This is a genomic window from Bradyrhizobium sp. AUGA SZCCT0431, from assembly GCF_018131065.1.
GTDB lineage: Bacteria > Pseudomonadota > Alphaproteobacteria > Rhizobiales > Xanthobacteraceae > Bradyrhizobium.
The window spans coordinates 1-56242 of the sequence record NZ_JAFCLR010000027.1; the positions used below are offsets into that span (position 1 = coordinate 1).

A 56242-nucleotide genomic window follows, 5' to 3' on the forward strand; every position below is an offset into this window, starting at 1 on the left:
CATGAAGCACGGCCTCGAATACTTCCACGCCGCCGCCGCAGGATGGAGCCTCAGAGATGTGTGCATGCACTAGGGCGAACGCCGGGACCCATAGGCCGCGGCCAGCTTTGCTGGAAAGGGAAGATAACGACCAGCGTGCAAAACAACTGCCGCCGGTGGCTATGGGTCCCGGCGTTCGCCGGGACGACGTGAGAGCGTGCCTTACCGGTTCTTGTTCACCGGCTTGCGCTTCTCGATGAATGCCGCCATGCCCTCGGAGCGGTCTTCCAGCGCAAACGTCGAGTGGAACAGATTGCGCTCGACATTCATGCCTTCCGACAGCGGCGTCTCGAACGCCCGGTTGATGGCTTCCTTGGCCATCGCGGCGGCCGGGCGCGACATCGAGGCGATCTTTTCCGCCGCCGCCAGCGCTTCGTCCATCAATTTGTCCGCCGGCACGACGCGGCTGACCAGGCCCGAACGCTCAGCTTCCGCGGCGTCCATCATCCGTCCCGTGAGACAGAGATCCATCGCCTTGGATTTGCCGATCGCGCGCGTCAGCCGCTGGGTCCCGCCGATGCCAGGGATGGTGCCGAGCGTGATTTCCGGCTGGCCGAATTTGGCGGTGTCGGAGGCAATGATGATGTCGCACATCATCGCAAGTTCGCAGCCGCCGCCGAGCGCATAGCCGCTGACGGCCGCGATCGTCGGTTTCCGGCAGGTGGCGATGCGATCGCCGCCGATGGCGGCGAAATCGCTGGAGAACATGTCGATGAAGGTCTTCGGCTGCATTTCCTTGATGTCGGCGCCGGCCGCAAAGGCCTTTTCGCTGCCGGTGACCAGGATGCATCCGATCGCGTCGTCGGCTTCGAGGTCATCGACGGCGGCGGCGATCTCGCGAAACACGCCGAACGACAGCGCGTTGAGCATTTTCGGGCGGTTCAGCGTGATGATGCCAACCGCGCCTTTGCTTTCGACAATGATGTGTTCGAACGTAGCCATGGTTCACCCCGGTGCCTGATTTGGCGGGCAATGTGCCCGCTGGCGGGAGGGGCTTCAAGTGGCCTGAAGAGGCGGCCCGGACGCATTTCGTCGCGTCCGGTGCCCGATACCTCACGCCATGAACATGCGCGCCGCCGAGGCCATGGTCAGCAACGCGCCAAAGGCGATGAAGATTTTTCCGATCAGCGAGGTCTGATCCCAGGTCGAACTGTCATGGCTGGAAGCCAGAACCGGCGCCGCGGGGGCGGGCTTGGCCGCGGCCATCGCGACGGTCTGCGTGGCCGGGTTCTGCTGCAGGGCCCGATCGACATCGTTGAGCTGATCAGATGAGACCACGGCATCGGTGGTGGACCGCGCTTCCCCCGGCTTGTCGGCTGACGCCAGCAGGATATTGGCCTTTGCCGTCATCGCCTGGGCGCTGCCAGCGGCGGCATCGGTGGATGCCAGTTGCGCATTGGCGTTGGCGACTGACGCCGGGATCGTGAGCGCGCCGCCGGTCGAGGCGTCGGCGACCTCCTTCTCAACAGCTTTCCTGGTCTCGGCAGGTTTCGACGCGACTTTGCCCGATCGACGCGTGTAGCGCTTCCAGTGGCGGGTGCTCTGGCCGACGGACTTTCCCGGCGTCGCGCTTTCCGATTTCGACGTGGCGGCCGCGCGGTCCGTGCTGGCTGCCGTCGCCGGCCCCGCGAAACATACGAAGAGCCCTGTTGCTAATATCAATGCCGAGCGCCCGCTGGCTTTGACAATCATGTGGCAATCTCCCCATTTGCCCGCCCCCGAACCGAAATGAGACCCCGCCCCGTGTCCACAGCGGGGCAAAAAAAGGGAATCTTCGGGCAAGACCGGGCAAAAACAGGGCAGCTGCGTTGCAGCAGCCGAATAGGCTCGTCGTTTTCTTCGGTACGCAGTTGATCAGGCCGGCGGCGTGCGGGTGCGAGCCGGAGCGATCGATGGTATGAGCCAGCCGGCAAGGAACCTGCGGCCCCGATTCCCGGACGAGGCCGCGCGAAGCGAAACATCAGGGTGACGATCACGACTTCGTGATCGAGGCTCCCTGACGTAACAAATTGAAAAAGCGACCGAATTGCAAGGTGGGAGCGCGCGTGCGCGAACGTGAGGACGAATGGACCGGCCTGATGCGGTCGGCCATTTCAGGCGACAGTACGGCGTATCATCGCCTGCTCAAGGCCGTCACGCCGGTGCTCCGGGCCGCGGCGCGCCGCGGGCTCACGCGTGCAGGGCAACCGGTCGATCAGTCCGAGGACATCGTGCAGGACATTTTGCTGGCGGTGCATTTGAAGCGGCACACCTGGGACGTCAGCGCCCCGTTTGCCCCATGGCTGTTTGCGATCGCCCGCAACAAGCTGATCGACGCGCTGCGGCGCCGGGGCCGGCGGGTTTTCGTCAACATCGACGATTTCGCCGAGGTGCTCCCGGGCGAGGCCCCGGTTGAGACGGCGTCGGCGGGCGAGGTCGCCGCCCAGTTGCAGTCGCTGCCGGCGCGCCAGCGCGACGTCCTGCAGTCGATCGCCGTCGAGAGTGCTTCGATCAAGGATACCGCGGCCAAACTGGCGATGAGCGAGGGCGCGGTGCGGGTCGCGCTGCATCGGGGCTTGACCAGCCTGACGGCGAAGTTACGGGAACAATGAGAATGGATACCGATCAGCTCATCAAAACCCTGGCTGCCGACAACGCGCACCGCGCGCGGCCGGTCGGCTTTGCGCTGATGCTGGCGCTGATGGCGGCGGCTCCCGTCTCGCTCTTGATGTTCTTCACCGAGCTTGGCATCCGGCCCGACGTAATGACCGCGATGCGCAATCCGTTCTTCGATCTGAAATTCGCCGTGACGCTGGCACTGGCGATCGCGGCCATTGCCGTCAGCCTGCATCTGTCGCGGCCGGAAGCGTCACTGCGCGGCTTCGGCTGGCTGCTGTTGATCCCGGCCGGGCTTTTGACCGCAGGCATCGGCGGCGAGATGATGATGCCGCAGCGGCTGCCAATGATGACGCGGCTGATGGGCAACAATTCGCGGATGTGCATGACGGCGATACCGCTGCTGTCATTGCCGATCCTGGCAGGCGCGCTGATTGGCTTGCGGCACGGCGCGCCGGCGCGGCCTGCTGTGGCCGGAGCCATCGCCGGATTGCTGTCGGCGGGATTGGCGGCGACGCTCTACGCGTCGCATTGCACCGATGATTCACCGCTGTTCGTGGCGACCTGGTACACGCTCTCGACCGCGTTGGTCACGGCGATCGGCGCGCTCGCCGGATCGAAACTGCTCAGGTTCTGATTGTTTTGTCGTCCCGGCGCCTGATGCGCAATTGCGCACTAGGCCGGGACGACGCGAACTTTGTGGCTCACTTCGCGGGCGCGTTTTGCTGCATGCGGTGGAAGCGCAGCACCTGCTGGGCGGTCGATGGCCGCAGCCGTTCATAGGTATCCTTGCACGCCGATATGTCGGTCGGCTCCCCGCCCGTCAACTCGTCGCGCATGTTGATGATCGCCCGGACGGTAGACCATGACAGGCCCGCCACTTTCGCCAGGATCATCACGCCTTCGGCGCGGCTTTCGATCATCATGTTCTCGGCGATTGCCACCGGCACATTGGCCAGCGCTGCGATGGAGGCGTTGGCTTCGTCGAATTTGCCGGCCTCGGCAAATGACGCCACCTGGAATTCGTCGAGCCGGCCGTCCTCGTACAGCGACTTGACCAGCGCGTGGGCAATCGCGGTGTTCCTGGTGATCGCCGACGGTGCGGAGCGCGCGCGCCGCGTCGCCTCCTTGACTGCGTTCGGCACCTGCGCCGCCATCTGCGGGTTGGCCGCCTCCAGCCGCTGCCGGACCGCGTCGGACGCCTTGGCCAGCAGCTTCAAATACAGATGCCGTGGAATCGTCGGACGCAGGCCGGTGCAGGTCGCGAGGTCGTCGTCTCCCTCGGCGCGATTGACCAGCCGCGTGAAGCCGCGCTCGGTGAATTCGGCGCCCGGATTGTTGACGGTGCTCTGGATCACCTCATCGTTGCCGCGCTGGACCAGCACGTCGGTGACCGCGCCGCTCAACACTTTTCGCGTCGAGATCGCCATCAAATGGGCCTGGCTCTTGCTGCGCGCATTCTCGATCAGGGTCGTGTCGTCGAGCCGCGCCGATTGCGACAGCACGGGCCCGGCGACCTCGATCACGTCGTCGAATGCCAGTGCCCGGATCGTCAGCGGCGGTGCGGTGTCGATCGGCGCGAGCCGGTTGGCCAGCAATGTCTTGGCTGACGTTTCGATGTGGACGATCAGGCATTGGAAGACATCATCGAACAGGCCGACCTGTTCATCCGAATAATCCACCGCGCCGTTGATGAAGAGGTCGGTCACCCGGCGCAAGGTCTCGACCCGGCGGGCGACCGTCCCGTGCGCCAGCGTGGTCTGCAGTTCGTCGAGCAGGCTCATGGGGGCGATAGCGGACTTAGAACTCATATGACTCTATCCTGGAGCAAAAGCCGGCGACGGATTCTCCGTCGCCGGAACAACTGAAATGGTCGGTTCAGGCGCTGGCGATGCGGTTGCGTCCCTGTGCCTTGGCTGCGTAAAGCGCGCTGTCGGCGCGGGCGAGGAATATGTCCGGGGTTTCCTCGGGCTTCAGCGTCGCGACGCCCCCGGAAATGGTCACGCTCATGTCGGGCGAGAATGCGCTCCAGTCGAGCTCTGCAATGATCCCGCGCAGCCGGTCGAGCGCACGCACGGCGTGGTCGGTGCTCATGCCGGGCAGCACCAGCAGGAATTCCTCGCCGCCGTAGCGGCCGAAGCGGTCGATGCCGCGGATGTTGGCGAACATGGTGATGGCGAAAGTCCGCAGCACCTCGTCGCCGGTCGGATGACCAAAGGCGTCGTTGATGCGCTTGAACCAGTCGAGATCGATCAATGCAATCGAGCAGGGCGCGTCATTGCGGCCAGCGCGGGCGATCTCTTCATCCAGCATCCGCATGATGCAGCGGCGGTTATACGATCCCGTCAACTCGTCGAGTTCGGCAAGCTCCTCGATCCGCTTGTAGGCTTCCTTGAGTTTCAGCCCGCTCTGATAGAGCGATTGCTTCAGCGAGCTGGAGAAGATGCCTAAGAACATGCAGCGTCCGATGGTCAGGACGAACACCAAAAGGGTGGCAAAGCGCTCGAGGTGGCTGCCATGCGGCAGCGAGATCGGTTTGTCGGTCAAGAGGAACAGCCCGGCCAGGCCGATCGTCATCGCCGTCCAGATCATCATGGTCTGCGCAGGGATCGAGCGGAGCGAACTGAAGCTGAACACGATGAACAGGGTGCAGAGGAACATCCCGCCGACTTCCGGCGCGATATAGGTGAACGCCAGCGCAATCAGCATGCAGATGGTCGCCTGCGGGGCGACCAGATAATGATCCTTGAAGCGCTCGTTGAACCCGAATTCCGAAAGGATGATGCTGAAAATCGCCAGAGTCAGGCCGGAAGCCGCATAGGCCGGGGCGATCATGGGCGGTATCGAGCCGGCCTGCGCATAAAGCAGCAGGACCCCGGCGTCGATGATGTAGCTGGCCCCGATCATGATCAGGATCTGGCGGCGCTGCTTCGCGCGCCGGGCAAGCGCCTTCGCCGCCGGCTGGGGACCGACGCCATCCAGATCGGCCGGATTCACGAATGAGGAGGCCGCGGTGCCCATGGACTCGCCGTTGGTGGAACTCGGCAAAAATCTAAGTGGGAAAGCCTTTAGGTTTGGTATCTTTTGGAACCGAATCTGGTCCGTTAAAACACCTCCATTATCCTGTTTCGCAACGGAAATTTGGCGGATTCGGACGGCTGCGACCCGTTGCGTGGCAGCTCAACTTGTACGCAGATGCTGCCTTGCGGACCAAGCCTTGGTAAGGTCGCAACGGGTGGCGCAACCTCTAGGAAAGCAATTCCGTATTATGGTACCAATTCCGGGCCTTCGTTCGTTCTCGCCGGCATCTCGGCCGTCCGGCGATCCTCTGTGGGGTAGATCACACATGCAGTCCGGTCATTGCCGTAATGTGAAGAATCTTGCCTCGGCAATCGAACCCTCGGCCATCTCCCCCCGACCAACCTTGCGAGACGGCAATTGAGTGCGACACAGGCGGCCTCAGACGAAATTCTGATCGCTCGGATCGCTCAAGGCGACCGGCTCGCCATGCAGGTGCTTTACGGAAGGCACCATGTCAGGGTGTTCCGTTTCGGGCTTCGGCTCGTAAGGGACGAACAGGTTGCGGAAGACCTCATCAGTGAGGTGTTTCTCGATGTGTGGCGCCAGGCTGGCAAGTTCGAAGGTCGATCCGCTGTTACCACCTGGCTGCTGGCGATTACGCGGTTCAAGGCCCTGTCGGCACTTAGGCGCCGGAAGGATGTTGGACTGGACGATGAGACCGCGAACGCGATCGAGGATACGTCCGATGATCCGGAAGTGGTGGTGCAGAAGAAAGATACCAGTGATGCGTTGCGCAAGTGCCTGACATCACTTTCGCCTGAGCACCGGGAGATCGTCGATCTCGTCTACTACCACGAGAAGTCCGTGGAAGAGGTGGCCGAAATCGTCGGAATTCCCGAAAACACCGTCAAGACGCGTCTGTTTTATGCGCGCAAGAAATTGGCCGAACTGCTGAAGGCAGCCGGCATTGAGCGAGGTTGGCCATGATGGCGATGAGCAAGAAAATGCTGGATCAAGAACCCGGCGAAATCGAGATGCTGCTGCCATTCCATGCGGCCGGCACGCTGAACGCGCGCGACGCGCGTCGCGTCGATGAGGCGCTCGCCAGCGATCCCGCGTTGGCCAAGCAATATGCCGTCATCCAGGAAGAATACGCCGAAACCATTCATCTCAACGAGAGCCTGGGTGCGCCGTCGGCGCGCGCCATGCAGAAGCTGTTCGCGGCGATCGACGGCGAGCCCGAGCGCAAGCCGTCGGTGTCGATCAATCTCTCGGCGCGGATCGCGGAATTCTTCACAAAACTTTCGCCGCGGACGCTGGCCTGGTCGGCGAGCCTCGGCGCTGTTGCGCTGCTGCTGCAGGCCGGGGTGATTGGCGCGGTGCTGGTGAAGAATCAGACCGCCTCGTTCCAGACCGCTTCGTTGAGCCTGAATCAGACGGCGGCGCCCCTTACCCGCGAACTCGGTGCTGCGGTGCCGCCGCGCGCGCTGGTGCGGTTTAACCCTGACGCGCGCATGTCCGACATCAATACGCTGCTGGAAAATTATCAGGCCTCGATCGTCGATGGCGCCAAGGGCGGCATGTTCCGGCTGCAGTTTGGCAGCCGCGCGCTGGGCAAGGACGAAGTCACGAACCTGATGAGCAAGTTGCAAGGTGAGAAGATCGTCAATCTTGCGGTGCCGACGCCGTAAGGCGCCGGTCGCCTGACCAAGCCGAGGTTCCATGGTCGATGTTGGCGTGAATTGGCGGATAAGGGCGCAGCGCGCGGCATGGGCATTGTCGGCGTTGGCGCTGCCGCTTGTGCTGTTCGGCGGTTCGGTGGCCGACGCGCAAGCCATCATGCGCACCCCGAGCCTGAATCTCAATTCCCGGGTGCCGACGATCAATCCGACCGTGACGTCGCGGGTCAATCCCACCGTCGGGGCGCGGGTCAATCCGGCCATCACGAACCGCCCCGTCATCACGAACCGGCCGGTCATCACGAACCGCCCTGTCATTGCGAACCGGCCGGTCGTCACGACCCGGCCCGGTCCCGGGGTCATCGCGCGCGTTCCGCCGACCACGCACGGCGGAGGCGGAGGTGGAGACACGACGTTGGTCGGGCGGATACCGAACGGGCGTCCCGAGATCTCCCGTGTCGGTGTGGATCCGACGCTTCCTCTGCGTTTCTCGCCCAACCTCTATCCGGTCTGCCAATACGCCAATCGTGGTCCTGACGGCGAATGCTTCGACCGCCCGATCCTCGCGGTCGATGGCGGCGGCAACGGCGGTTCGGCCAAGAAGGGCAATAACGCTCCGCGCAACAACGCGCCGCCGCAGGCGGCCGCGATCGACACGCGCGCGATCCCGAACGAACTGGTGGCGGAGATCGACAGCGCGTTATCACCCGCGCAGGCCGATGAACTGGCCCGGCGTCACGGCCTCGAGCGGCTCTCCTCGCAGGAATTCCCGCTGATCGGCGGCACCATCGGCCTGTTCCGGATCATCGATCAGCGCCCGGTGGACGTCGTCCGCCGTGAGTTCGCCGCTGACAGCGCCGGCGGCGTGAAGTCGGTACAGCTCAATTTCCGCTATATGTTGCAGGATCAGAAGCGCTCGATGAGCGAGGGCGACGCCGCGCAATACGCGGTCGGCCAGCTTCGGTTGCCTCAGGCGCACAAGTTGGTCCGCGGCATGAACGTCACCATTGCGGTGATCGATTCAGGCGTTGACGTCAAACATCCCGAACTCGTCAATTCTGTTGCCGATAGCTTCGATGCGCTCGGCAGCAAGGAAGGCCCGCATGTCCACGGCACCGGCATTGCCGGCGCGATCGTGGCGCATGGCAAGCTGATGGGAAGCGCACCGGAGGCGCGGCTATTGGCGATCCGTGCCTTCGGCAGCGGCGCAAATGGCGCGGAAAGCACCTCCTATGTGATCCTCAAGGGGCTGGACTATGCGGCCGAGCACGGCGCGCAGATCATCAACATGAGTTTCGCAGGACCGAAGGATCCCTTGATCGAGCGTGGCGTTGCCGCGACCGCTTCCAGGGGGATCCTGATGGTGGCCGCCGCCGGCAATGCCGGCGCCAAATCGCCGGCGCTCTATCCTGCCGCCAATCCGAACGTCATTGCGGTGAGCGGAACCGACTCGCAGGCAAAGCTGTTTGCGGCATCGAACCGCGGTGTCCATATCGCCATCGCAGCGCCCGGCGCGGATATCTTCCTGCCGGCGCCGGACGATAAATACCAGATCACGTCGGGTACCTCGTTTTCCGCCGCCTTTGTCAGCGGCATTGCCGCCTTGATGCTGGAGCGCAATCCTGCATTGAAGCCGAACGATTTACGCGCGATCCTGACGAAGACCGCCCGCGACCTTGGCGCGCCCGGCCGTGACGATATGTTCGGGGCCGGCGAGGTCGATGCTTTCGCAGCCGTCACCGCCTCGACGGCCGCGCCCGCGGTACCGCTCGCTGCGGTTTCGGGAGCTCCGGGATCTCAAAAGACGCCGGCTCCCGCCGATAACGCTTCCGTGAGCAGAGCGATGAACGACTCGGCGCCGTCGATGGCGTCCGAGAAATCGGCCGCAAACACCGTCAATCGCCCCGCTACGCGGTGATTTCCGGCCGGCTCGCCCCGAATAAAAGTCAAAAAAATCGATCGGCGTTTTGAACGTCCCGCGAACCTGCTGCGACTAATGAATGTGGGAGCGGTTATCCCTCCCCATCGGCTGTATTCGGCGCGAGCGCCCATCCACCCCAAGCGCCCATATGGCTTGACCCGTCCGGTTGTCCCCCCGGACGGGTCTTTTCTTTTCAGCACCCCGTTTCTGAGCGAGGGCCTCGCCCCCACGGATGCAGGGTGAGTGCCGTTCTGCCAACAAGCCGGATCAAGCAGGCTTAGGCTTGGATTGGGCTTGGCCTGGGATTGGATCACAACCGGGCGTGCGTGGGCTGATCGAACCGCGTTGCCGTCCGTGAAATCACCGCGAGGTCCACGCAACGCGGCCATGCCGTTGAGCGGCTTGACGGTCGATAGCGCGAGTAACGCTGCATTCATGCGGGTTTCTTGCACTGGGAGGCGTCCCGTAATGTCACGTACTGGACAAGCAGGAAGTTTTCCACAGAATATCCCCACCACGTCCAGTTGATTCGCCTCTGTTGCGTCTGCGTCCGTTCTTCTCCTTACGGGCAGTTTTATGACACATCATGCAGACGTGGCACGTGGCCGCGATATCGTTGCGCGCTGGTGCAATCTTGCGGAGCAGCGGCTGGATTACCTCACCGAACTGTTCGAGACCGGGCGCTGGCGGCGCTTTCATACCGAAGACGCATTTCTCGAAAATATCCGGGAAGCCAAGGAAGCGGTCGAACTCTGGCGCAAGCTGGAAACGCGCGAGGCCTCGCTCGATAACACCGCTGTCGATCTGTCCTGGCTCGGACGTCGTCAATCGACCGAACACGGGTTGCTGCGCGATCGGCTCCCGCCAGCGCCGCGGCCGCTGCGAGACGCAGCCGAATTGCCACCCCGCGATGTCCCGGGCGACGTCCTGATCGCGCTGGAAAGCGTACTTGCCGATTCCGCCGAAGCGCCCTCGGTGCCCGACGCGCCGGCGCTGGACGATGCCACCTTGCCGTCGCCCGATCTCAACGTGATGCAGGAACGTTATCCGCTGCTGCGCAACGCGTTGTAGGGCAGCCTATCCTGGCGTGATCTCCGCGCAAACGCGTTCCGCGTTTGTCGCGAGGGAAAACCGGACGCCACTTTTCCGAATCATGCGCTATCGCCGCACCGCATTGGTCCCGATCACCACCTGGGCGTAACGCTGTGCGCCTTCGGCGGACAGGTCGGTCGTGATGGCGCGGGCGTGGTCGAGGCCGACCACGGCGCCGCGCGGGGTTTCCGAAATCATGTTGTTGTTGACCAGCGCCGTGCCGGCGCCCGGCACCACCGAGACGCCGACCCCGACAAAGGCCTTGCGGATCACGTTGCCTGTGATGGCGATGTCGCGGAGATATTTGCCCCAGCCGGCCACGATCCCGAAGGAGGGCGCGTTCTCGATCACATTGCCGGTCACGGAACTGTCCGCCTCGACATAAATGCCGACGCCCGCGTCATCGTCCGGAATGGTGCCGACCGGCCGCTTGGGCAGCAGATTGCGGATGATGTTGCCCTGCACGACCGCGATGCGGCCGCCCTCGTTGAAATTGCAGACGGAGACGCCGACGGCGGCGCCGTCGACGGTGTTGTTGGCGATCACGGCACCTTCGAACGAGAATTCCGAATACAGCGCGACTTCGCGGACGTCGCTGACGCTGTTGCCTGAAATCTGGATGTTGGACGCCGAATTGCCGCGCACCGCCGAATAATCGCAATTGCGGATGCGGTTGCCGCGCACGATCACGTTGCCGGCGCGGAAGGCGTTGATGGCGTTGCCGTACTGGCCGGAGCCGCCCGGGCCGGCCTTGATGTCCTCGATACGGTTGTCCGCGACCAGCGTGCCGTCATCTCCGATCGCGGTGCGCAGGATCTCGATGCCGTTGTCGTTGGTGTCGATGATGGTGTTGCGCGAGACGATCAGGCCCTTTGCATCGAACGACACCACCGCCGTGGTCGCGATCTTGGTGAAGATGTTGCCGCTGATGTCGCCGGAGACCTGTTCGAGCCAAATGCCGTTGCCCCCGCTGGCGGTGATTTCGCAGTCGGTGATGCGGACGTCGCGCCCACCGCTGCAATGGATAAGGCCGCGCCGCGTCGGCAGCGGAATGGCGCCGCCGTCGAACGTGATGCCTGATAGCCCGACGCCGCCGGCCCCCTCGCTCTGCAGCATCGATGCGCCGCCACTGAAGACGAATTTGGTCGCGCCGCGCACGCCGACCAGTTGCGAGCCGTTTTGCAGGCGGAGCAGGCCGGTGCGGTAGACGCCCGGCGGCAGCGATAGCGGCACCTGCGCCCGCGCGGCTTCATCGATCGCGCGCTGCAGCGCCTTGGTTTGATCGTCGGGACTGCCGGGACGCACGCCATATTGCGTGGCGTCGCGCCCGAACGTCGAGGCCGGCGGCGCCGCGCGCGCAGCGTCCGGCGACATCGCCAGCGCGCCGGCAATGCCGGCGGCGGAAACGCCCATGAACTGGCGGCGTTTTGCGTCCATGATTGATCCTCGCGCAATGCAGGCCATGGCATTCGCAGGGCCAAAGCTAGCGCGAAAACGGACCGGCGCATGGTGAACGCGAGGGCGGAACAGGGCGATTGTTGAGGGTAGGGTTAATCCTGGGTAGATCAGTCGTAGGTGGGCAAAGCGCCAGTGTGCCCACCACATCGCTCAACGAACAAGATTGGTGGGCACGGCGCAAGGGCGCCTTTGCCCACCCTACGAAGTCAGTGCCGGCTGCCTCGCCAGTTTCACCATCTCGAGCAGCATCGCCTCGCCGGCATCGACCAGTTCATCGAGCGTGATGCGTGCGTTGCCCTTGCGCCGCACCGCGCCGCCGCGAGCGAGCGGCGGGATGTGCACGAACGACGCCAGACGGAGATGATCGTTGGTGCTAGCCGCTTCGATCGCGCGCCAGCTCAGATAATTGCAGAGATAGCTTCCCGCATCGCGCGATGGCCGCGCGTCGATGCCTGTCGCCCGCGCGGCGTGCAGCAGCCGCAGCGTATGCGGGCCGAACCGCAGCGCGTCCGGGCCGAGCCCGATCGATCCCTTGCGAACGCGGGTCTGCGCCGCATCGGGCCACAGCAAGGTCACGGCGTTGCGCGCACGGGTCTCGATCCTGACATGCGCGGTGCGGCCCGCCAGCCCGAACATCAGTATTGCCTGCGGCCGGTGTTTTGCCAGCGCCTGCGGCAATTCGAGATCGACGGCCTTGTAGGTCACGGGAAAGATGTGGCTCGAGATATCCACGTCGGCAAAGGCCGGACGGCGCAGCCGCAACAGCCGCTCGACCAGCGCCTGCGTCGGATTATACGGCGCGCCCGGAAACGGCCCGAAACCGGTGACGAGAATGCGAACCCTGTCGTTCACCGCAGCATCTCCGCGATCTGTTCGGCCGCAACCGCCGGCGTGATGCGCCCGTCGGCGACCTCAGCCTCGGTCTTCTTGACCCGGGCGCGAATCGCGGGGTCGGCGCGCAGCCGCGCCATCATCCGCTGCTCCAGCATCGACCACATCCATTTCACCTGCTGCTCGCGCCGCCGGCCTGCGAATTCGCCCGAGGCATTCATGGCGGTGCGGTGATCGAGGATCTTCTGCCACAGCGTGTCCATGCCGGTGCCGGTCAGCGCCGAATAGGTCAGTACCGGCGGATGCCAGTGCTCCGAACGGGGCGTTAGAATATGCAGCGCGCCGCGATATTCGGCCGCCGCGAGATTGGCGCGCTTGATATTGTCGCCATCGGCCTTGTTGACCGCGATCATGTCGGCGAGTTCGACCAGGCCCTTCTTGATGCCCTGCAATTCGTCGCCGGCGCCGGGCAGCATCAGGGCCAGGAAGAAATCGGTCATGTCGCAGACCGCGGTCTCGGACTGGCCGATGCCGACCGTCTCCACCAGCACTACGTCGAAGCCGGCCGCCTCGCACAACAACATCGCCTCGCGGGTTTTCGCGGCGACCCCGCCGAGCGTGCCTGATGCAGGCGAGGGCCGGATAAAGGCGTTGTCGGAGGCTGACAATCGCGCCATCCGCGTCTTGTCGCCGAGGATGGAGCCGCCGGTCCGCGCCGAGGACGGGTCCACCGCCAGCACCGCGACCTTGTGGCCGCCCTCGATCAGGAACATGCCGAGCGCATCGATGGTGGTTGACTTGCCGACCCCGGGCGAGCCGGTGATGCCGACACGCACGGCCTTGCCGGTGTCGGGCAGCAGCGCCTGCACCAGGTCGCGCGCCGCGGCCTGATGGTCGCCGCGGCGGCTCTCGATCAGGGTGATCGCGCGCGCCAATGCGGCGCGGTGACCCAAACGCAGATCCTTGGCGAGCTTGTCGATATCGGGGGGAGCAATCGGCCGGTTCATGCCTTGGTTTACAACGGCTGCGCGGTGCAGGCGAGGGGATCGTGTGGAGTGTTAGCGGGGCGCGGCGGCGGGCGAAGCCGCCTTGAGCCGTCGCCACCCCCAGACCAGCACCGGCCAAATCAACGCGCCGATCGCCAGGGCGGCGAGGATCGCGGAAATCGGTCGCTCGAAGAACGGCAACACGCTGCCGTCGGACTTGATCAGCGAAGTCACGAAACTCTGCTCGATCATGGTGCCCATCACGATACCGAGCACCATGGCGGCGACCGGGTAACCGTTGGCTTCCATGACGTAACCAATGATTCCGAAAGCCGCGACGGTCACGACGCCGAACATGTTGTTGCCGATGGCGAACGAACCGACCGCGCAGCACAGCATGATGAAGGGCATGACCGAGGAACGGGGCGCGCGCAACACATAACTCGCCAGGCGGATCATGACGATGCCCAGCGGAATCATGATGATGTTGGCGATGATGAACATGAGATAAATCGCATACATGCTCGACGCCTTCTCGGTGAACAGCGTCGGGCCGGGGTTCAATCCCTTCATGTAGAGCACGCCGATAGCGATAGCCGCGATGGTGTCGCCGGGAATGCCGAACAGCAGCGACGGCACCCAACCCGACGCGATGCTGGCGTTGTTGCTGGCGCCGGCTTCGACCAGGCCCTCAACGTGGCCGGTTCCGAACTTCTCGGGTTCCTTCGAGAAGCGCTTGGACATCGCGTAGCTGACCCACGCGGCCATGTCGGCACCGGCGCCCGGCAGCACCCCGATGATGATGCCGATGATGTTCCCGCGTGTCATCTGCCAGCGATACTTCTTGGTGAGCCTCCACTGGCCCGCCATGATGCTTCCGAACTTGCGCTTTGGGATTGGTGGCGGTTCCGGCGTAAGCATTGCACGCATGACTTGCGCCACGGCGAATACCCCAACCAGTGCCGGGATCGGCTCGATGCCGCCGAACAGATCGGTCATTCCAAACGTGAAGCGAGGCACGCCGCCGGGATTTTCGATCCCGACGCAGGCGACAAGCAGACCGATGAACATGCCCGCGATGGCCTTCACGGGCGAAGAGCGCGCGACCAGCGTCGCGCACATCAGGCCCAGGAACGCGAGCCAGAAGTATTCGAAGGTCGAGAACGACAGCGCGATCTCGGCAAGCGGCGGCGCGAGAATCATCAGCGAGAGCGTGCCCGCGATACCGCCAACGGCAGAGAACCATACGCCGGCGCCAAGCGCCAGTTCGGCTTCTCCCTTGCGGGTCATGGCATAGGCTTCGTCCGCGTAAGCTGCCGAGGCGGGGGTACCCGGAATGCGAAGCAACGCGCCAGGGATGTCGCCGGAGAAGATCGCCATCGTGGACGCCGCCACGATGGTCGCAATCGCGGCGATCGGTGATAAGTAGAACGTAACCGGGACCAGCAGGGCGGTCGCCATCGTCGCGGACAGGCCGGGTAGCGACCCGATGACGAGGCCATAGACCGATGCCGCCAGCATCGCGATGATGACTTCCCAGGTGGAAATGAGCGCGAACGCTTCGATCAGGGTGTTAAGCATGGGTCACCACGGCATCGGCAACAGCCCGGCCGGGAGCGGCACGCGCAGTAGCTTGCTGAAAATCAGATGGATGACGATCGGCGCCATCACCGCGAGCGACAGCGAAAGCTTCCAGCGCGCGCCGAGCGCGCTCGACGTCACGTACACGATCAGCGCGGCCGTGATGATGAAACCCAATCGGTCTGCAGCCGCCACGTAGAACAACAGCAGTGCCGGCGGTAACAGTGCGCGCAGGCCGTAAAGCTTGCCCGTGGGCGGCCGCGCTTGACCAGCCTCGATCGGAACAATCTCTTCTTTCTCTTCGAAGGTGCGGCCGATGCCGAGAGCGATCGCGAGCCCGCAAAGCGCGAGACCCGAACCGATCACCAGCGGAAAGATATTGGGGCCCACCGGCTGACCGGGTACGGGCGGCAGCAGCCAGCCGCCATAGGCAGCCGCCGCTCCGAGGCCAACGAGAAACAATCCCGTGACTTGATCGGGAAGACGCATAAACGAGCCCCACGTATTTCCGAGCAAGTGAACCGGTGGGACCGATCAGGCCTTGGAGAGGCCGGCAGCCTTCATCGCCTCGCCCATTTGGGCGTCGCCCTTGTCCATGAATGCCGCGAATTCCGTCGCGTCGCCCCACACCGTTCCGAAACCGCGATTGCTCATGAAGTCCTTGAAGTCCTTGGAGTCGTAGACCTTCTTCAGCGAAGCCGTGAGCTTGGTCGCGACGTCCGCGGGCAGGCCCTTCGGACCCGCAATGCCGCGCCACGCCCCCGTCGCATAGTCGATCCCCATCGACTCCTTCAGCGTCGGCACGTCAGGGAAAGACGGGTTGCGCTTGGGCGCCATGATGGCGAGGCTGCGCGCCTTGCCGGCTTCGATGATCGCGCGCGCTTCCGGTACCGAGCAGGTGGTGAGGTCGAGACCGCCCGCCGCGAGATCCTGCATCGCGGGCGCGGCACCGTTCGACGGTACCCAGGCCACCTGATTTGCAGGAAGTCCGAGCGCCTGCATCCAGCCGACCAGCGCCAGATGCCAAATGCCGCCCTGGCCGGTGCCAGAGGCTTTGAACTTGCCGACAGGCGCTGCCTTGATGGCGTCGGCGAGCTCCTTCACGGTCTTGTAAGGCGACGCTGAAGGGACCTGGATGCCGGGCGGGTCCTCGTTCATCAGGGCCAGCGGCGTGTAGCTCTTTGGCGCCAGTTCGGTGAGTCCCTGCCAGTGCATCATCGAGATTTCCACCGTCAGCATGCCGATGGTGTAGCCGTCGGGCGGCGCGGTTGCGATTGCGGAATGGCCGACCACGCCGGAGCCGCCGGTGCGATTGACCACGTTGAACGGCTGGCCGAGGTCCTTCTCCAAAAGCGCCGCCACGATGCGCGCGGTCGCATCGGTGCCGCCGCCGGCGCCCCATGGCACAATCACGGTCACCGGCCGTGCCGGATAAGCCTGCGCCAACGCCGGCTTGAATCCAAAACCCGCGACGGCCGCTGCTGCGGCGGTTGAAGCCGCAAATGCGCGGCGCGTAATTTTGGTCATGGTAATCCTCCCTGCGGCGTCCCTGACAGCGGGCGCTCTTGTGATGCGACATTCTAGGCGGCTTTGCGCTGCGCTCGCAAGGCGTTACGCGATGATGCGGGATGATCGCCGGTGGGACATCACGACACATCCGGAAATCGGGTGGCGGCGATCAGGGGAGCACGGATAGGTATCCATGCGCGGCGTCACTCAAGAGCCACGATCGACTGCGGAGGTAACATGACGACAGCCTATTACAGCACCGTGCTGGATTATCCGCTGGCTACCGTGTGGTCGCTGATCCGCGATTTCAACAATTATCCGGCCTATATCGATGGCGTGAGCGAAAGCGTCATCGAGGACGACAAGGGCGGCGACGAGGTCGGTGCCATCAGGCGCTTCTGTTATCTCGGCACCTGGATCCGGCAGCGCCTGGCTCGTCATTCCGACGCGCAGCACACGCTGACCTATGCCGGCATCGAACCATTTCCGTTTCCACCAGATCTTCTGCCGGAAGCACCAGGCCCGACGCGCTACGAGGGCACCATGCACCTGATGCGAATCGTCGAGGGCGACCGGACCTTCATTGAATGGGATGTCGCGCTCGACACCGCGCCTGACGATGCCGATCGCTGGCGGACGCTGTTCCAGTCCTGGATACCGGACTGGACGCATTCGCTGCAGCGGGCGTTGGAGCGCCGCGCTGGGTAAGGCTACTCCGCCGCCTCGCTATGCCCCAGCCTTGCATTGAGCTTGTGGATCAACTCTTCGGCGGCGTCGGCAATCACGGTGCCCGGCGGGAAGATTGCTTCCGCGCCGGCCTTGTACAGCGCCTCGTAGTCCTGCGGCGGCACCACCCCGCCGATGATGATCATGATATCCTCGCGGCCCTGCTTCTTCAGCGCGGCCTTCAGTTCCGGCACCGCGGTGAGGTGGGCGGCCGCCAGCGACGAGACGCCGAGGATATGCACGTCGTTCTCGACCGCCTGCCGCGCGGCCTCGTCGGCGGTGGCGAACAGCGGTCCGATATCGACGTCGAAGCCGACATCGGCAAAGGCTGACGCGATCACCTTCTGGCCGCGGTCGTGGCCGTCCTGGCCGATCTTGGCGACGAGGATACGGGGGCGGCGGCCCTCGGCATCCTCGAACGCATCGATCAGCGCCTGCACTTTTTCGACCCGGTTGGACATGGTGGACGCCTCCCGCTTGTAGACGCCGGTGATGGATTTGATTTCCGCGCGATGCCGTCCGAACACCTTCTCCATCGCGTCCGAGATTTCGCCGACCGTGGCCTTGGCGCGCGCCGCATCGATCGCGAGCGCCAAAAGGTTGCCGTTGCCTTCGCCGGCGCTGCGCGTCAGCGCCGCCAGCGCCTGGTCGACGTCCTTCTGATTACGCTCGGAGCGCAACCGCGACAGCTTGTCGATCTGCAGCCGCCGCACGGTGGAATTTTCCACCTTCAGCACGTCGATAGCGGCCTCGTTGACCGGCTTGAACTTGTTGACACCGATCACGGCCTGCCGTCCGGCATCGATCCGCGCCTGCGTCTTGGCGGAGGCTTCCTCGATTCTTAGCTTCGGCACGCCGGCCTCGATCGCCTTCGCCATGCCGCCGAGCGCCTCGACTTCCTGGATATGGCCCCAGGCCTTGGCCGCGAGGTCGCGGGTCAGCCGTTCGACATAGTAGGAGCCGCCCCAGGGATCGATGATGCGGTTGGTGCCGCTTTCCTGCTGCAGGAACAATTGCGTGTTGCGGGCAATGCGCGCCGAGAAATCGGTCGGCAGCGCGAGCGCCTCGTCAAGCGCGTTGGTGTGAAGCGATTGCGTGTGGCCTTGCGTCGCCGCCATCGCCTCGATGGTGGTGCGCATCACATTGTTGAAGACGTCCTGCGCGGTTAGCGACCAGCCCGAGGTCTGGCAGTGGGTGCGCAGCGACAGCGAACGCGGGTCCTTCGGATTGAACTGCGTCAGCAGCTTGGCCCACAGCAGCCGCGCCGCGCGCATTTTTGCCACCTCCATGAAAAAATTCATGCCGATGGCCCAGAAGAACGACAGCCTTGGCGCAAAACGGTCGACGTCGAGGCCCGCGGCCAATCCGGCGCGAAGATATTCGACGCCGTCGGCCAGCGTATAGGCGAGCTCGAGGTCCTGCGTCGCGCCGGCTTCCTGCATGTGATAGCCGGAAATGGAGATGGAGTTGTACTTCGGCATCTTCTGCGAGGTGTAGGCAAAGATGTCGGAGATGATCCGCATCGAGGGGGTAGGCGGATAGATGTAGGTGTTGCGCACCATGAACTCTTTCAGAATGTCATTCTGAATGGTGCCCGACAGTTTCTCCGGCGGTACGCCCTGTTCCTCGGCGGCGGCAACGAACAGCGCCAGGATCGGCAACACCGCGCCGTTCATCGTCATCGACACGCTCATCCGGTCGAGCGGGATGCCGGCAAACAGCGTGCGCATGTCATAGATGGAATCGATCGCCACGCCGGCCATGCCGACGTCACCGGAGACACGCGGATGATCGGAGTCATAACCGCGGTGCGTCGCCAGATCGAACGCGACCGAAAGGCCCTTTTGGCCGGCCGCGAGATTGCGGCGGTAGAACGCGTTGGAATCTTCCGCCGTTGAGAACCCGGCATATTGCCTGATCGTCCAGGGCTGGTTGACATACATGGTCGGGTAGGGGCCACGCAGATAGGGCGCGATGCCGGGCCAGGTCTCGAGGAAGTCGATGCCTTCGAGATCAGCCTCGCTGTAGGCGGGTTTTACGAGGATGCCCTCAGGCGTCAGCCACGGTTCGGCACCGCCGGTGGGCTGGGCGGGCGCGGTGGATTCAAAGGCGATATTCGCGAAGTTCGGTATGCGGGTCATGAGTTACCAATATAGCACATGTGACGGTTGGGCGCGCGCACCCTTTCAATCCCGGTCCGGATGCTGGTGGCTGACGATACGGCTGAGCTTCTCGCTGCCAACACCTTCAAGCGTGCTTCTGCCGGGCAGATCGCCGATCCGGCCGACCCAGGCCAAATGGGACTCAGTTCCCGAGGCGTAGGTCGGAACCACGAGGTCCGGCCGGTCGAAACTGCCGGTGGTGAGCTCGATGATGTTGCCATCGATCACGCGGTAGCTGAGCGGCGTCCCGCAGGCCGCGCAGAAGTCGCGCTCGGCGATCGACGACGAACGAAAGGTCGCCGGTTTGCCGCGCGTCCAGGCAAAATCCTCGTGCTTTACTTCGGCGAGCGAAATGAAAGGGCCGCCGACGGCCTTCTGGCACATGCGGCAGTGGCACAAGCCTATTTTCACTGGGCTTGCAAAAACCGAAAAACGCACGGCGCCGCACTGGCAGCCGCCGGTCAGAACAGCTTTTCTCTCCGATGCCATGCTCACTCCATACGCTTCCAGGCGCCCTGCAACATTGCGAGCGCATCGCCGCCGGCAAAAATGAAGTCACCGACGCCGGCGGCCCGTAGTGCTGTTTCCTGCTCGCCGGGCCGGCCTGCCAGATAGATATGCTTTGCATCAGCCGCTTGAAGGGCCTGGGCGGCCGCCGTCGCGTGGGCGGCATAGGCCTTGTCGGAGGAACAAAGGCACGCCACGTCGGCGCCGGAGGCCTTGAATGCGGCGGCAAGCGCCGCGGGATCGGCAAAGCCCTGGGTATCGATGGCCTCGATGCCGCCGGTCTCGAAGAAGCTTTTTGCAAATGTCGCCCGCGCGGTGAAATCGGCCGGGGTGCCGAGATTGGCGAGGAATATTTTTGGCCGTGCGCCGCCGTTCTTGAGCTTATCGTCCGATTTGTCGCGCAACGCTTCGAACGGCGCGGCCAGCCGCATCGGCGGCAGCGCGTCGAACTTGAACTTGGCTTCGCCATAGGGCGCGAGCGCAATCGGTTTTGCGTCCAGCACCGCGATCTCGGCCTCGTGCAGGTTTGGAAATTCGCTGGCGCCGGTCAGTACGTCGCGGCGCTTGGCGATGTTGGTCTCGCGCACGGCTCGCGTTGCAGCGACCTTGCGCTGGATCAGGTTCTGTTCGAGCGCGGCGAACAGGCCGCCGGCCTTTTCGATCTCCTGGAACAGCGACCACGCGGCTTCGCAAAGCTGCCCTGTGAGCGTTTCGATGCCGCCGGAGCCGGCGGCGGGATCGGACACTTTGGCGAGGTTGGATTCTTCCAGCAACACCAGCTGCGTGTTGCGCGCGGCGCGACGCGCGAACGGATCGGGCAAGCCCAGCGCCAGCGTATGCGGCAGCACGGTGATGGCGTTGGCGCCGCCGAGGCCGGCGGAGAAGGTCGCTATCGTCGCCCGCAGCATGTTCACGTAAGGATCGCGCTGCGTCAGCATGCGCCAAGCGGTATCGGCGGCGACGAACAGCGGTTTGGGCACGAGGCCGCAGGCCTGTTCGACCCGCGCCCACAACAGCCGAGCCGCGCGGAATTTCGCCAGCGTCAGGAACTGGTCGGCGTCGGCGGAAAGTCGTGCATAGACCATGCCCTGCGCATCCTCCAGCGACACGCCGGCCGTTTCGATCGCGCGCAGATAGGCGACGCCTGCGGCGAGCACAAACGCCAGCTCCTGGACTTCCGATCCGCCGGCATCGTGGATCACGCGCCCGTCGGCGGCCGCGAGCGGACCTTTGAAGCCGAGCGCGGCAAGGCCTTTGATGGCGCTGGTGACCGCGGGCACGATCTCGGACCAGCTATACGGGCTGGATCCCCACACCGCGCCGGCCCCGAGCGGATCGAGCCCGAAGCGGATATCGCAGGCCGCGGGGTCTAGTCCCTTGCGCTGGATATATTCCGCGACATGGATTGCCGCCATCCGCGATTGCGGGCCGATCTGAAGTTCGATGCCGATGCCGGCATCGAGATAGATGCCATCAAGGATTTGCGCGACGGCCTCCGGCGAGGGATCCAGCCCGAAGCCGTAAGCGCCATTGGCGCCGGCGAACACGAGGGTGAGGCCGGTCGCGCCATTTTCGAGGTCGTGCAGCGCCTGCGCGTTGGCCGCTTTGGCATCGGGATGATCGGCGCGCTGCATGATCTGCCAGGGCGCGGCCGCAGGGCGGCCTGCGACCGGGGCGGCGCCTTGCGCGCGCGGGTAGATCGGATCGATCTTCAATCCATCGGATGTCTTGCCGACCAGTTTCTCGAACGGCGCGCCCTTCAGCACCCCGTCGACCAGCTTGCGCCAGTCTTCGTAATTCGCGGGGGCAAAATCCGCAGCCAATCGCAGCTCGTCAGTGGTCGTGGTCATCGAGAAAGTCGTTTCCTTGATAGTTTCCTTGGGGCGCCTCTTGATTTGGCCGGAAATTGCCACGGGGCGGCCGCCAAGCCAAACGGTTGTTTTGGCCTCCCGGGGGCTAGTCCAGGTCGGGCAACCGCTGGATACCGGCGGTCGAAACCGCCGCCAGCGCTTCCCTGACGCTGCGTCCCGCAATGATACGCTCGGGCACGATCTCGGCGAGCGGCACCAGCACGAAGGCGCGTTCGAACAGCCTGGGATGCGGCAGCGTCAACTCCGGCTTGTCGATCCTGACGTCGTCATAGGCGATCAGGTCGAGGTCGAGGGTGCGCGGGCCCCAATGCTGCTCGGCGGCGCGGTCGCGGCCGAATTTCTTCTCGATCTTGTGCAGCGTGAACAGCAGCGCATGCGGATCGAGGCTGGTGTCGATTTCGATGCAGGCGTTGATGAAGGGCGCCTGCGCTTCATTGCCCCAGGGCGGCGTGGTGTAATCCGACGACCGCGCCAGCAATGCCGCCTGCGTCATGCCGCAGATGTTGGAAATGGCTTTGCGGAACGTCGCGCGCACGTCGCCGACATTGCCGCCGAGCGCGATCAGCACGTCCGCCATGTCAGGGCGACTGCCGTGTGCGCATCAAGACCACGCCGACATCGTCGAAGATCGCGGCGATCGGCGCGTGCGGCTTGTGGACGGTGACCTCGACCGCGTTGATGCGCGGAAACGCGACCAGGATGGCATCGGCCACGGCGCCGGCCGCGCGTTCCAGCAGTTTGTAATTGGTGTTCTTGAACGCCGCCGTCGCGGTCGCGACCACGTTGGAATAAGACACGGTGTCGGACAGGCGGTCGGTGCGCGAGGATTCCGACAGGTCGACGGAGAGCTCGAGATCGATCACGAAGCGCTGGCCGACTTCGGTTTCGTGTTCCATCACGCCATGGCGGGCATGGATGACGACGCCGGTGATGAAGATCGTATCGGTCATCTCTGCAGTTCCCCAATTGCGGTTGCGACGCGCAGCGCTTGAACGGTTTCCGCAACGTCATGGGCGCGGATGATGCGCGCGCCGCCCCTCGCCGCAATCAGATGGGCGGCGATCGAGCCGCCAAGGCGCTGATGCGGTTCCGACGGCGTCACCACACTGATGAAGCGCTTGCGCGAGGCCCCGACCAGCAGCGGCAGGCCGAAGGATTGCAGCTCATGCAGCCGCGCCAGGGCCGTCATGCTCTGTTCCGGTGTCTTGCCAAAGCCGATGCCGGGGTCGAGTACGATCTTGCCGGGCGAAATACCGGCCTTCGCGGCGATGTCGAGCGACCGCGCGAAGAAGGAGGCGATATCCTTCATGATGTCGATGGCGGGATCGGCGCTGTCGCGGTTGTGCATGACGATCACGGGCACCTGGCGTGCCGCGATCAGGCCGGCCATGCCGGGATCGCACTGCAGCCCCCAGACATCGTTGGCGATGACGGCGCCATGGTCGAGCGCCCAGGCGACGACGGCCGACTTCATGCTGTCGATCGAGACGGGAACCCCAAGCGAAACAACCTCCGGTAGCACCGGTTGCAACCGCTTCAACTCTTCTTCTACCGAGATCGGTTCTGATCCGTAGGGTCGGGTCGATTCCGCACCGATGTCGATGATGTCAGCACCTTCGGCGACCATCCGGCGGGCCTGCGCATGCGCGCTTTCGGGGGCAGCGAACTGTCCGCCATCGGAAAATGAGTCGGGGGTTACGTTCAGCACGCCCATCACGGCCGGGCAGGGCCGTGACAACAGCGCCGGCAGGTCAAAATGACCGGCCGGGCCGGCCGCGGTGGCGGGTCTGGACATGCTTACGATCATGCGGTCGCTTTGCGCGGTCCGCGCCAGTGAGTCAAGACGCGAGACCCCGCCAGCGTATGTCGGCTGGTCGACTTTTAGTAGCTGATTTTGGGCTGGAGCTTGCGCGCCTGGGCGATCAGTTGCTCGACCGACTTCTCCGAGGGCATGACGCGGACCAGCTTACGCTTGGTATTCACGTCTTTCATGTTCTGGGCGAGCCGTGCCGGGTTACGCAGCGCGAGTTCGCGAACCGTCGGCACGCCGGCAGCGCGCACCAGCCCGACCTTCGCCTTGCCCATCCCGGGAATCCGCATGTAGTCGGAGAAATTGGCCCATTCGAGCAATTGCTGTTCACTGATCCCGGTCTTCGCGGCGAGCGCCTTGCGTCCTTTGACGGTGCGGGCGGCTTCAAGCAGCGCTTCGGTCGTGCGAATGCCAAGCGATTTGAGTTTCGAGGCAGAGTAGGCGGTCAAGCCTTCGATCTCGGATAGGGGATATGTCATGATACTCGATGCAAGAGAATGTGCGCGGCCGAAGGGGGTGTCTCAAGCGAACTGGCTTAGCCCCGGTGTCCCCGAAATGATCTCGCCCATCTTGTCCGCTCCGATTTTGTCGCGGCCGAACCTGAAAAGTTCACGCGCCACGTTCTGAATCTCGTTCATGCCCAGACCAAGCGCCATCAGCTTGGTGCCGAGCGCCATCAGCCCGCCGCCCATCAACCTGGAGAGGCCGCTGTTGCTGTTCGAGGCCGCGATCGCAGCCTCGGCGCCTGGAATTTGGTCGATCAGAGCCTGAACCTTGTCGGAAGGCCCCTCGTTACGGAGGAAACCCAGAACGATGCCGATGGTTTTTTCAGCGACAACGCTATCGATGCCGGCCTTGGTGGCCAGCCGTCCAATCAATTCGTCCATATTGGCCCCGCCCTCAGCCGGTTTGTTACCGGGTCGTACCTTGTGAATTTATCTTGAGCGTCTGCGACCTGAAATACAAGCGATCCGCGCGCGCGAAGGCGATTTCGTCCTAGATCGCTCGTCGAGTGTTGCAGCAATGCAAGAGTGAATGCGGGATTCACGCCATGTTGCCGCACTGCGGCCCTCGTATTTCTACCGGAGTTAGAGAAAAGTATGAGACAGGGTGTGCAAGGCTCGGGCTATGTCCTTGTCCATGGACGGTTTCAATCGACCGGCAGGATGCGATATGATGGCGTTGCTTGGCGACCAAACTTTCCCGATGCGCGCGAAGAGGCGATGTGATGGCGACCCCCGACAACAAGACAGCCGATACCAATGAGAAGATTTTCATCGGCAAGGGCGAGCAGACGGCGTGGCTGACGCTCGCGCTGGCCAATCGGCACGGCCTCGTCACCGGCGCGACCGGAACCGGCAAGACCGTGTCGCTGCAGGTGATGGCGGAAGGGTTTGCTCGGGCCGGTGTTCCGGTTTTCGCAGCCGATATTAAGGGCGACCTGTCCGGGATCTCCGAAGTCGGCGAAGCCAAAGACTTTATCCTCAAGCGCGCGGGCGAGATGGGGCTCAACTTCCAGCCCGATCAGTTCTCGACCGTATTCTGGGACGTGTTTGGCGAGCAGGGTCATCCGGTCCGGGCCACCGTCACGGAAATGGGACCGTTGCTGCTGTCCCGGATGCTCGATTTGAACGACGTCCAGGAGGGCGTCCTCAATGTTGCGTTCCGTGTCGCGGATGAGAACGGACTGACGCTGATCGATATGAAGGATCTCCGCGCGCTGCTTGACGCGATCGTGCCTAACACCAGCAAGAAGGGCCCGGATGCCGAGGAAGATCTGCTGGCGCCGATCCGCAAGGCCGCGCAGGGCTTCGGAAACGTCTCCAAGGCGACGGTTGGAACGATTCAGCGCCAGCTTCTGGTGCTGGAGAACCAGGGCGGCGCCAAATTCTTCGGCGAGCCGGCGTTGTCGTTGAAGGATTTTATGAAAACCGACAGCGACGGCCGCGGCATGGTCAACATTCTGGTCGCGGACAAGCTGATGCAGAGCCCGCGCCTCTACGCGACCTTCCTGTTGTGGATGCTGTCGGAGCTGTTTGAAGAATTGCCGGAAGCCGGCGACCTGCCGAAGCCGAAACTGGTGTTTTTCTTCGACGAGGCGCATCTGTTGTTCACCGATGCGCCGAAGGCGCTGATGGACAAGATCGAACAGGTGGTGCGGCTGATCCGTTCCAAGGGCGTCGGTGTTTATTTCGTCACGCAAAACCCGATCGACGTGCCGGACAAGGTGCTCGCCCAGTTGGGCAACCGCGTGCAGCACGCGTTGCGCGCGTTCACGCCGCGCGACCAGAAGGCGGTGGCGGCGGCGGCGCAGACGTTCAGGCCCAATCCGAAGCTCGACACCGCCCGGGTCATCATGGAGCTCGGCAAGGGCGAGGCGCTGGTGTCGTTCCTCGAAGGCGGCGGCACGCCGACGATGGTCGAGCGGGTGATGATCCGGCCGCCGACGGGACGGATCGGGCCGATCACGCCGGAGGAACGCAAGGCGCTCATGAACAAGAGCCCGGTGAAGGGCAAATACGACACCGCGGTCGACGCTGAGTCCGCCTATGAGATGCTGCTGAAGCGCGTGGCAGGAACGGCCGCGCCGGCTGATGGATCGGATGGCGGCGGTGGCGGCGGCGGAATCCTCGGACAGGTCGGCGCGATCGTCGGCACCATCTTCGGCACCAACAACAAGCGCGGCCGGCTGTCGACCGGCCAGGTCATCGCGCGCGACGTTACGCGTTCCGTCACCAACAAGGTGATTGGCGGTGTTGTAGCCGATCTCGGCAAATCGGTCGGCGGCTCACTCGGCAGTTCGGTGGGGCGGGCGCTGGTGCGCGGCGCGCTTGGCGGATTGCTGCGGCGCTGATTTCTTGCGGCGAAGGCACTTCCGCGGAAAGAAAGTATGGATTGCTTCGCTTCGCTCGCAATGACGCGTGAGGAGCGTTCCCAGTTCCAACAACCGTCATTGCGAGCGAAGCGAAGCAATCCATCTCACCGCGGAACGAAAGAATGGATGATTTTCTGATGTTCGGATCGAGCTTGTGCTGAGATATCCCTCGTTGCGAGCGCCGCTCGATATTCTGTTTCTGATCTGCTGTATTGGTCTGACGGCCGACGTGCTGGTTCCGGAAATCTGGGGCAACGGCAAGACCAAGGATTATCCGCTGTGGTTCTGGGCCGGGCAGCAGGTGCTGCAAGGCCAGAACCTCTATCCTGACAATCCCGCCACCTATTTCGAATTCATCTACCCGCCGCTGTCGGCGCTGCTGCTGGCGATCCCGAGCTATTTCGGCAAGATCCCGCTTTATCTCTGCCTGTCATTGCTCAACATCGTCGCCTGGTGGATGACGGCGCAATATTCCCACGCAATGGCGGGGTCGGGGCAGAAGCCTGGGGAGAAACTCAATCCTTGGCTCGAAGCGCTGCCGGGTCTCGTTACCGTCACCTTCGTGTTCGATATGTTCGATCTCGGGCAGCCGAACCTCGTGCTGCTGGCGTTGATGCTGTACGGCTTCTGGCTGCTGCGCGATCAGCGCGGCTGGATGGCGGGCAGCATGTTCGCGCTCGCGACCGCGATCAAGGTGTTCCCGGTCGCGGTGTTTCCCTATCTGGTCTGGCGCCGGCAGTGGGCGGCGGCCGCCAGCATGCTGGTCTTCCTGTTTGTGTTTCTGTTCGTGCTGCCGGCGCCGTTCCGCGGTTTCCAGCACAACGCCGCCGAATTGAAGAACTGGTACCAGGGCATGGTGGGGGCGAGCTCGGAAAAAGGGTTCGGTCAGCGTGACGAGCAGAACTGGTCGTGGGTCAACCAGTCCATCATCGCGGTGACGCACCGCCTGACGCGGCCGGTGAACTACAATCAGGACGATCCGGCCAAGCCCGTGCGCACCATGAATGTCGTCAACCTCGATTTCAGGACGGCGAACCTGATCGTGCTGGCGGTGTCGCTTGTGATCGGGATCGGCTATCTCCTGGTGATGCCGCCGGCCTCGCGCCGGACGGAGAAATCGGACGCCGAGGAAATAGGCATTCTGTTCTGCCTGATGACGGTCGCTTCGCCGCTGGCGCGTCAGTATTATTTTCTGTGGCTGTTCTTCCCGATGACGGTGCTGATGCATCGCGCCGCTTTTGATCCGCGGCCCGCGGTCAAGGCCGCCACTTGGGCGCTGTTGGCCGTTGCGGGCTTGCTCCTGTGCCTGTCGTTGCCGATCTTTCCGAACGATTTGCAGGCCTATGGCAATAACCTCGTCTCGACCGCGCTGCTGGTGGCGGGGCTGGTCTGGCACATGCTGCATCCGCCGAATGCGGACGCTCCCGCCACTTTGCCTCAGTCCACAAGCGGGCTACAAATCGACGCAACAACAATGCCCACAGCCAAGGGAAAACCGTGATGGCCAACGCACAGCTTCAGCCGGTCCTCGACCGCATCGATGCCGATTTCGACAACAGCCTCGAACGGCTGTTTGCGCTGCTGCGGATCAAGTCGATCTCGGCCGATCCCGCCTTTGCCGGCGATTGCAAGGCGGCCGCCGATCACCTGGCCAAGGACATCGCGACGCTCGGTTTTGCGGCGGAGGTGCGGCCGACGGCGGGGCATCCTGCGATCGTCGCCAAAATGAATGGAAGTGCGAATGGCAGCAAGGGCGGGCGGCCGCACGTGCTGTTCTACGGGCATTATGATGTGCAGCCGGTCGACCCCTTGAACCTGTGGCACCGTCCGCCGTTCGAGCCTGTCGTGACCGACCATGCCGACGGCCGCAAGATCATCGTTGCGCGTGGGGCGGAGGACGACAAAGGACAGCTGATGACCTTCGTCGAAGCCTGCCGCGCCTGGAAATCGGTGACCGGATCGCTGCCGGTGGACGTCACCATCGTCATCGAGGGTGAGGAAGAGGTCGGCTCGAAAAACTTCGTGCCGTTCCTCGAACAGAACAAGGCTGACCTGAAAGCGGACTTCGCGCTGGTCTGCGACACCGGCATGTGGGACCAGAACACGCCCGCGATCACGACGTCATTGCGCGGGCTCGTTTATGACGAGGTCAAGATCAAGGCCGCCAACCGCGATCTGCATTCCGGCATCTTCGGCGGCGGTGCGCAGAACCCGATCCGGGTGCTGACCAATATTCTCGGCAGCCTCTTCGACGACAACGGCCGCATCACCATTCCCGGCTTCTACGACGGTGTGAAGGACCTGCCGCCGGATATCCTGGCGCAATGGAAAAATCTCAACCTGACGGCGGAATCATTCCTGAAGCCGATCGGCCTTTCGATCCCGGCCGGCGAAAAGGACCGCCTCCTGATCGAACAGGTGTCCTCGCGCCCGACCTGCGACATCAACGGCATCATCGGTGGCTACACCGGCGAGGGCTCCAAGACGGTGATCGCGGCCGAGGCCTCCGCAAAGATCTCGTTCCGGCTGGTGGAGGGGCAGAACCCGGACAAGATCCGCAAGGCCTTCCGCGATTATGTGACGGCGCGGCTGCCGGGCGATTGCACGGCCGAATTCATCGATCACTCCAACGCGCCGGCGATCGCGCTCGACTGGAACATGAAGCCGCTGGCGGCCGCCAAGCGCGCGCTGACCGACGAATGGGGCAAGGAAGCGCTGCTGATCGGCTCGGGCGCGTCGATCCCGATCGTCGCGGACTTCAAGCGCACGCTCGGCCTCGATACCGTGCTGGTCGGCTTCGGCCTCGACGACGACAACATCCATTCGCCAAACGAGAAGTACGACCTCAAGAGTTTTCACAAAGGCATCCGCTCCTGGGCCCGGATTTTGGGCGCGTTCGCGGAAACGCCGAAGGGATAGCTTCGTAGCTTGTAAGGTGGGCAAAGGCGCATCGCCGCCGTGCCCACCATCTATCCGTACGACTGGCTTGGTGGGCACGCTTCCGCCTTCGCTCGTTGAGCTACGGCGGACAAGTCGCTTTGCCCACCCTACGTTCAGCGTCCAAATAAAAACGCCGCCCGGAATTGGGCGGCGTTTTGATTCGGTAGTGCAGAGGTCGTTGGAAAACAACCTACACGCAATTCCCAAGATTTTCAATTCCGATAACCCGGGCGAATACCGGCGCGGGCCCTTACGCCAGCGGGTAGGGCCCATCGCGGAAGACGCGGTCGTGATAGCCCTTGCTGCCGACCTCACGCGCGAGCGGGCTGCGGATGTCGTCACCGGTTTGCAGCCGGGCCAGCAGGGTGCGGAAATCATGGCGCGGTTGCCAGCCGAGTTCGGCGCGCGCCCTGGCGTTGACATAAACCCGGTCGATGCCGGAAGCCATCGTCCAGCCGCGCCGTGCATATGCCGCCTCAAAGGCGGGCACGTACCGGCGCAGCACAAGCGGCAAATCGCTGCGCAATTCCGCGGCATCATCGCGCGAGAACGGCGTCGTGGCGCTGACGATGTATTTCGCGAAACCTGCTGATGGTGCGTGGCTGATGGCCAGGAGATGCGCGCTGACCACGTCCTCGAGATCGACGCGGCGATGGAGAAATTCGTTGGCCTTGGCGTTGGCGTCGGCATAGCCCTCGCGGACGGCGCGGTTGTCGTCTTCCTCGGGAAAGAAACGCGAGGTGCGCAGAACGATTGCGCCGAGCGAATGGTTGCGCGCAAACAGCTGGCACAGGTCCTCGGCGGCCGCCTTGGTGACGCCGTAGATGTTTTTCGGCACCGGGATGACGTCTTCCGTCACCCAGGCGGCCGGCTCGCCCGGTGGCGGCACCAGCGCGTCGCCGAACACGCTCGTGGTGCTGGTATAGACGAACGCCGTGACGCCGGCCGCGGCGGCTTCCTCAAGCAGATTGAGCGTGCCCGTGACGTTGACGTCGACAAAGTCCTGACGGCTGTGGGTCGCCACATGCGGCTTGTGCAGCGTCGCTGTGTGCAGCACGGCCGTGACGCCCCTCATGCATTGTCGCACAAAGCCGCGGTCGGTGATCGAGCCCACGAGCTGCGTGAACGCGCCGGGAAGAATGTCGATGCCGATGGCTTCACGCCGCTGCGCCTGCAGGGTACGGACCAGTGCTTCGCCGAGATGGCCGGAACTGCCGGTCACCAGAATAGTCACGTCGCTGAACCTTTCGCGCTGTTCGCCCGCGTGCGGGCGTCAGGTCCGGTAGCTCGGGTCGATGCGATCGAGCTTGCGCAGGAGCGGCGGCCACACCAGGTTGGTCGAGCGCATTTCGGCACGGTCAGGATTGCTGAATAATTGCGCGTTCTTGTAGACCACGGCCTGTTCGACCGGATAGGCGGTTGGGCCGAGCATGCGGGTTCGCACCTGCATCGTGCAGGCCCGCTCCAGATGGTACATGCGTTCGAAGGCGGAGGCGACCGAGCGGCCGACCGTGAGCGTGCCGTGATTGCGCAGCAGCATGTGGTTCTTGTTGCCGAGGTCCTTCTGCAGCCGCGGACGCTCGTCATGATCCAGCGCGATGCCTTCGTAGTCGTGATAGGCGAGGTCATGGGTGACCAACTGCGCGGTCTGGTTCATCGGCAGCAGGCCTTCCATGCAGCTCGCTACCGCCGTGCCGTCGGGCGTGTGCAGATGAAGCACGCAGCCGGCGTCCTCGCGGACCTCGTGGATCGCCGAATGGATGGTGAAGCCCGCCGGGTTGATGCTGTAGTCGCTCTGGGTGAGCTGGTTGCCGTTGAGGTCGACCTTGACCAGGCTCGAGGCGGTGATCTCGTCGAACATCAGGCCGTAGGGATTGATCAGGAAATGATGCTCGGGGCCGGGCACGCGCGCCGAGATGTGGGTGTCGACCAGATCGTCCCAGCCATAGAGCGCGACCAGCCGATAGGCGGCGGCAAGATCGACGCGCTGGTTCCACTCGGCATCGGTCATGCCGGACGGTACTTCCTTGAGGCGAGCTTCGGCTGGCGACATGACCGGTTTCTCCCGTGCAATGCTGGTTTTCGTGGGCGAGCCTAGCCCTGCGCCCGCACCACAGCAAGGCGCGGCCAGGAGCTGGCTGTTATGCCTTTGTGCTCTTGATAAGGGCTACGGCGCCGGAATGGCCAGCAGGGAGGAAATGGCGCGGCCGCGAATATCGTAGACGCGCGCGAACACGACGTCGTCGCGCTTGATTTCCACCATCACCGGCGCGGTGAGGCCCTTGCAATAGAATTCGCCCAGCGTCATCGCGAAGTCGGCGGCGTTGCTGTCCCAGCCGATGGTGAAATCCGGACCAAGCGCGACTTGCGCCGGACGCTGCGGGCCGCACACCGCAACCTTCCACTTGCGCCCGCTCGGCGCGACTTCCTGCCGCTCCACCAGTTCCTCGCGCAGGCCGTCGGAAGCCTGCTTCAGCGCCAGGCCCCAATAGTCCAGCATGAAGAAATTGTCGGCGGAGCGGACCGTGCCGGCGATGTGGTTGAAGTGGGTGTATTCGTAAGGATGCAGGCGGATCATTTCGCTGAGCGGCAGCAACAGCCCGAACGCGAACGCCGCAAGGGCTGCGGGTTGCCAGCTGCGGCGGTTTTCCTTCAGCCAGGTCATGCCCCGGCCGAAGGCGACGCCGGCCAGCACCGCCATTGGCGGAATCACGAACACGAAATGCCGGATGCCGTTGTAGAGCGCGGGCCGCTTCACCATCGCGATCACCAGCGGCAGCGTCGCCGCCATCGTGAGCATCAACATAATGGTCTTGCGGCGGGCCGGCACGTCGGTGCGCGACAGCGACATGAAGGTGCCGATGATGCCGGCGAACAACAGTGCCAGCAGCACTTCGGGGAGCTGCAGCGCGAACAGCGTCGGCAGATACGACCACGGCATGTCCGGCACCGATACCAGCGCGCCGTCGAACATTTCCTTCCAGGGCTTTTCGAAGAAATGCGAGAAATAGGTCAGTGCCTTGAACGGATGGTCCGGCTCCATGATCGACCACGGCCACACCAGGCCCATCAGAAGGTAGCCGAACACGAGGCCCGGCAGCAGCACGTAGACCACATGGCCGAAGCGATGGGCGGCCTCGCGCAGCCCTTGCGTGCGGTATTCCTCGATCAGCAACGGCACGAAACCGACCATGGCGTAGACCAGCGCCAGCCCGCCGAGAACCCGGCAGCCAATGGCAAGGCCGGCACCAAATCCGACGATCAGGATGGTTCGCGGCGAGGGCGAGGGATATTCCTCGGCGAGGCGGACCAGACCCAGGATCAGGATCACCATCGAGACCGCGAATGGCGCGTCCTTCGGGTTCATGAACATGTGGCCGTAGAAGGTCGGGCACAGCGCCAGCAGCAACAGCGTCGCGAGCCCGGCCAGCGGACCGCCGACGCGCCGCGCGAGCCGCCACGTCACGGCAAGTCCGATGACACCGACCACGGCGCCGAGCAGGCGGCGCGTTTCGAACAGTTCGAGCGGGATGACCTTGTGCAGCAGTGCCGCCGCCATGTCGAAGCCGCCGCCGTACATATAGAGATTGGCGAACGACAGCGCGCCGATATCCTTGAAACCGGAACCGTACATGCGCAGCAACAGCTCGGCATATTCGGCGTGGGTGTAATCGTCCCAGCCCAGTCCGTAATCACGGAAGGTCAAACCTGCGACCAGGGTGACAGCGGCCAGCACGACCATGGCTAGGTCGTCCCAAGTCCGCTCCATCGAGCGCCGCTCGGGCGTATCGACGGCAGATGTCGTGATGGCTGACATGGCTATTGGCTAACCCGGTGTCCCCTTTGGCCCAGCGTTTGCGCTTTTGAGCCTCTTTCCCCGGCATCCATATAGCGCAGTTCCATTTTCAAGTAATTGGGAATTGTGGTCTAATTCCCTGATGCAATGCAACAAATCGGCGGTAATTAGTAGACCGTAGATATACGGGAGGCGTCTGAATGGCAGCTGAATGCCGCGATCGGCGCCTGAATTTTGCAGAGGGAAGGCTTCCGCTGCCAAGGGATTTTCAAGGGATCTTTCAAGGGATTTTTGAGGAACCGTTTTTTGAGGAACTCTGTGCAGAATTGCTGGTTGGCGGTGCGCACATTATGACGGTATCGTGGCATAGGCGGTTTGCGAGCATTTCGGGCGCAGCCGGGGGATTAGTTCGATGATGGTTGGCATGTTGGTCGCGGGTACCGGCCTTGTTTTGGCGGGCCTGCTGGCGATTGGCTACGGAATCACGATCAACGAATTCAGCACCGGCAACACGCTGATCCTCACCGGCGTGACCGGGTTTTGCACGGGCGCGATCATGCTCGGGCTCTGGGTGGCGGTGCGGGAATTGAAGAACATCGCGCGGCACCTCGGTGCTGGCGTATCCCAGCCGCGCGGCGAGGCCATGGTACGGCCGGTGCTTCCACCGGGTATGTCACCAGAGGCTGGCTCAGGCGACGGCGGTGTTCCGTTCAAGCTAGAGACCGCCGAGAGAGCCGGCGGCGAGCCCGCCGCACCTGCTGCCGCGTCGCCGTCTCCGCGGCCATGGCAGGGCGAGGCCGCCACACGCGAGCGCCCGCGTGGCGACCTGCCGACGGGATCCGAGCCGGCCGAGGCTGCGCCCAAGCCAAAGCGCAATCTGTTGTTTTCCTCGACGTCGCGAAAGGAGCGCGAGCGCGCGCAGGCAAGGACCAGCGAGCCGCTGCCGCCGGATCTTTTGTCGCCGGATCTTCGCCCTAATCCGCCAGCCGCGCCGCCGCCGCCCGTCCCCGCCGAAACGCAACCGCCATCGTTCGACGATGCCTGGCCGAAACCAGAGCGATCGCCGCCTGGCGAGACCCCGCTGCCGCGTCGTGCAGGCCGGACACCCCCGGCATTCAACGAACCAAACGGCGCCCCGCCGCGTAACGACCAACAGCCGGCCGTAACGGTGCTGAAATCGGGCGTCGTCGACGGCATGGCCTATTCGCTCTATTCGGACGGATCGATCGAGGCCCAGATGCCCGAGGGCATGATGCGCTTTGCTTCCATCGACGAGCTGCGCACGCACCTCGATCAGCGGCCCTGAAGCGCACAATACTTGGCCAGCAATCCGGCGTGAAAATAAAACGCCGTTGTTCTTGTCAGATTCCCGGTAATTCGTTCATATTCGCCAAGTCGTAATAGATTCCCTGTGCGTATAGGCGCGGCCGGATACTTTCAGCACCCTACGCGCTCGCGCGTTCGCGATCCCAGGATCGCGATTGCGATTCCCAGGAAGGTTGAGCCATGACCGATTCCGCCGGCAAGACGCCCGTCGAACTGACCGCCAATATCGTATCGGCCTATCTCAGCAACAATCCGACGCAGGCCTCTGAAATCCCGAACCTGATCAGCCAGGTTCACGCCGCGCTGCTGCGGGTATCGACCGGCCGGATCGAGACGCCGCTCGAACCGGCAAAGCCGGCCGTGTCCGTCAAGAAATCGATGACCCCGGAGTATCTGATCTGTCTCGAGGACGGCAAGCGCTTCAAGTCGCTGAAGCGCCATCTGCGCACGCAATACAACATGACGCCGGAGCAGTATCGCGACAAATGGGGCCTTCCGCCCGACTATCCGATGGTTGCGCCGAATTATGCGGTGGCCCGTTCGCAGCTCGCCAAGAAGATGGGCCTCGGCCAGCAGGCGCGGAAGCGGAAATAGCCGCCGTCATTGCGAGCCAACGGGTCGCGCGAATGCGCGCCCGATGACAGGCTCCGCGAAGCAATCCACCTCTCCGCTTGGGGATAGATGGATTGCTTCGTCGCTTCGCTTCTCGCAATGACGGAACCCGTTCAGGAAGCGGTGGCAAGCGCCTCGCGCGCATCGGAGCGGATGCGCTCGACCATCGAGCGCAGGCCGTTGGAGCGCTGCGGCGTCAGATGCTCGCGAAATCCGAGTTGGTCGAACAGGGCAATCGCATCCATCGACAGGATCTGCTGCGGCGTGTGCCCGGAATAGAGCGTCAGCAGGATCGCGATCAGGCCGCGCACGATGTGGGCGTCGCTGTCGCCGAGGTAATTCAGGCGCGGTTCGCTGTTGCCGCTGCGGTCGAGCTGCTTCGAGAGCCAGACCTGGCTGGCGCAGCCGTTGACCTTGTTGGCCGCCGAATGCTCGGCTTCCGGCATCGGCGCCAGCGTGCGGCCGAGTTCGATGACGTACCGGTAGCGGTCGTCCCACTCGTCCAGCAGCTCAAAATTTTCCCTGATCTCGTCGATCGTCATCGTGGCCCGTGTTCCATGCTCCACCGTCTATATAGGATGCGGGTGAAGCGAAAGCGACGAAAATGGAACCGGTTCCGGGCCTATTTTCCAGCCATTATTCCGTCAATGCACAGACGTGCCGCGCCACTCGGTTGCAAGATCGTCTTGCGTGAGCGTGTCGCCCCGCGCGGTGGCCGCCAGCGTGGCTTCGTCGCCGCCCGGGCCGGCAATCGAGCCGGTGTGGTCGGGGGCTTTCTTGGCGGGCGTCTCGGGCTTCTCGGGCTTGTCGGTGATGATCTGATACAGCTTGCGCGCGCCGTCCTGCGCGCGCTGGCCGATCACGGTCGCGGCCTGGCCGCCGACTTCACAGGCCGCCGGCTGACGCTTGCAGAATTGCCCCATGTCGGAGACGGCCGCGGTTGCAGCCGATACGGCTTCGGAGGCGCCGATTTGCGGCAGCTTGTCCGATTCAGGCGTCTTTTCTCTGGGCAGCAGCACGAGCACCAGTCCGAGCCAGAACACCATGCGAAGCAGAAAGAACATCTCGCGACCCCGGTCGTTTCTTTTGGTCCTGTTGCGGTTATGTCCGCAGGTTTGCTCCTGACTATCAGCCGTCGATAAATCGCAAGTGTTTGCATTGAAGTAAATTCGCCGAAAATTCGCTGAAAATTCGAATGATTTGATTCGACGTAAATTTTCGATTGATATTCGCGAACACAAAAAAGTGGCGTGCCGGGGCCGTCCACCATTTCGAAACCATAGCTCGATCGCGCCGGAAACCTGTCGTTCACCATCCGCGTCGAATGAGCGTTCCGGAACGGGTTAAAGCTCCGCGAATGCACGGTGTTTGCCGCCCGGCCGCCGTGCCTTAGCGTTCGCTTAAGTTCGCTCTGACACGGTGGGCCAAAGATAAAGGGGGCGTTCCGGCGCGTCTGCAAGCCAACCTGCCAGACGAACAAGCCGAAGCGCAAAAGCCGTGAGTGTTTTGAGTATCATCCGCGATTGTCTCGATGCGCTGCTGCATCCGTCCGCACGATATGATGCGCTGACGCGCGCGCGGCACCGCGCCTTTATGGCGCCGCGGCTGCTCGGCAGCCTCGCCGCCTTTGCGGCATTCCCGGTCTACCTGGCGATGCGCGGGGCGCCCACGGCCATCGAGGTGGCGGCTTTTGCCTGGCTGATCGCACCCATCCTGCTGTCATGGTTCCTGTCGCGCACCGGTCGTTACGACGGCGCGCATATTCTGTCGTCGCTGGCGCTGGCCGGTCTCGTCATGATGGTCGCCGCGACGACCGGAGGCATCGAGTCCTTTGCCGCGGTCGGGCTGGTCGTGGTTCCGCTTGAGGCCGCGCTCTCGGCTTCGCGCCGCGTCGTCGCGTTTGCCTCGGCGCTGGCGTTGTCTTGCGCCGCGCTATTGATTGCCCTCGGGCATTTCGACCTGTTGCCGGTGGTGGAGCCAAACGCGGCGTTGCGTAGCGTCCTGATGGCGGTCGGAATAGCAGCGGCGACGCTTTATGCCGTCGGTCTCGCCTTTGGCTCGGAATCGCTGGCGCGTACCAGCGTCGCGCTGCTCAGCGTCGAGGAAGACCGCTACCGCCTGCTGGCGCTTAACATGAGCGACGTGATTTCACGCCACAGCCGCAACGGCGCGGTGCAGTTCATTTCGCCCGCCGCGGAAACCATGCTGGGCGCTTCAGTCACGCGGCTTGCAGGTCACGGCCTGTTCGACCGCGTTCATGTGGCCGATCGTCCGGCCTATCTGACCGCATTGTCGGACGCCGCGCGTGGCGGCGAGGCGCGCAGCGTCGAGTTCCGGCTGCGACGCGATATCGTCCGCGGCCAGAGCAACTCCGATTTCATCTGGGTCGAGATGCGCTGCCGGCCGCTCGAGCATGCCTCGCCCGAGGCCGAAGTCGTCGCCGTGATGCGTGACGTCACCGACCGCAAGATGCAGGAGCAGGCGCTGGAGCTGGCGCGTACCGCCGCCGAACGGGCGGATGCGTCCAAGACGCGTTTCCTCGCCACCATGAGCCATGAACTGCGCACGCCGCTCAACGCCATCATCGGGTTCTCCGAGATGATCGTTCAGGAAGATGTGCTGATGATCGACGCGGCGCGCCGCAAGGAATATGCGCAGCTGATCAACGATTCCGGGCAGCATCTGTTATCGGTCGTCAACGGCATTCTCGACATGTCGAAGATGGAGTCCGGCAATTTCGAGATTTCGCCGGAGCCATTCGCGCCGCGCGCCGCATTGCTGCATTGCTGCAACCTGCTGGCCCTGAAAGCGCGCGAAAACGGCGTCGATCTTGTCGCCCGTGCGCCGGAAGATCTGCCGATGATGACGGGCGATCCACGCGCCTTCAAACAGATCGTGCTGAATCTGGTCGCCAACGCCGTCAAATTCACCGAGCGCGGCGGCAATGTCACGGTCTCGGCTGCGGTCGAGGGCTCGCGCCTGATGCTTCGCGTTACCGACACCGGGGTCGGCATCGCACCCGATGATCTCAAGCGGATCGGCGATCCGTTCTTCCAGGCCGGCAAGACCTATCAGCGCAAGCACGAAGGCACCGGCCTCGGGCTGTCGATCGTGAAGGGCCTGGTCGGATTGCACCATGGCGAGGTGAATGTGCAGAGCAAGGTCGATGAGGGAACCACGGTAACTGTGGTCTTGCCGCTTGCCTTCGCGCCGTCGGCGGTGGAATTGAATTCGCCTTCGAGCCCGGTACCTTCGAGCAATGTCGCGACGCTGAAGCCGGCGCTGCGATCAGGATTACAAGACCAAGCCCATCAGGTGAAGAAAAGTGCCTAAGCGAACGATCGAGGACGACGAGATGCCGCGCCGCCGCCGTGGCGCGAAAGCGGCTGCAGTCGACGCGGAAGAAGAGCGTGGATTTGTGATGCGCATGCTCTTGCACAGTCCGAAGGACATGCTGGCCGGCGCGCTGGCCGTTGCCGCCATCGGCGCCATCCTCACCAACGCTTTGTTTCTGCAGGCCGGTCGTCATCCGTCGCCGATGTTCGGTTCGGTCGTGAAATTGCCGGCGCCCGCGGTTGCGAATCCGCTGCCCCGTCCGCGCCCGGTTGAACTCGCGGTGCGTTCCGCCGAGCCTCCGGAACCGAAACCCGTCGAGGCCAAACCCGCCGAGAGCAGAAACGCCGATCCCAAATCCACTGACCCCAAAGCCACTGACCCCATGACCAATCTGGTGGTCAGATCGACCGGTTCGGCTCCCGCCGCTGCAGCTTCCAGCATTGCCCTTCCGGCGGCGAAGCCGGCCGGGTCCGCTCCGGCCACGACGTCCCATGTCGCGAGGCCGCCGGCGCCGATTCCGGCTTCGGCGCAGTCCGCGGGCGCGCGCCGCGTAGCGTCGGTGCAGCGCGCGCTGACCGAATACGGCTACGGCCAGTTGAAGCCTACCGGCGCCGTCGGTGCCGACACGCAGGCGGCGATCACGAAATTCGAGCGCGACCGCAAGCTGCCGGTGACCGGACATATGTCCGACCGCCTGGTGAAAGAGCTCACCGCCATGACCGGCCGTCCGATCGAGTAGGGACGGGCCTTACGAGGCATCCAGCAGGATCTCGGTGACCTCGTCGGAGAATCGTTTTCTCCGCCCGTCGATCAAAATCCATTCCGGGTCATTCTGATCCGGCTTCGCGCGCGGCATGCCATGGTCGAGCAGGGCGCGCGCGCAGCCTGACCAGTCGCCGCCTTCGACCGGCTCGTTGCAGGACGCCCAGGAAAGCGAACCGCAGGCGTTGTCGCCATAACCATGTTGCTCGGTCCAGTCTGCCCCATGTTCGAGCAGGAACCTGGTCAATCCGGCGTCGCCGCGAAACACCGCCAGATTGAGCGCCGACGCATTCCAGTCGCCGCCGCGCACCGCGATCGGCCAGCCGAGCCTGACCATCAGCCTTACTCCCACATCGTTGCCCTCAGCGGCGAGATCGGGCAGCAACCGCAACTGCGAGGCCGGAAGCGTTTCGGGGAGGTCGGGCCGTCTGGCGCGGATGCGCCGGGCCTCGGCCTCATCGCCGCAGGCGCAGGCCGCAATGAACGCTTCCTCATCCGGAATGGGTTCATGTGCGACCCTCTCGCGCAGCAAATCGGCGACCTCGCGAAGGCCGAACTGCAAGGCGAGCCTGTAGGCGCTGACGCCATCAGGCGTCGCTGCCAACGGGTGTGCACCTGCGTCCAGCAGGGTCTCGATACACCGGCGCGATCGCCGCCGGCGGATCGCCCACAGCAGTGGCGAACCCCAGTCGGTCAAGGGTGAATTGCGCGCGGGCTCATTTGGATCGCCGCCATGCAGGAGCAGCAGTTCGAGTGCGGCGACATTGTCGAAGTCGAGCGCATGGTAGATCGCGTTGCTGCCTGCGACAGGCGCGCCACGCTCGAGCAGCAGGCGGGTACATGCAAACGTCTCCAGCGAGTGATAGAGGGACTCGCCGTCGTCAGGATCGGCGCCGGCGTCGAGCAGCAGTTTCGTGAGCTCGGGGTCATGGTTCGTTCCGGCGGCGCCGTACAGTGCCGACAGCGGATTGCTGTCGTCAGGTTCGCTGACCGATGCCGGCGGCCAACGGTTGCCGATGCGCTGATTGGGATCGGCGCCTGCCGCCAGCAGCAAACGGGCACAGCGATGCAGACGCGCGCGGAATTCCGGAACGGACAACAGGCTGGAATGCGTGACGGCGACGAGTGGTGGCAAGCGTAGCGGTCCACCCGGGCGGTTGACCCAAGCCGGGTCTTGCTGCGTGGCCTGTCGCAACGCATCTTCCGCGCCGATCGCACACGCCAGATAGGGGTTTCCGGCGACGAGGTCGGGGTTTTCGGCCAGCATCCTGATGGCAACGCGCGGATTGGCGCGATTTGCCGTGCCATTGATGTCGCCGGCATAAATCAGTCGGAGCCAGCGCAGGACACGTTCCTCGCGCTCGCTGCCGATGGCCGATTGCGCTTCCAGATAACGTCTCAGGTCCAGCCAGGAAGCAAAGCCGTAGTCGCGTGCCACACATGATTGAGCGTCATGGAGCCGGAGATTCAAGGAAGCGATCTTGTCGTCGCTGTGCCCCGCGGCTGCCGGAAGGGCACGGCGAAAGCGGGCAAAAGCATCGCCATCACGTTGCCGGTAGAGACGGAGCAGATCCTTGGCTTGCTTCTTGAGATGGTCGAGATTTAGTCGATCAGGCGATCGTTCCATTGGAAACCTCCGTGCATGGATCGCCGATGGTCCGCAATACCAGCTGCTGCACAAAGGCTCTAGGTGCTGCTTGGAAGCTGCAAGTGGGTTCGACCCTTCCCGCGGACCCGGGCGCGGCTTGCACCGCAGCTTTGAGAATATGGTCGGTCCGCGCGACGGTCAACCCGCCGGATGTCGGCCGCAAGGATTCTTGCAGCCGGTGAACTTTGCCAGGCTTGCAGCCGCCATGCTGGATACTAAGGCCTTGCCTCGAGGATCATGTTGAACGGCGTCTCAGTGGCACGACGCACGCTCTTGAAACCACCCTTCAGGATGACTTCGCGGAGCCGTGCTTCGCCGGCCTGCGCGCCGAGGGCAGTGCCGACTTCCTGCGAGAGCGAGGTCGGCACGCAGATCATGGTCGATGCGGCATAGTACAAGCGCCCGACCGGGTTGAGGTTCTGCTCGAGACGATCGCCCGCTATCGGCTCACAGATCATCCATGTCCCATCGTCCTTCAGGGATTGGCGGATGTGGGCGGCGGCTCCCGCCGGGTCGCCCATGTCGTGCAAGCAGTCGAAACAGGTCACGAGATCGTAGTTCTTGCCGGGATAGTCCTTGGCGAGTCCGACCTCGAAGCGCGTGTTGGCGGAAACGCCGTGGCTTTCGGCATGCGCCTTTGCATCCGCGATCGAACCGGGATGGAAGTCGTAGCCGACGAACCGGGACTTGGGAAAAGCCTTGGCCATCAGGACCGTCGACCAACCATGGCCGCAGCCGACGTCCGCGACCTCAGCGCCCGCCTCCAGCTTCTTCATCACGTCACCTCCGAGAGCAGGAAGCCACGTCGACACGATGTTGTTGTGATAGCCGGGCCGGAAGAAGCGGGCCACCGCGCAGAACATGCAGCCGGCCTGATCGCCCCAGGCGACACCGCCGCCGGACTTGAACGCGGCCTGAACTTTCGGCTGGTTCTCGAGCATCGCCGCCATCAGATCGAAGCCGCCCATCAGATAGACCGGGCTGTCGGGAATAGCGAACACCATCGCCTGCTCGGGCGGCAGCGCGAATTTCGCCGATGCCGGATCGTAGGACAAATAGTTGGAACTCGCCTGATTGGACAGCCACTCGCGAAGGTATCGCGGATCGACTTTCGCGGTGCTGGCGAGTTCGGTTGAGGTCATCGGCCCATTGGTGTGTAGCGCCTTGTACAATCCAAGCGCATCGCCCATCCGCACCATGGCGACGCTGGACGCGCCCCCGAGGTCGCCCAGCATCTGGCCGACGAATGCGTTGAGTTTGCCTTCATCAATCCGGGTCGCTTGATTAACGCTCGACATAGCTACCTCCACTGACAATTGATTTCGGTTAGAACAGATCCGCCAGCATGCGGGCGGCACGGACCGCACCGTCGGCTTCGACGGATTTGAATTTGGCCGGCGCGCGCAATGCACCAACCATAGCTTCAGCGATCACGTCCGGCGTCGACGTCGCGAATGCCATGCGCGTGCCGGCGCCATAGCGATCGAGACGATGGGCGACGTGGAAATTCTGCTCGAAGTGGTTCTGGAGCGGGAAATAAAGGAACGGGGTTCCGGCCGCGGTCAGCTCCATGCAGGTGGTTAGGCCGCCCTGCACGAGGGCGAGATCGCATGCGGCGAGATGACGGTCGAGGTCGGGGACGAACGCGCGCATCTCGACGCCATCAGGCGCGCCGAGCGAGGCCGGATCGATCCGCGGGCCCGCCACCACGATCATACGCAATTCGGGCAACCGGGCCCGTGCCATCGGATAGCTCTGCAGGATGCGTTTGATCAGGTGGGTGCCGACGGCGGATCCGCCGACCGTGACGATGCAGACGCGCTCGTCCGGCCGGTAGCCGAGGCGCTCGCGCAGCTCGGTGCGGCTGCCGAAAATATGCGGGTGTTCGCCGATGATGTAGCCGGCGAAATCGAAATGCCGCGGCACCCAGTCGCGCATCGCCGGCAGGTCCTTGCCGAACGACAACGGGACGATGTCTTCAGGGCTTCCGACGAAAATGGCGCGGTCGCGCACGCCGGGATGCCGCTCGATGTGTTCGATCATTTCGGCGTTGTAGTCGGTGGTCAGAAACGCCTCATGCTCGCCGCCCGACGGCATCGGCACATAGCCGACGAAGTCGGTGAACCAGGCGAGCCCGGCTTTCTTCAGCTCCGGGTGCTCGTGCCAGTAATGATCGATGTCCCAGGCCTCGTCGGCGATGACGAGATCGTAGCCTCCCTCGTCGACGGCATCCTGGAAAGTCATGAAGTTCGCGATCAGCACCTCGTCCATGTTGCGGAGGGCCTGGAAACAATGCAGGTCGTGCTCGCCCGACTCCATCTCGATATGCCCCGACTCGCTGGCCAGCCGTGCACTCAACGGATGGACGCGCTCGCCGTTCGCCTCCAGCAGGCGCGTCACCGGGTCCTGCGCCAGCCAATCGACCTCCAGATCCGGGTGCAGCTTGCGCAACTCGCGGGCGATCGCGATATCGCGCCGCCCGTGCCCGAGGCCGATCGGCGAGGAGAGATAGAGTGCGCGCTTGGCTTTCCGTGTCGTGCGGTCCGATCGCGCTGCAGGGGAGGCGATGGCAAGCCTGCGATCGAGGAAATCGACAATCAGGGTGTTGGTCTTTGCGGGAATGCGGCCGAGCGGGTTGTGACCGCCGCCCGGAATGGTCACCAGCTCCGCATTCATCAGATCGGCCAGCGATTTCGCGCGTGCATGGCGCTGGATCTGGTCGTTGTCGCCGTGAATGAGCAGCACGGGACAGCGGATCTTGCGATACATCGCTTCGCTGACATCGAAGCGCGGCGGGATCAGCCGTGCGTCGACGGTGTTGACCAGCACCGGGCCAGTGGTGTCACTGGCCCAGCCGATGCCGTCCTCGATCTGCTTGGTCGAGTGCGGCTCGGTATGGATGTTGCGAATGAAGTGTTCGGCGAAGTCGGGATAATCCGCCAGCCAGTGCTCGCGGTTGTATTTATTCCAGCCGTCGAACCGCTCCTGTTTGGTGTCGAAATGCTGGTTCGCCAGATAGGCGTAGTTATCAGGTCCGATAGTCGATACCGTCCCGACCAGGATCGCGGCCTTCACACGATCAGGATAATGCGCGGCCAGCACGCTGGCGAGCATGCCGCCAAACGACAGGCCAACGAGGATTGCCTTTCCCGCGCCCGTGGCGTCCATGACGGCCAGCAGATCCGCCACGTAATTGTCCCGCGAGTAGGCCGCCACATCCTCAGGACGGTCCGACTTGCCGTTGCCGCGGCCGTCATAGGTGATGCAGCGGAAGCGCTCGCTGAAATACGACAATTGCGCCTTGTAGATCCGCGAATGGACGATGCACCAGGGCGGCACGAACAGCATGGTTTGCGGGCCAGTGCCGTAGCTCTCGTAGTAGATCCTGACGCCGTCGCGATCGATAAAACCACTTTCGTCGGGCAATTTCGCACGCATCGCGTCACCTCATCGTTTGGCTGCACCTTCGACGCTGCGAACGAGATCACCGACCCGTCGCAAGGACTGGCGTATCGGCGAGCCTTTCTTCTCGAAACCAAGCAGATAGAGGCTTTCTGCGCCGATGAACGCATTGGCAGCAAAGGCTCCGACCTCCTCGGGCGTCAGCGGGCCGAGGCCGCCAAATTCGCGTTCAGCCTTGCGTGCAGCGCCGACGATGAGATCGACCCATCCCATGATCGCGGTGCGAACGACCTGCGCGACCGCCGGGTCGGACCAACTCGCAGCGATCAGTTCCTGCAGCACGCGCACATAGCCGGAGGCGATGTCGTCGTCGAGATAATCGCAGGCCCGGTCCCATTGCTCCGATAGTTTGAGACTGGCGTCGCCGAACATCGCGTTCTGGCGATCCAATAGCTGCGCGTTCAAGTACTCGAACAGCGCCAGCACCATCCCTTGCTTGGATCCGAAATGATAATGGATCTGGCTGAGCGGGACGCCGGCAGCCGCCGCGACGTCGCGGGTCGACAGGCCCGCGTAGCCGTTCTGGCGCAACACTTTCTTGGCGGCTTCGAGCAGCGTGGTGCTGGTCTCGGCCTTCTTCTCGATTTTCTTGGCCGTTGCGCGCGCCACGATGAAATCTCCCCGGTGCGATCGCGGGTCACCATAATTCGGTCGACCGACCGAGTCAATATTCCTGCGCCGCGGCTCACGATCTTGTGCGCGCTCACGTGCGGTATGGGCCGAGATGCTGTGGATCCATGACTGTCGGGAACCGCGACTTTGGAAACCGGTGCGGCCTTCGACAAGAGCTTGTTACGATCCCGTTGCGGATAACTCTGCCGATCGCGTGCGCGAGGGAACGCGCCTGGCCATGGCCTCTGGCGCCAGCCTGGACGCTGGCCTATCGTCCGGCCCATGCGATTGAAATCAAGTATCTGGGTGGCGGCCTATCTGCGCCGTTGCCAAGCCGAAGGCGTCTTCGGCGCCGTGCGCCGGCGCGGCGCGGAGGAAGCCGGTGCGGTGTTCGTCAAGGTGGCTCACCTCGACGGCAACGCCATGCTGTACGGGCCGGCGCCGCAGACCGTCTATGACGAGAGCCGGCCGACCGAGCGCCTGTTCGTGCCGGGGTCGCTGCAGCCAGTGCCTGAGCAGTCGGTGGAAGAACGGCTGGCCAAGGAAATCAAGTTCGATCCCGACACCTGGATCGTCGAGACCGAGGACCGGGCAGGGCGGCATTTTCTCGATCTGGCGAAGGCCTGAGGCTCGCCAATTCTACTTTGCATGGGGTTGTTTTCGGGATTTTGTGTCCCGGCACGGGATCGCTACGCCGTCGTCTAGCGCCCCGAACCATCAGTACCGGTGCGCACAATCGGTGCGCTTCCGGGCTGTACGGCTGGCCGTGTCTGGGATGCGGCGGTGCGGGCGCGGTTGCGCTCGTCGTCGTAGAGCGCGGCGCGATATTTGGCGCGCGTGACCGCCATGGTCGAACCGCGCCACGCCGCCAGCATCACCAGCGCGGATCGTTCGGTCAGCCGGTCGTAGAGCCGCGACAGCCGGTAGACATGATGCACGGAGACGCCGGATTCGGGATTGAGGAACATCAATATCCGCTGGAACGCCGCGCTCGGCATGTCCAGCGCACGGGCCGCACAGGCCAGCGGCTCGCCGCCGGGGTCATTCACCACCTGGGTGGCGATCCGCGCCGGCAGGATCAGCGCCTCGCCGATCTCCAGCGCGAAACTGTCGGCGTCCTCGGCAAACGCGGCCATCTCCAGCGTCTCGATCGCACGCTTGGCGCGCGCCGCCGGAATCCGCGCCGAGGCCTTCAGCGGCGTGTCGTTGAGATTGTGCAGGATCTGCGCCCGTTCGCTGGCATTGGCCGCAAAGAACATGTCGCTGATTTCGGCGGCATCGTTGGGCCGCATCGCCAGGCTGGAGGCCATCCGCAGTTCCGCTTCGGTCGGCACCCGGGGGGGCGCTTCGGGCGGGGTGGGCGCAATCGAAGGCGCGAGCGGCACCGTCTGGCCGGGATGGGCACGCCGCAATCCGAGCTTGTTCATGATCTCGAGGGGGGTCGCCGGATAGATGGCAAGCCGGGCCCGCACGGCCGCGCGGGTGGCGTCGTCGACCTGGTCGATCAGCCGTGAAGTTAACTCGACGAACTGCCGTTCCTCGTCGGCGGAATGCGCGCTCGCTTGCACGTAAAGGTCGGTCAGCACGCGCAGCAAGGTCGGGCGGATATCGACGCCCTCGCGGCGCGATAGCGACATCAGCCCGTCGAAGCCGGGAAATAATGGTGCTGCGGTCATGTCAGGTATACGCGACTTGGAAATCCCTTGGCTGAGCCTACGCGGGGCGCTTTAAGAGTTGGTTAAGGAAAACAACCCCTGAAAAAATGCCGGACTTTTGCGGGTGTTGCATAAACCACAGCGGCCGATCCGGCGGCTCGCCCCCAGGCGGTGATTAAGATGCCGTTAACCACGTTCTGTTCTGAATGATCGCATGTCGCCGGCCAAATCATGTCCGTGCGGCAATGAGAGAGAACGGAACATGGGCACCATCATTGAATTTCCGGCGGATGCAGCTTCGCGGCGGCCCGCCCCGGATGGCGCTTCACGCGAGGGCATGGGGACCGTACTGATCCTTCCGGTTGTCCGGATCGAACGTCCAACCGACGAGAACGGCGGGCGCGGACCGGAAGAAGGTACAGCTCCCGGCCGCCGTCGCCGTCGGCGCCCCTGAAAACGGACATTTGAAATGCCGGAGCTGCGCCATCCGATCCGGACCGCCGGGGTTCGGTCACTCCCCGCTCTTATACTCATCTTAATTGGCTCGGCCCTCGGCGGCTGCAGCGGCGGCGATTTCGGCCGCACCCGCGCCGACTTCCGCAACGACGATATGCATCGCTGGCTGGGCGCCGAGGCCACCGGCAGCGTCGGCCTCAAGCCGTCGCATTTCCAGCTCACCGAAAACGAACGCCAGCTTCGCGATCTCGCCTATCCCCTGATCGAGCCGCCGCTTTCGCGGCCCGCCTGGAAGAGCGTGTTCGGCGATTACCAGCCGCTGCCCTCGCCCTGGCGGCAGAAGGTGGTGTTCGATCGCACCACCTATGGACGCGCCTTGATCGACGAGCCGCACCGCTCGCATACCTCGCGCTATCAGCAATTGATCGAGGACGTGCGCAACGACATCACGCGGTTCGAGCCGTTCTTTGCCTCCGCCATCCGCGTGATCGAACTCGACCGCAAGCGCAGTGCCAGCCTGAAGATGGTGTCGGAGCTGTCGCCGCGCGAACAGGCTGATGCGGTTGCCCGCATGGAAGAGAACACGCTGATCGTGCAATGGGTGCAGCAGTGCCTGGAGCGGAGGATTTCGTCCTATCGCTGGGCGCTGGAGCGGCTGGTGATCCAGGCGCCCGACACCATCGCGGCCGATGCCGACCGCCTGATCGGCGAACTCGCCGCCCAAACCGCCAATCCGCCGGTCGCCGCCAACCCCGTGATCGGGCGTGCGGTCACGGTGAAGGGCTGATCCATCAGCGCGCCTTGCCGGCCGATTTGGCGCGGCCGGCTTTCGGGCGCGCGCTCTGCAATCTCGCGATAAAATTCTGCAGCACCTCTGACGGCGGCCGCGCTGCGCTATAGGCAAGGCCAACCTGGCGCTTCACGTCGACATCGATCTCGCGCACGGCGACATCGGGATTGGCGCGCGCCACGCCCTCCGGAACGATGGCAATGCCGACGCCGGCCGCGACCAGCGCCATCGTCCAGTCTTCGGATTCCGCGATCGCCGCGGGCTGGCGCGACGGTGAGGCGGCTCGGCCAAAGAACTCACTCTGCTCGCAGTGGCAGCGATCGATCATCGCGACGCCGGCAAGATCCGACGTGCGAAGCCGTTCCTTCAGCGTGAGCGGATGCGACGGCGGCAGGGCGGCAACGTAGCGCTCGATCCACAAGGGAATGAAGTGCTCGTCGGCATTGATGATGTTTTTCGAAATGATCCGCGCGTCCGCGGCGTCCTTGATGCCGACGAGGCGAAGCGCGACATCGGCGGTTCCGGTCAGCGGCTTCAGGAGCGCGATCGTTCGCGGCATGTCGAGCGTGCGCATCAGGCCGAGCGTCAATTGCCGCCGCGTCGACGGCTTGCGGAACAGGTTCTTCGCGGCGTCCGCGTCGTCGATGATGCGGCGGGCGACGGCGTGGAATTGTTCGGCAGAGGCGGTCGGCGCGACACCCTTCTTATGCCGGATGAACAGCGTGGTGCCGAGCTCGGCTTCGAGGTTGGTGATCGCGGCCGAGATCGAGGGCTGCGAGATGAAGCAACGCTTCGCCGCCGCCGTCAGGTTACGTTCGCTGAACACGGCCGTGAAATAGCGCAGCTCGCGGATATCCATAGTTATATCCTATTGATATTATCAGATATCAATATTTTACCTATGAATGGAGAAATGGCAACCAAGGCGCCTGACTTCAGCGAAGGAGCTTGCGATGCGCGTCCACCACATCAACACCGGCACCATGTGTCCGATCGGCCAGCGGTTCGTGAATGGCACCGGCAGCATGTTCCGGCGGGCGCGGATGGTCTGTCACTGCCTCCTGGTCGAGACTCATGACGGGCTTGCACTGGTCGATACCGGCATCGGGCTCGATGACATTGCCAACCCGCCGCGGCTCGGGCGCAAATGGGTGCGGCAGACGACACCCCGGCTCGATCCCGCCGAAACGGCCGTGCGGCAGGTCAAGGCGCGCGGTTATTCGCCTGATGATGTACGGCACCTGCTGCTGACGCATCTCGATCGCGATCACGCCGGAGGCATCCCGGATTTCCCGAATGCCAAGGTGCATGTCCATCGCCGCGAACTCGAAATGGCGGTGCTCCATCGCATCCCGGCGCCGAAGGGCCGCTACGTCAGGGATCAATGGAAGCATGGTCCGGAATGGGCGCTGTATGGCGAGGGCGGCGAGGACTGGTTCGGCTTCAAGGGCGTGCGTGCGCTCGGCGATCGCGAACCCGACGTCCTGATGATCCCGCTGCCCGGCCATACGCTCGGCCATTGCGGCATCGCCGTGCGCACCAAAGACAAATGGCTGCTGCACGCCGGCGACGCCTATTTCTTCCACGGCCAGATCCAGGCGAAGCCGAAAATGCCGCTGGTGCTCGGCCTGTTTCAGCGCCGCGCCGACATGGACCGCGCGCTACGCATCGAAAATCAGGAGCGCCTGCGGACGCTGAAGGCTGCGCACGGTGATGCCGTGACGATCTTCAACAGCCACGATCCCGTTGATTACGAGCACTGCCGTTGCGGGCAGCACTAACCGCTCGCGTGGTGCGCGGCGGCTATCGCTTGCCCTTCGGCGCGGGCGCGGGCGCCGGTGCGGGTGGCGGCGGTTCCGGCTGCTTGGGCGGCGGGATTTCGGTCTGCAGCGTGCAGCGCGATGCCGCCAGCGAAGCCTGGGCCTGCGGCATCAGGCCGGGCTCCGGCGCCAACGCCTTCAGCACGATCAATCCGGTGATGGTCGGGGAGTCGATGATCAGCCGGTCGGCGGCGGTGACTTCCTCATCCTCCGGCAACTGGCCGTGTTGCTCCTCGGTCATCAGGTCGAGTTCGATCACCTTGCGGCCGGCGGAGCGGTCGTTGATGGCGTAGTAAGCAACCTCGTTGCGGGTGTAGAACGACACCGACGTATAGGCCTGGCTGACCGGGACCGTGAGCTTGAGCGGGCCAGCCGACAAATCGTAGCGGCAGATCGCGACCGCGAACGCCGGGTCCATGAACGGCATCGGCGCGTTGTTGGGGTCGGCGAGCGCGAGCGGTGTCACGGCGTTGGTCCTGGTCATCGGCGTCAGCCGCGAATAGGCGTCCTGGGTTGCGATGCGCGGCAGTGCCAGCACGCTGACGAGATGCACCACGCCGCCCAGCAGCACGCCTGCGATGATCGTGAACAAGAGCCGGATCATGGGCAGCCCACCGTCGTGATGGAGGGCATCGGCGCGTCGCGCTGCGTCCGCGTCGCGACCCCGACCGGCGTATCGTACAACCGCAGCATCAGCGCGTAACGCTCGATCCCGCCGGTCGGCAGCCAGTTTCCGGCGCGCGAGCGCGAGGCGATGCGGATATCGAACGCGCCGTCGGAGCCGCGGATGATTTCCTGGCTGGTGAAGCCGTAGCGCTGCAGCGAATTGGCGACCAGATGTCCCTTGCGGTCAAACAGCGTCAGCGTCCAGAACCGCGCCGCGGGCGTCACGCCGCTGACCACCACGTCGCAGCGTCCGTCGAGCGGCTTCTTCTTGTCGTCTGTGGTGGCCGAGAAGGCGATGCCGTCGCCGGTGCCGATCGGCAGTTCACCGCTGCGAGCGATCGAGGCACGTGAATAGGGATCGACTTCGGCGGTGCCGCTCTTGGGCCGCGCCGTCCACGAACCGATCGTGAGCGTGCCGAGATCAGTGCCGCGCGTCGCCGTCATATAGGTCGAGCCCAGACCGACGACGGTGGCGAGCGCCAACGCGAGCAACGTGATGAAGATCAGCCGCACAGGCCAGTGCTCCGCAATATCACCGCACTAGTTCTTCCGCTGCGCCGGCGGAGCCTGGTCGCCGGCGGCTGCGACGTAATTGTCGGGGAAGGCCAGCGCGCTCGACGATGTCGACTTGCCCGGCTTGCCCGGTTCGCTGGCCGACGTCTTGCCCGCGGTCTTGCCGGCCTCGTCGAGCAGCTTCTCGACGCGCACCAGAATGTCGGCGCCGCGCTTGGTGAGCACCGGCGGCGGGCCCGGCTTGGTGTCGAGGATCTTCGGCGCGCCGTTGGCGGCGACGTTGGCGGGCTGGGCGGCCTGCGGCAGTTTCGTGCCCATGCCGATGCCCGGCACTTCCTTGACCTCGACGCCCTGGTGAGCGACCACCATGACCTCACGCCAGGTCTGCGCCGGCAGCGAACCGCCGGTCATGCGGTTGGTCGGGGAATAGTCGTCATTGCCGTACCAGACCGCGCAGGTGAAGTTTCCGGTGAAGCCGACAAACCAGGCGTCGCGATACGCGTTGGTGGTGCCGGTCTTGCCGGCGGTCGGAATGCCGTCGATGATCGCGCGCCGTGCCGTTCCTTCGCTCACGACGTGGCTCATCATTTCCGACATCTCGGCGGCGACGTTGACGGGAATGGCTTGCAGCTGCTTCTTGCCGTCGCGATCGAAGCGCCAGACCAGGTCGCCGGCGCCGGTGCGGACTTCCAGCACCGCATGCGGGATCGGCGCTTTGCCCTTGTTCGGGAAGGTCGCATAGGCCACCGCGTGTTCGAGCACGGTGACCTCGTCGGAGCCGATCGGCATCGACGGCGTATCGGGCAGCGGCGCCTTGATGCCAAACCTGCGCGCCACTTCGGTGATCTTGACGCGGCCGGCCTTGGCCGGATTGGGCGACTTGCCGCCCAGCGCAATCGAGAGCTTCACCGGAATGACGTTGATCGAACGCGTGATTGCCTGCGTCAGCGTCATCGGTCCCGAATAGGAGTGGCTGTAGTTCTGCGGACACCAGTTGCCGATGCAGACCGGGCCGTCGACCACGATCGAGGACGGCTTGTAGCCGTTCATCAGCGCGGTGGCGTAGACATAGGGCTTGAACGACGAACCGGGTTGGCGCATCGCGTCGGTCGCGCGGTTGAACTGGCTGGCGCCATAGTCGCGTCCGCCGACCATGGCGCGCACGCCGCCATCGAGGTCGGCGACTGCAAGGGCTGCCTGGGTCGCATGATAGTCGCGGCCGAACTGGCGGAGCTGGTTCTCTACGGTTGCTTCCGCGGCGCGCTGAACGGTCATGTCGATCGCGGTACGGACCACGAAGACGCGTTCGGTGTAGGATTTCGGGAACGTGTCGACCAGCTTGCGCATCTCCTCGAACGCCCAGTCGAGATAGTAGTTCGGCGAATTCTCGTCACGGCGGTCGACGGCGACGGCCGGGTTGCGCCGCGCACCGAACACCTGGCCTTCGGTCATGAAGCCGGCGTCGACGAGGTTGTCCAGCACCACGTTGGCGCGGGCACGGGCGGCAGGCAGGTTGATGTGGGGCGCGTATTTGGTCGGCGCCTTGAACAGGCCGGCCAGCATCGCAGATTCGGCAAGCGTGACGTCGCGCGCCGACTTGTTGAAATAGAAATGCGCCGCGCCGTCGACGCCGAAGGTGCCGCCGCCCATATAGGCGCGGTCGAGATAGAGTTTCAGAATCTCGTTTTTGGTGAGCCGCGTCTCCAGCCATATCGCAAGGAAGGCTTCCTTCACCTTGCGTTCGATGGTGCGCTCGTTGTTCAGGAACAGGTTCTTCGCCAGCTGCTGGGAGATCGACGAACCGCCCTGGCGCACGCCGCCGGCCTGCGCGTTGGTGACGAGGGCGCGCGCGGTGCCGGCGATGTCGATGCCGAAATGGTCGTAGAAGCGGCGGTCTTCGGTGGCGAGCGTCGCCTTGATCAGATTGTCCGGAAAGTCCTCCAGCGGAATCGAGTCGTTGTGCTTGATGCCGCGGTTGCCGATCGGATTGCCGTAGCGGTCGAGGAACGACACCGCGAGGTCGGATTTTTTCAGCCAGTCGTCGTCGGCGGTTTCGCGAAACGCGGGCACCGCGAGCGCCAGCATCAGGATCAGGCCGCCGAGACCGATGGTGGCGGCTTCCGACAACGGCTCGATGAACACCCAGCGCTTCCAGCCGCCGACATAGAAGCGGTCCATGAAGGTGGAAAAGCGCTCATAGAGTTCGCGGGCGCCCTTGCCGGATGAGAACAGCGTCGAGTCGATGCGCGCGTCGAGGTCCAGCATGACGTGCTGGATCTTCGTCTTCCATCGCGCTGGAATGAACTGGCGCACCGGGGCCCTTGGTCGGTTCGTAGGCGCTCTGCGCACGCTTGGCGCTATCGAGACGTCTTGCTTCGATGTTGCGGCAAACCCAAGGCGCTTTTACGGCTCGCCAGGCGACCTCAAAGCGGCCTTGGGGGGACTCGCGGTTGTTCTATCCGAGCGGGGGCTATAAACCAATGGTCTGGCTCACCATTTTGATGGTCAGGACTAACGCTGCCCCCGGCTTTTTATGCGGGCAGGAGCGGTCTTGCTTGCAAGGCTGCCACCGCACCTCCTAGAAGGGCGCAAGACCGATCCGATCCGGAAAACCCTGAATTTATGACCGCACCGCCCAAGCCCGTTTCCGGCCAGGAGGGATTCTTCTGGAAAACCAAGACGTTGGAAGAGATGTCCAGCGCCGAATGGGAAAGCCTGTGCGACGGCTGCGCGCGCTGCTGCCTGGAAAAGCTCGAGGACGAGGATACCGGCAAGATCTACTTCACCCACGTCTCCTGCAAGCTGCTCGATTCGGGCTCCTGCGCCTGCAAGGACTACCCGAACCGCTCCGCCAAGGTTCCCGACTGCGTCCGGCTGACCCCTGAAAACGTCCGCACTCTGAACTGGCTGCCGCCGAGCTGCGGCTACAAGCTGGTCGCCGAGGGCCGTGACCTCTACTGGTGGCACCCGCTGCTATCAGGTGATCCCAATACCGTGCATGAGGCCGGCGTTTCCGTGCGCGGGCGGGTGCAGGGAACGGAGAACGAGATTGCGGACGAGGATCTCGAAGATCACATCGTGCAATGGCCGGCGCTGCTGCCGAAGCGGGCGCGGTTGAAGAAGCGGCCGGCGTGAACGCGCCGGGCGCTCGCAGCGCGGCCCAGAGCAAATCGCGAAAACAACCCCATGCAAAGTAGAAACTAGAACCCGGCTGCTCGCATCGGCAGCGGCCGTCCTTCGATCCGGCCTCAAGGAGATCAGCCCGATAGCCGCCGTGCCAGGTAGTAAATGTTGCACGGAACAACTACAGCGTCGAGCCCCGCGCCCTTTGCGAAGCTGCGCTGCGTGAGGCGGGCGGGTTCAAAAAGCGGCTGAAATCGTAGCGTTTTGCGCAAACCGTCGATCACGTGATTGCGAAGCTGCGCTCGCGGGATGCTCCCATGCGCGCAGGTGCCTGCCGTCGGAGCAGTTTGCGCTCTAAAGTGCAGTCGATATAGCGATTCCATCTCGGCGGCTTTGAGCTGCGAAGAAAAATATTACGCCTCAAATGAACAAGCTCGAACGGCAGCGCGGTCACCCTGCCGACCATGATACGTTAACCGATGAAATTTCGGCTGAAATCTCGCACATCACGACCGAGGTCATCGATGTCAGCGATGCACCGCCGATTGCGCCGCGCGCGCCGCTGACCCAGGACGAGGTCCGCACCATCCTGATCAGCCTGATGCTGACGATGTTTCTGGCCGCGCTCGACCAGACCATTGTCGCGACCGCGCTGCCGACCATTGGCCGCCAGTTCGGCGACGTTTCCAATCTCTCCTGGGTGATCACGGCGTACCTTTTGGCATCGACCGCGGTGGCGCCGGTGTTCGGCACGCTGAGCGACATCTACGGTCGCCGCGTCATGATCATTGTCGCCCTCAGCCTGTTCATCGCGGGCTCGATCCTGTGCGCATTGGCGCCGAACATGCCGATCCTGATCCTCGCGCGCGGCCTGCAGGGCCTCGGCGGCGGTGGCATCATGCCTGTCGTGCAGACCGTGATCTCCGACGTGGTGAGCCCACGCGAACGCGGCCAGTACCAGGCCTATTTCAGCGGTGTGTGGGTCGCCGCCGGGATCGGCGGCCCGGTCGTCGGCGGGGTGTTCGCCGAACATCTGCACTGGTCGATGATCTTCTGGATCAACGTGCCGCTCGCGCTCGGCGCGCTGGCGCTGCTACTGCCGAAGATGGGCAAGATCCCGGTGTTCCACCGCCGGCGCAAGGTCGACTGGCTCGGCGGCGTCTTGCTGATGGCGGCCGCGGTCGTGTTCATGCTGGTGCTGACCTGGGGCGGCAACCGTTATCTGTGGCTGTCGCCGACCATCATCGCGATGATCGGTGCCTCCGCCGCACTGGCGTTCAGCTTCGTCTGGCACGCGCGCAAGGCCGACGAGCCGTTCCTGCCGCTGCCGCTGATGGGCGGAACGGTGGTGCCCTATGCGATGGCCGCCGGCGGCTGTGCGCTCGGCGCCATCACCGGCCTGACCGTCAATCTGCCGCTCTATTACGAGGTGGTCTATCACCTCACCGCCAGCGAGGCGGGGCTTGCGCTGATCCCGCTCGCCGCGATCTCGACCTGCGGGGCCGCGATCGCCGGACGCACCATGGCGCGCGCCAAACACTACAAGCGCGTCGCGATTATCGGAACGTCGATCGCCGCGATCTCCGGGTGCGCGCTGGCGCTCACCACGCTGCCGCTATGGGGATTGCTGGTGCTGCTGTCGATCTTCGCGCTCGGGCTCGGAACGACGTTCCCGGTCAGCGTGGTTTCGCTGCAGAATTCGGTGGCGCGGCCGCAGATCGGCACCGTGACCGGTGCGATGAATTTCTTCCGCGCGCTGATGTCGTCGTTCACGGTCGCAGCCTTCACCGCGATCCTGCTGATGGTGCTGGGGGCGGACATTTCGCTGGTCGGCGAACACCACGGTCCCCTGAATTCGATCCCCGTCGACGACATGATCACGGCGTTCCGCTACGTATTCGGCGCCGCGGCCGCGCTGATGGCCGGCGCCACGCTCTGCATGATCCTGATGGAAGAACGCCCGCTGGCCGGGCCCGGAATGGCGCCGCCGGCGGAGATGGCGGAGTAGGGCGCTAGAGCTTCGGCTCTGATTGCATCAGAACCGAAGCTCTAGATTCTTATT

At 63.9% G+C, this 56242-nt stretch carries 52 protein-coding genes; 20 read left to right on the forward strand and 32 right to left on the reverse strand.

The features are described 5' to 3' along the window. Positions 1-201: 201 nt before the first annotated feature. Together JQ567_RS24315 and JQ567_RS24320 are read right to left on the reverse strand one after the other, a co-directional pair. Positions 202-981, reverse strand: coding sequence for an enoyl-CoA hydratase (locus JQ567_RS24315; protein WP_212441149.1), 780 nt, complete (start codon positions 979-981; stop codon positions 202-204). 111 nt (positions 982-1092) lie between these two features. Beyond that, positions 1093-1731, reverse strand: a complete 639-nt coding sequence (locus tag JQ567_RS24320) for a hypothetical protein (protein WP_249165675.1) — start codon at positions 1729-1731, stop codon at positions 1093-1095. A 353-nt stretch (positions 1732-2084) separates the two neighbouring features. Here JQ567_RS24320 and JQ567_RS24325 point away from each other — a divergent pair, with 353 nt between their 5' ends. Then, the gene (locus tag JQ567_RS24325; RefSeq protein ID WP_212441150.1) at positions 2085-2630 is read left to right on the forward strand and encodes a sigma-70 family RNA polymerase sigma factor; all 546 of its coding nucleotides are present in this window, start codon (positions 2085-2087) and stop codon (positions 2628-2630) included. A 2-nt stretch (positions 2631-2632) separates the two neighbouring features. Then, positions 2633-3271 carry an NrsF family protein gene (locus JQ567_RS24330; RefSeq protein WP_212441151.1) on the forward strand — a complete coding sequence of 213 codons (639 nt, stop codon included), beginning with the start codon at positions 2633-2635 and terminating at the stop codon, positions 3269-3271. Between the two features lie 67 nt (positions 3272-3338). On the opposite strand, the gene JQ567_RS24335 is transcribed toward JQ567_RS24330, so the two are convergent. Both JQ567_RS24335 and JQ567_RS24340 read right to left on the reverse strand, forming a co-directional pair. Then, on the reverse strand, positions 3339-4445 hold the full coding sequence (locus JQ567_RS24335; protein WP_212441152.1) for a DUF2336 domain-containing protein: 1107 nt from the start codon (positions 4443-4445) through the stop codon (positions 3339-3341). Between the two features lie 67 nt (positions 4446-4512). Continuing rightward, positions 4513-5655 (reverse strand): GGDEF domain-containing protein, encoded by a 1143-nt coding sequence (locus JQ567_RS24340; RefSeq protein ID WP_212441153.1) that lies wholly within the window; start codon positions 5653-5655, stop codon positions 4513-4515. A gap of 417 nt (positions 5656-6072) precedes the next feature. Here JQ567_RS24340 and JQ567_RS24345 point away from each other — a divergent pair, with 417 nt between their 5' ends. From JQ567_RS24345 to JQ567_RS24360, 4 genes are all read left to right on the forward strand, one after another. Next, on the forward strand, positions 6073-6642 hold the full coding sequence (locus JQ567_RS24345) for a sigma-70 family RNA polymerase sigma factor (protein ID WP_192737403.1): 570 nt from the start codon (positions 6073-6075) through the stop codon (positions 6640-6642). Next, the gene (locus tag JQ567_RS24350; protein WP_212441154.1) at positions 6639-7346 is read left to right on the forward strand and encodes a hypothetical protein; all 708 of its coding nucleotides are present in this window, start codon (positions 6639-6641) and stop codon (positions 7344-7346) included. Before JQ567_RS24345 ends, JQ567_RS24350 begins: the two co-directional genes overlap by 4 nt. Positions 7347-7377: 31 nt before the next feature. Then, positions 7378-9252, forward strand: coding sequence for a S8 family serine peptidase (locus JQ567_RS24355; RefSeq protein WP_249165676.1), 1875 nt, complete (start codon positions 7378-7380; stop codon positions 9250-9252). 579 nt (positions 9253-9831) lie between these two features. Further along, positions 9832-10326 carry a TIGR03809 family protein gene (locus JQ567_RS24360; RefSeq protein WP_212441155.1) on the forward strand — a complete coding sequence of 165 codons (495 nt, stop codon included), beginning with the start codon at positions 9832-9834 and terminating at the stop codon, positions 10324-10326. 87 nt (positions 10327-10413) lie between these two features. Here the strand turns inward: JQ567_RS24360 and JQ567_RS24365 are convergent, their stop codons facing one another. The 6 genes from JQ567_RS24365 to JQ567_RS24390 form a co-directional block, all read right to left on the reverse strand. Continuing rightward, positions 10414-11784 (reverse strand): TIGR03808 family TAT-translocated repetitive protein, encoded by a 1371-nt coding sequence (locus tag JQ567_RS24365; RefSeq protein WP_212441156.1) that lies wholly within the window; start codon positions 11782-11784, stop codon positions 10414-10416. Positions 11785-12003: 219 nt separating this feature from the next. Beyond that, positions 12004-12657, reverse strand: coding sequence for a pyroglutamyl-peptidase I (locus JQ567_RS24370; RefSeq protein WP_212441157.1), 654 nt, complete (start codon positions 12655-12657; stop codon positions 12004-12006). Next, complete coding sequence (gene meaB, locus JQ567_RS24375; protein WP_212385636.1) at positions 12654-13643, reverse strand: methylmalonyl Co-A mutase-associated GTPase MeaB; 990 nt, start codon at positions 13641-13643, stop codon at positions 12654-12656. The genes JQ567_RS24370 and meaB overlap by 4 nt, the downstream gene beginning before the upstream one ends. 51 nt (positions 13644-13694) lie before the next feature. Then, positions 13695-15203, reverse strand: coding sequence for a tripartite tricarboxylate transporter permease (locus JQ567_RS24380; protein WP_212441158.1), 1509 nt, complete (start codon positions 15201-15203; stop codon positions 13695-13697). A 3-nt stretch (positions 15204-15206) separates the two neighbouring features. Next, entirely contained in the window at positions 15207-15665 is a 459-nt protein-coding gene (locus JQ567_RS24385; RefSeq protein ID WP_249165677.1) for a tripartite tricarboxylate transporter TctB family protein, read from the reverse strand. 72 nt (positions 15666-15737) lie between these two features. Beyond that, positions 15738-16730 carry a tripartite tricarboxylate transporter substrate binding protein gene (locus tag JQ567_RS24390; protein WP_211995653.1) on the reverse strand — a complete coding sequence of 331 codons (993 nt, stop codon included), beginning with the start codon at positions 16728-16730 and terminating at the stop codon, positions 15738-15740. Between the two features lie 219 nt (positions 16731-16949). On the opposite strand from JQ567_RS24390, the gene JQ567_RS24395 reads away from it, so the two are divergent. After that, positions 16950-17420 carry an SRPBCC family protein gene (locus tag JQ567_RS24395; protein WP_212441160.1) on the forward strand — a complete coding sequence of 157 codons (471 nt, stop codon included), beginning with the start codon at positions 16950-16952 and terminating at the stop codon, positions 17418-17420. Positions 17421-17422: 2 nt separating this feature from the next. Here JQ567_RS24395 and scpA read toward each other — a convergent pair whose 3' ends face one another. The 8 genes from scpA to JQ567_RS24435 all read right to left on the reverse strand — a co-directional run bounded on the left by scpA (position 17423) and on the right by JQ567_RS24435 (position 24675). Then, positions 17423-19579 carry a methylmalonyl-CoA mutase gene (scpA, locus tag JQ567_RS24400; protein WP_212441161.1) on the reverse strand — a complete coding sequence of 719 codons (2157 nt, stop codon included), beginning with the start codon at positions 19577-19579 and terminating at the stop codon, positions 17423-17425. A gap of 45 nt (positions 19580-19624) precedes the next feature. Then, a complete protein-coding gene (locus tag JQ567_RS24405) occupies positions 19625-20089 on the reverse strand; it encodes a GFA family protein (protein WP_212441162.1) in 465 nt (154 codons plus the stop codon). A gap of 2 nt (positions 20090-20091) precedes the next feature. Beyond that, positions 20092-21957, reverse strand: a complete 1866-nt coding sequence (locus JQ567_RS24410) for a methylmalonyl-CoA mutase subunit beta (protein ID WP_212441163.1) — start codon at positions 21955-21957, stop codon at positions 20092-20094. Positions 21958-22063: 106 nt separating this feature from the next. Beyond that, positions 22064-22555: a 2-amino-4-hydroxy-6-hydroxymethyldihydropteridine diphosphokinase gene (folK, locus tag JQ567_RS24415; protein ID WP_212441164.1), complete on the reverse strand. Its 492-nt coding sequence runs from the start codon at positions 22553-22555 to the stop codon at positions 22064-22066. A gap of 1 nt (position 22556) precedes the next feature. After that, on the reverse strand, positions 22557-22928 hold the full coding sequence (folB, locus tag JQ567_RS24420) for a dihydroneopterin aldolase (protein ID WP_212265417.1): 372 nt from the start codon (positions 22926-22928) through the stop codon (positions 22557-22559). Continuing rightward, complete coding sequence (gene folP / locus JQ567_RS24425) at positions 22925-23785, reverse strand: dihydropteroate synthase (protein ID WP_212441165.1); 861 nt, start codon at positions 23783-23785, stop codon at positions 22925-22927. The genes folB and folP overlap by 4 nt, the downstream gene beginning before the upstream one ends. A 74-nt stretch (positions 23786-23859) precedes the next feature. Beyond that, on the reverse strand, positions 23860-24267 hold the full coding sequence (locus tag JQ567_RS24430; protein WP_212271972.1) for a DUF4332 domain-containing protein: 408 nt from the start codon (positions 24265-24267) through the stop codon (positions 23860-23862). Positions 24268-24309: 42 nt separating this feature from the next. Beyond that, positions 24310-24675 carry a DUF2267 domain-containing protein gene (locus JQ567_RS24435; protein ID WP_212441166.1) on the reverse strand — a complete coding sequence of 122 codons (366 nt, stop codon included), beginning with the start codon at positions 24673-24675 and terminating at the stop codon, positions 24310-24312. A gap of 341 nt (positions 24676-25016) precedes the next feature. On the opposite strand from JQ567_RS24435, the gene JQ567_RS24440 reads away from it, so the two are divergent. The 3 genes from JQ567_RS24440 (at position 25017) to JQ567_RS24450 (ending at position 29582) form a co-directional block, all read left to right on the forward strand. Next, on the forward strand, positions 25017-26642 hold the full coding sequence (locus tag JQ567_RS24440) for a helicase HerA-like domain-containing protein (RefSeq protein WP_212441167.1): 1626 nt from the start codon (positions 25017-25019) through the stop codon (positions 26640-26642). A gap of 175 nt (positions 26643-26817) precedes the next feature. Then, positions 26818-28164, forward strand: a complete 1347-nt coding sequence (locus JQ567_RS24445; RefSeq protein WP_312017459.1) for a glycosyltransferase family 87 protein — start codon at positions 26818-26820, stop codon at positions 28162-28164. Beyond that, positions 28164-29582, forward strand: a complete 1419-nt coding sequence (locus JQ567_RS24450) for a M20/M25/M40 family metallo-hydrolase (protein WP_212441168.1) — start codon at positions 28164-28166, stop codon at positions 29580-29582. The genes JQ567_RS24445 and JQ567_RS24450 overlap by 1 nt, the downstream gene beginning before the upstream one ends. A gap of 271 nt (positions 29583-29853) precedes the next feature. Here JQ567_RS24450 and JQ567_RS24455 read toward each other — a convergent pair whose 3' ends face one another. From JQ567_RS24455 to JQ567_RS24465, 3 genes are all read right to left on the reverse strand, one after another. Continuing rightward, positions 29854-30837: an NAD(P)-dependent oxidoreductase gene (locus JQ567_RS24455; protein ID WP_212441169.1), complete on the reverse strand. Its 984-nt coding sequence runs from the start codon at positions 30835-30837 to the stop codon at positions 29854-29856. A 39-nt stretch (positions 30838-30876) separates the two neighbouring features. Further along, positions 30877-31656: a class II aldolase/adducin family protein gene (locus tag JQ567_RS24460; RefSeq protein ID WP_212441170.1), complete on the reverse strand. Its 780-nt coding sequence runs from the start codon at positions 31654-31656 to the stop codon at positions 30877-30879. Positions 31657-31770: 114 nt separating this feature from the next. Next, entirely contained in the window at positions 31771-33420 is a 1650-nt protein-coding gene (locus JQ567_RS24465; protein ID WP_212441171.1) for a glycosyltransferase family 39 protein, read from the reverse strand. Between the two features lie 430 nt (positions 33421-33850). Between JQ567_RS24465 and JQ567_RS24470 the strand changes: the two genes are divergently transcribed. Both JQ567_RS24470 and JQ567_RS24475 read left to right on the forward strand, forming a co-directional pair. Beyond that, a complete protein-coding gene (locus tag JQ567_RS24470) occupies positions 33851-34705 on the forward strand; it encodes a DUF308 domain-containing protein (protein ID WP_312017460.1) in 855 nt (284 codons plus the stop codon). A gap of 200 nt (positions 34706-34905) precedes the next feature. Beyond that, positions 34906-35319, forward strand: coding sequence for a MucR family transcriptional regulator (locus JQ567_RS24475; RefSeq protein ID WP_212265407.1), 414 nt, complete (start codon positions 34906-34908; stop codon positions 35317-35319). A 131-nt stretch (positions 35320-35450) separates the two neighbouring features. Here the strand turns inward: JQ567_RS24475 and JQ567_RS24480 are convergent, their stop codons facing one another. Together JQ567_RS24480 and JQ567_RS24485 are read right to left on the reverse strand one after the other, a co-directional pair. Beyond that, the gene (locus JQ567_RS24480) at positions 35451-35879 is read right to left on the reverse strand and encodes a SufE family protein (protein WP_212441173.1); all 429 of its coding nucleotides are present in this window, start codon (positions 35877-35879) and stop codon (positions 35451-35453) included. A gap of 102 nt (positions 35880-35981) precedes the next feature. Then, the gene (locus JQ567_RS24485) at positions 35982-36401 is read right to left on the reverse strand and encodes a DUF5330 domain-containing protein (RefSeq protein WP_212441174.1); all 420 of its coding nucleotides are present in this window, start codon (positions 36399-36401) and stop codon (positions 35982-35984) included. Between the two features lie 433 nt (positions 36402-36834). Here JQ567_RS24485 and JQ567_RS24490 point away from each other — a divergent pair, with 433 nt between their 5' ends. Both JQ567_RS24490 and JQ567_RS24495 read left to right on the forward strand, forming a co-directional pair. After that, complete coding sequence (locus JQ567_RS24490) at positions 36835-38670, forward strand: PAS domain-containing sensor histidine kinase (protein ID WP_212441175.1); 1836 nt, start codon at positions 36835-36837, stop codon at positions 38668-38670. Continuing rightward, complete coding sequence (locus tag JQ567_RS24495; protein WP_212441176.1) at positions 38663-39412, forward strand: peptidoglycan-binding domain-containing protein; 750 nt, start codon at positions 38663-38665, stop codon at positions 39410-39412. The genes JQ567_RS24490 and JQ567_RS24495 overlap by 8 nt, the downstream gene beginning before the upstream one ends. A gap of 9 nt (positions 39413-39421) precedes the next feature. Here the strand turns inward: JQ567_RS24495 and JQ567_RS24500 are convergent, their stop codons facing one another. The 4 genes from JQ567_RS24500 to JQ567_RS24515 form a co-directional block, all read right to left on the reverse strand. Beyond that, entirely contained in the window at positions 39422-41062 is a 1641-nt protein-coding gene (locus JQ567_RS24500) for a hypothetical protein (RefSeq protein WP_212441177.1), read from the reverse strand. Positions 41063-41298: 236 nt separating this feature from the next. Beyond that, positions 41299-42381 carry a class I SAM-dependent methyltransferase gene (locus JQ567_RS24505; RefSeq protein WP_212441178.1) on the reverse strand — a complete coding sequence of 361 codons (1083 nt, stop codon included), beginning with the start codon at positions 42379-42381 and terminating at the stop codon, positions 41299-41301. 28 nt (positions 42382-42409) lie between these two features. Further along, complete coding sequence (locus JQ567_RS24510; protein WP_212441179.1) at positions 42410-44521, reverse strand: alpha/beta hydrolase; 2112 nt, start codon at positions 44519-44521, stop codon at positions 42410-42412. 9 nt (positions 44522-44530) lie between these two features. Next, positions 44531-45154: a TetR/AcrR family transcriptional regulator gene (locus JQ567_RS24515; protein ID WP_212441180.1), complete on the reverse strand. Its 624-nt coding sequence runs from the start codon at positions 45152-45154 to the stop codon at positions 44531-44533. A 285-nt stretch (positions 45155-45439) separates the two neighbouring features. Here JQ567_RS24515 and JQ567_RS24520 point away from each other — a divergent pair, with 285 nt between their 5' ends. Next, the gene (locus JQ567_RS24520) at positions 45440-45784 is read left to right on the forward strand and encodes a DUF1491 family protein (protein ID WP_212441181.1); all 345 of its coding nucleotides are present in this window, start codon (positions 45440-45442) and stop codon (positions 45782-45784) included. A gap of 74 nt (positions 45785-45858) precedes the next feature. Here the strand turns inward: JQ567_RS24520 and JQ567_RS24525 are convergent, their stop codons facing one another. After that, positions 45859-46833, reverse strand: coding sequence for a DUF2336 domain-containing protein (locus tag JQ567_RS24525; RefSeq protein ID WP_212441182.1), 975 nt, complete (start codon positions 46831-46833; stop codon positions 45859-45861). A gap of 241 nt (positions 46834-47074) precedes the next feature. On the opposite strand from JQ567_RS24525, the gene JQ567_RS38285 reads away from it, so the two are divergent. Then, entirely contained in the window at positions 47075-47266 is a 192-nt protein-coding gene (locus JQ567_RS38285) for a hypothetical protein (protein ID WP_249165679.1), read from the forward strand. Between the two features lie 15 nt (positions 47267-47281). Further along, a complete protein-coding gene (locus JQ567_RS24530) occupies positions 47282-48055 on the forward strand; it encodes a hypothetical protein (RefSeq protein ID WP_212441183.1) in 774 nt (257 codons plus the stop codon). Between the two features lie 4 nt (positions 48056-48059). On the opposite strand, the gene JQ567_RS24535 is transcribed toward JQ567_RS24530, so the two are convergent. Then, positions 48060-48917, reverse strand: coding sequence for a LysR family transcriptional regulator (locus JQ567_RS24535; protein WP_212441184.1), 858 nt, complete (start codon positions 48915-48917; stop codon positions 48060-48062). Between the two features lie 94 nt (positions 48918-49011). On the opposite strand from JQ567_RS24535, the gene JQ567_RS24540 reads away from it, so the two are divergent. Next, on the forward strand, positions 49012-49839 hold the full coding sequence (locus JQ567_RS24540) for an MBL fold metallo-hydrolase (protein WP_212441185.1): 828 nt from the start codon (positions 49012-49014) through the stop codon (positions 49837-49839). Positions 49840-49861: 22 nt separating this feature from the next. Here JQ567_RS24540 and JQ567_RS24545 read toward each other — a convergent pair whose 3' ends face one another. Genes JQ567_RS24545 through JQ567_RS24555 form a run of 3 tightly spaced genes read right to left on the reverse strand, consistent with a single transcriptional unit; the run spans position 49862 to position 53370 of the window. Next, entirely contained in the window at positions 49862-50482 is a 621-nt protein-coding gene (locus JQ567_RS24545) for a DUF1254 domain-containing protein (protein ID WP_212441186.1), read from the reverse strand. Then, entirely contained in the window at positions 50479-51057 is a 579-nt protein-coding gene (locus JQ567_RS24550) for a DUF1214 domain-containing protein (protein WP_212441187.1), read from the reverse strand. Before JQ567_RS24550 ends, JQ567_RS24545 begins: the two co-directional genes overlap by 4 nt. 27 nt (positions 51058-51084) lie before the next feature. Beyond that, positions 51085-53370, reverse strand: coding sequence for a transglycosylase domain-containing protein (locus tag JQ567_RS24555; RefSeq protein ID WP_212441188.1), 2286 nt, complete (start codon positions 53368-53370; stop codon positions 51085-51087). Positions 53371-53679: 309 nt separating this feature from the next. Between JQ567_RS24555 and JQ567_RS24560 the strand changes: the two genes are divergently transcribed. Together JQ567_RS24560 and JQ567_RS24565 are read left to right on the forward strand one after the other, a co-directional pair. Continuing rightward, on the forward strand, positions 53680-54192 hold the full coding sequence (locus JQ567_RS24560; RefSeq protein WP_212441189.1) for a YcgN family cysteine cluster protein: 513 nt from the start codon (positions 53680-53682) through the stop codon (positions 54190-54192). A 412-nt stretch (positions 54193-54604) separates the two neighbouring features. Continuing rightward, positions 54605-56188 (forward strand): MDR family MFS transporter, encoded by a 1584-nt coding sequence (locus JQ567_RS24565; RefSeq protein ID WP_212441190.1) that lies wholly within the window; start codon positions 54605-54607, stop codon positions 56186-56188. Positions 56189-56242: the final 54 nt, after the last annotated feature.

What these genes read in the sequence shown, in the direction of transcription:
- JQ567_RS24335 (WP_212441152.1), bottom strand. Translation starts at nt 4,445, where the DNA reads ATGAGTTCTAAGTCCGCTATCGCCCCCATGAGCCTGCTCGACGAACTG.
- JQ567_RS24545 (WP_212441186.1), bottom strand. Translation starts at nt 50,482, where the DNA reads ATGATCCGGCTCTTGTTCACGATCATCGCAGGCGTGCTGCTGGGCGGC.
- JQ567_RS24315 (WP_212441149.1), bottom strand. Translation starts at nt 981, where the DNA reads ATGGCTACGTTCGAACACATCATTGTCGAAAGCAAAGGCGCGGTTGGC.
- JQ567_RS24405 (WP_212441162.1), bottom strand. Translation starts at nt 20,089, where the DNA reads ATGGCATCGGAGAGAAAAGCTGTTCTGACCGGCGGCTGCCAGTGCGGC.
- JQ567_RS24320 (WP_249165675.1), bottom strand. Translation starts at nt 1,731, where the DNA reads ATGATTGTCAAAGCCAGCGGGCGCTCGGCATTGATATTAGCAACAGGG.
- JQ567_RS24480 (WP_212441173.1), bottom strand. Translation starts at nt 35,879, where the DNA reads ATGACGATCGACGAGATCAGGGAAAATTTTGAGCTGCTGGACGAGTGG.
- meaB (WP_212385636.1), bottom strand. Translation starts at nt 13,643, where the DNA reads ATGAACCGGCCGATTGCTCCCCCCGATATCGACAAGCTCGCCAAGGAT.
- JQ567_RS24360 (WP_212441155.1), top strand. Translation starts at nt 9,832, where the DNA reads ATGACACATCATGCAGACGTGGCACGTGGCCGCGATATCGTTGCGCGC.
- JQ567_RS24520 (WP_212441181.1), top strand. Translation starts at nt 45,440, where the DNA reads ATGCGATTGAAATCAAGTATCTGGGTGGCGGCCTATCTGCGCCGTTGC.
- folB (WP_212265417.1), bottom strand. Translation starts at nt 22,928, where the DNA reads ATGACCGATACGATCTTCATCACCGGCGTCGTCATCCATGCCCGCCAT.
- JQ567_RS38285 (WP_249165679.1), top strand. Translation starts at nt 47,075, where the DNA reads ATGGGCACCATCATTGAATTTCCGGCGGATGCAGCTTCGCGGCGGCCC.
- JQ567_RS24390 (WP_211995653.1), bottom strand. Translation starts at nt 16,730, where the DNA reads ATGACCAAAATTACGCGCCGCGCATTTGCGGCTTCAACCGCCGCAGCA.
- JQ567_RS24450 (WP_212441168.1), top strand. Translation starts at nt 28,164, where the DNA reads ATGGCCAACGCACAGCTTCAGCCGGTCCTCGACCGCATCGATGCCGAT.
- JQ567_RS24355 (WP_249165676.1), top strand. Translation starts at nt 7,378, where the DNA reads ATGGTCGATGTTGGCGTGAATTGGCGGATAAGGGCGCAGCGCGCGGCA.
- folK (WP_212441164.1), bottom strand. Translation starts at nt 22,555, where the DNA reads ATGGCGGACGTGCTGATCGCGCTCGGCGGCAATGTCGGCGACGTGCGC.
- JQ567_RS24540 (WP_212441185.1), top strand. Translation starts at nt 49,012, where the DNA reads ATGCGCGTCCACCACATCAACACCGGCACCATGTGTCCGATCGGCCAG.
- JQ567_RS24410 (WP_212441163.1), bottom strand. Translation starts at nt 21,957, where the DNA reads ATGACCACGACCACTGACGAGCTGCGATTGGCTGCGGATTTTGCCCCC.
- JQ567_RS24505 (WP_212441178.1), bottom strand. Translation starts at nt 42,381, where the DNA reads ATGTCGAGCGTTAATCAAGCGACCCGGATTGATGAAGGCAAACTCAAC.
- JQ567_RS24340 (WP_212441153.1), bottom strand. Translation starts at nt 5,655, where the DNA reads ATGGGCACCGCGGCCTCCTCATTCGTGAATCCGGCCGATCTGGATGGC.
- JQ567_RS24330 (WP_212441151.1), top strand. Translation starts at nt 2,633, where the DNA reads ATGGATACCGATCAGCTCATCAAAACCCTGGCTGCCGACAACGCGCAC.
- JQ567_RS24395 (WP_212441160.1), top strand. Translation starts at nt 16,950, where the DNA reads ATGACGACAGCCTATTACAGCACCGTGCTGGATTATCCGCTGGCTACC.
- JQ567_RS24510 (WP_212441179.1), bottom strand. Translation starts at nt 44,521, where the DNA reads ATGCGTGCGAAATTGCCCGACGAAAGTGGTTTTATCGATCGCGACGGC.
- JQ567_RS24460 (WP_212441170.1), bottom strand. Translation starts at nt 31,656, where the DNA reads ATGTCGCCAGCCGAAGCTCGCCTCAAGGAAGTACCGTCCGGCATGACC.
- JQ567_RS24500 (WP_212441177.1), bottom strand. Translation starts at nt 41,062, where the DNA reads ATGGAACGATCGCCTGATCGACTAAATCTCGACCATCTCAAGAAGCAA.
- JQ567_RS24565 (WP_212441190.1), top strand. Translation starts at nt 54,605, where the DNA reads ATGAACAAGCTCGAACGGCAGCGCGGTCACCCTGCCGACCATGATACG.
- JQ567_RS24485 (WP_212441174.1), bottom strand. Translation starts at nt 36,401, where the DNA reads ATGTTCTTTCTGCTTCGCATGGTGTTCTGGCTCGGACTGGTGCTCGTG.
- folP (WP_212441165.1), bottom strand. Translation starts at nt 23,785, where the DNA reads ATGATCGTAAGCATGTCCAGACCCGCCACCGCGGCCGGCCCGGCCGGT.
- scpA (WP_212441161.1), bottom strand. Translation starts at nt 19,579, where the DNA reads ATGACCCGCATACCGAACTTCGCGAATATCGCCTTTGAATCCACCGCG.
- JQ567_RS24560 (WP_212441189.1), top strand. Translation starts at nt 53,680, where the DNA reads ATGACCGCACCGCCCAAGCCCGTTTCCGGCCAGGAGGGATTCTTCTGG.
- JQ567_RS24430 (WP_212271972.1), bottom strand. Translation starts at nt 24,267, where the DNA reads ATGACATATCCCCTATCCGAGATCGAAGGCTTGACCGCCTACTCTGCC.
- JQ567_RS24475 (WP_212265407.1), top strand. Translation starts at nt 34,906, where the DNA reads ATGACCGATTCCGCCGGCAAGACGCCCGTCGAACTGACCGCCAATATC.
- JQ567_RS24350 (WP_212441154.1), top strand. Translation starts at nt 6,639, where the DNA reads ATGATGGCGATGAGCAAGAAAATGCTGGATCAAGAACCCGGCGAAATC.
- JQ567_RS24525 (WP_212441182.1), bottom strand. Translation starts at nt 46,833, where the DNA reads ATGACCGCAGCACCATTATTTCCCGGCTTCGACGGGCTGATGTCGCTA.
- JQ567_RS24380 (WP_212441158.1), bottom strand. Translation starts at nt 15,203, where the DNA reads ATGCTTAACACCCTGATCGAAGCGTTCGCGCTCATTTCCACCTGGGAA.
- JQ567_RS24440 (WP_212441167.1), top strand. Translation starts at nt 25,017, where the DNA reads ATGGCGACCCCCGACAACAAGACAGCCGATACCAATGAGAAGATTTTC.
- JQ567_RS24465 (WP_212441171.1), bottom strand. Translation starts at nt 33,420, where the DNA reads ATGTCAGCCATCACGACATCTGCCGTCGATACGCCCGAGCGGCGCTCG.
- JQ567_RS24530 (WP_212441183.1), top strand. Translation starts at nt 47,282, where the DNA reads ATGCCGGAGCTGCGCCATCCGATCCGGACCGCCGGGGTTCGGTCACTC.
- JQ567_RS24365 (WP_212441156.1), bottom strand. Translation starts at nt 11,784, where the DNA reads ATGGACGCAAAACGCCGCCAGTTCATGGGCGTTTCCGCCGCCGGCATT.
- JQ567_RS24435 (WP_212441166.1), bottom strand. Translation starts at nt 24,675, where the DNA reads ATGGACGAATTGATTGGACGGCTGGCCACCAAGGCCGGCATCGATAGC.
- JQ567_RS24535 (WP_212441184.1), bottom strand. Translation starts at nt 48,917, where the DNA reads ATGGATATCCGCGAGCTGCGCTATTTCACGGCCGTGTTCAGCGAACGT.